This window comes from Thiomonas sp. FB-6, from assembly GCF_000377645.1.
Classification (GTDB): domain Bacteria; phylum Pseudomonadota; class Gammaproteobacteria; order Burkholderiales; family Burkholderiaceae_C; genus Thiomonas_A.
Genome location: NZ_KB898471.1, coordinates 1 through 54,775 on the forward strand (window position 1 = coordinate 1; position 54,775 = coordinate 54,775).

Sequence of the window (54,775 nt, forward strand, 5' to 3'; positions counted from 1 at the left end):
TTCGCCGGCTCCACCGAACCAGCCTTCTCCATCGCCTTGGCCAGCACCATGGTCGCGTCGTAGGAGTACGGCGAGTAGATCTGGAAGGCCGCCGCGCCGAACTCGGCGTCGTAACGCTTCTTCCACGCTTCGCCACCCGGCATCTGCGCGATCGGCGAGCCGCCTTCCGCGCAGATCGTGATGTCGGCCGCGTCGCCGGCCAGCTTGGCCAGCTCGGGCGCGCAAATGCCGTCGCCGCCCATGAAGTGCGCCTTGATGCCCAGCTGCTGGATCTGGCGCAGCATCGGGCCGGCCTGGCTGTACATGCCGCCGTAGAAAATCACGTCCGGCTTGAGCGACTTGATCTTGGTCAGAATGGCCGAGAAGTCGGTCGCCTTGTCGTTCGTGTACTCGCGGTCCAGAACCTTCAGCCCGTCCTTCTTGGCCGTCTTCGCGAACACGTCGGCCACGCCCTGGCCGTAGGCCGTGCGGTCGTCGATCACCGCCACCGTCTTGGCCTTCAGGTTCTGCCTGGCGTAGTTGGCCAGGCCCGCGCCCAGCGCGTTGTCGTTGGCGATGATGCGGAAGAAGGTCTTGAAGCCCTGCTCGGCGATCTTCGGATCCGTCGACGACGGCGTGATCACCGGAATGCCCGCTTCGTTATAAATGCGCGAGGCCGGGAAGGTGCAACCCGAGTTCAGGTGACCCACCACCCCGTTGGCCTTCTCGTCCACGAACTTCTGCGCCACCGTCGTGGCTTGCTTCGGGTCGGCCTGGTCGTCCTGGGCGTCGATCTTCCAGATCACCTTCTTGCCGCCAATGACGATGTTCTGCTTGTTCAGGTCATTGATGGCCATGCGCACACCATTGGTGTTGTCCTGGCCAAAACTGGCCTGCGGACCCGAGATCGGGGCCGCGGAGCCGATGGTGACCGTGACTTCGCCGGCGGCGAATGCGCTTCCATAGATGCCGGCCAGGGCCAGGCCAACGGACAGGGCGATAACTGTGTGCTTGCGTTTCATGTGAACGAACCTCCCGGTTATAGGATTTTTGGCGATCGTGTGCGCCACAATTCAGTCGGGAACACCCAACGCCGGCCACTATACACACGACGCCGCCACGCAGTAAACGGGAACTCCACGGAGAGTTGTTTGCCGGTCACCACGGCGCCCGCAAACGCGGGGGTGACGCCCGGCGCGGCATGCGGCATGCCCCGCCGGCGGGAGCTTTCGCCCTGTTTCGGGGCCCACGCACCATGCTGGATCGGCGCATCGTGTCGGCCCGTGTCGGCCCGTGTCGGCCCTTGTCAGCCCGTGTCAGCGAGACGTCAGCGATGCACGGTCAGCACCTTCACCGGAACCTTCAGTCCGTCACGATATACGGAAATGGTGACTTGTGGATCGCTCACTTCGCCGTTGGCTTCGAAGCGGATGTGTTCGCGCGTGATGCCGTCGTAGTCGGTGGCGCGCAGCGCGGGCAGGAAGCGCGCGGGCTCGGCCGAGCCCGCGCGCTGCATGGCCTGCGCCAGCACCATGGTCGCGTCGTAGGAGTACGGCGAATAGGACTGCAAGGCCCCGGCACCGAAGCGGCTCTCGTAGCGCTGCCTCCACGCCAGGCCTCCGGGCGTGCGCTCCAGCGGCAGGCGGCCGTCGCCGCAGACCACGTGGCGCAGGGAATCGCCGGCCAGCTTGGGAAGCTCGGCCACGCAGGCGCCGTCGCCGGCCAGCAGCGGGATGTCGAGCCCGAAGCGATCCATCTGGCGCATCATCAGGCCGGTCTGCGTGACCACGCCGCCGAACATGATCGCCTCGGGCCGCAGCGCGCGCACGCGGGTGAGCACGGCGGAAAAGTCGCTGGCCTTGTCGGTGGTGTACTCGCGGCTCAGCACGCGAATGCCGCGCGCCGCCGCGTCGCGCGCGAAGGCGTCGGCCAGGCCCTGGCCGAAGGCGGTGCGGTCGTCGATCAGCGCCACGCTGCGCAGGTGCAGCTCCTGTTGCGCGTAGTCGGCCAGGGCGCGGGAGATCACGGCGTCGTCGGAGATCACGCGAAAGAAGGTCTTCGAGCCCATGCGGCCCAGGCGGGTGTCGGTGGCCGAGGCCATCATCATCGGAATCGAGGCCGCATCGAGCAGGCGCACCGCCGCGTACGAGCCGCTGGAGGTGTCCGGGCCGATCACGCCGGCCACCTTGGCATCGATGAACTTCTGCGCCACCACCGCGGCCTGGCGCGGGTCGGCCTGGTCGTCCTCGGCGAGCAGCTTCCACACCACGTGGTCGTTGCCGATACGCAGTTGCCTGGCGTTCAGGTCCTCCACGGCCAGCCTGACGCCGTTGCTGAAATCCTGCCCGACCAGCGCGCGCGGCCCGGTGGTTCCGCCGGTGACGCCCAACACCACGGTGAGCGTTCCGGCCGAGGCCTGCGGGGACCATGCCGCAGCCAGGGCGCACGCCAGGGTTCCCGCCAAGGTGCCCGCCAACCGTGCGCCCTTCCCCGCGGCACGGGTGGCGCACGCCCTGCCGGGCGGCACGGCGCTCGCGCCGCGGATGCGTGGGTCGACTCGGTGCATGCTTGTCTCCTAGTGTTGGCTTCAGCGCTCGGCGCCTGGGTTCAGGGCAGTTGCTGCACGCCCAGTACGGTCTGCCGGCCGTCGCGGAACTCCTCGATGGTGACGGCCGGCGCGATCAGGTTGCCCTGCGGGGTGAAGCGGATACCGCGCTTGGTCACCCCGTCGTAGCCGATGTCGCGCAGGTAGGGCAGGTACTTGCGCGGCTCCGTGGAGCCGGCCTTGGCCATGGCCGCGGCCAGCACCATGGTGGCGTCGTAGGCGTAGGGCGAGAAGGTCTGCACCGTGGCGGCACCGAAGCGCGCGCGATAGCGCTTGAGCCAGGCCTCGCCTTCGGGCATGGATTGCAGCGGCAGGCCACTCTCGGCGCACAGCGCGCCGTTCACCGCTTCGCCGGCAGCCTGCGCCATGGCCGGCAGGCAACTGCCGTTGCCGCCGATGTAGCGGGCCTCGATTCCCAGGCGCCGCATCTGGCGCAGCAAGGGGCCTCCCTGGCCGTAGAGCCCGCCGTAGAAAATCGCGTCGGGCCGCAGCGAGCGCACCCGCGTGAGCACGGCCGAGAAATCGCTGGCCTTGTCGTTGGTGTACTCGCGCGCCAGCACGCTCAAGCCGGAGGCCTTGGCCGCGCGCGCGAAACCGTCGGCCTGGCCCTGGCCGTAGGCGGTGCGGTCGTCGATCACGACCACGGTGCGCAGGTGCAGCGTGTCGGCGGCGTAGCGGGCCAGGCTTTCGCTTTGCGCGTCGTCGTCGGCCAGCAGGCGGAAAAAGGTCGCGTGGCCGCGGCGGGCGAGGCTGGAATCGGTGGACGCCGGCGTGATCTGGGGAATGCCCGCGCGCGCATAGATGGGCGCGGCGGGGCCGGTGCTTCCGCTGCTGGCGTGGCCCACGACGCCGTTGACCTTCTGGTCCACGAACTTCTGCGCCACCTGGGTGGCCTGGCGGGGATCGCCCTGGTCGTCCTGGGCGTCGAGTTCCCACAGCACGCGCTTGCCGCCGATGACCATGCCGCGCCGGTTCAGTTCCTCGATGGCCAGGCGCACGGCGTTGGTGTTGTCCATGCCGACGGCGGCCAGCGAGCCGGTCATGGGCTCGGCGCTGCCGATGCGCACGGTGATCGCGGCGTCCTGCGCGAGGCTGGCGGGCGCGAAAACCGCCGATGCGCCCAGGCAGGCGGCGACGGCGGCGCGCGCCAGAGCCAGCGGGACGCGACAGGCGGAGCATCGGCCGGTGATGCGCCGCAGCATGCGGGGGACGAGGGGCCGCGGGATGCGCGGGGGGTGCCGGAGCGGCGCCAGGACGGGAGGGGCGATGGGAGGATTCACGGCGGGGGCCTCGAAAAGGTCGAGCCCCATTACACACCGCATGAAAAACTTTGTTACGTTTGGGGGGATATCACCCCGGATGTCCTCGGGCCATCAGGCGCGGCCGTTGTCCGCGGCTCCGCGCCTCACTCCGCCGCGCCGTGCTCGTCCAGCCACTCGTGCATGCGCGGCTGCAGGCGTCGCGCCAGCTCCGCCGCGGTCTCGCGCAGCAGCAGGGCCAGGCGCGGCTCCAGCACTTCGCGCAGCGCCTGCTCGAGTTCGAGTTCCAGTACCGCGCGCGCCATCTCGTTGGACACCGCCGGATGGTCGGCCAGCGGCGCCACCAACGCGGCCGCCGCAGGCGCTGGGTCCGGCGCGTGCAGCGCGGCCAGGGATCCGACCACCCGAGCCGTGGCGGGTGACGCCCACTGCGAATGCGAGGGCGCCTGCGTTTGCGCCTGCGTTTGCGCCTGCGGCTCCGGGCCGGCGCCCGCGGGCAGTTCCAGCACTTCGGTCAACAGGGGAAGGCGCCGGCCGGTGTTCATGTCAGGTCTCCACGGTCTGCGGCTCGAGGCCGGCGCTGCGGTACATGCGGAAGCGCTGCCGCGCCGCCGCCTTGGCCGGAGCATCGGCCCCGACGAGTTCGATCACCCGCGGCAACTGCTGCCAACCCAGCACCTCCTCGGTGCCCAGGTTGACCAGACAGTCGCGCCCTTGCAGCGCGCGCACGTCGGCGGCGTCGCTGAGCACGATGGGGCTGCGGCGCTCCAGCGCCTCGCCGACCCGGCAGTGGGCCAGGAAGTCCGGCTGGGAGAAGCTCCACAGTCGCTGGTCGAGTTCGTCGATCCACGCGGGCGGCGCGCACACCACGGTGCGCGCGCCCTTGGCCTCGGCCGCGCGCAGCAAGGCGCAGCAGTAGCCCAGCGGGTCGGCCACGCCGACGCGGAACTCGACCCGCTGCGCGCTCACGCTGCGGTCCTCATCGCGGCGACGCGCCCTGCTCCTGCGCCAGCAGGTAATGCACCAGCAGCGGCACCGGGCGCCCGGTGGCCCCCTTCTCGGCGCCGCTCTTCCACGCCGTGCCGGCGATGTCCAGGTGCGCCCAGCGATAGGCCTTGGTGAAGCGCTGCAGGAAACAGGCCGCGGTGACGCTGCCGCCGGCGCGCCCGGCGATGTTGGCGACGTCGGCGAAGCGCGAACGCAGGCCCTCGGCGTAGTCCTCGCCCAGCGGCATGCGCCAGCAGGGGTCCTGGGTCTGGCGCCCGGACTCCAGCAGCGCCTCGGCCAGCGCGTCGTCGGGGCTGAACAGCCCGCTGTTGACGTGGCCCAGCGCGATCACGCAGGCGCCGGTGAGGGTGGCGATGTCGACCACGCTGGCGGGCTTGAAGCGCTCGGCGTAGTTCAGCGCGTCGCAAAGGATCAGGCGCCCCTCGGCGTCGGTATTGAGGATCTCGATGGTCTGCCCGGAGCGGCTGGTCACCACGTCGCCGGGCTTGACCGCCGTGCCGCCGGGCAGGTTCTCGGTGGCGGGAATCAGGCCCACCACGTTGATGGCCGGACGCAGGCGCGCGAGCGCCTCGAAGGCGCCCAGCACCGAGGCGGCGCCGCACATGTCGAACTTCATCTCGTCCATCTCGGCGCCGGGCTTGAGCGAGATGCCGCCGCTGTCGAAGGTGACGCCCTTGCCCACCAGCACGTGGGGGGCCTGCTTCTTCGCCGCGCCTTCGTAGCGCAGCACGATGAACCGCGGCGGCTGCTGCGAGCCTTGCGCCACCGCCAGCAGCGCGCCCATGCGTTCGCGCTCGATCTCGGCGCGCCCGAGCACTTCCACCTTCAGCTTGTGGCGCTTGCCCAGGTCCTGCGCGACCTTGCCCAGGTGCGCGGGGGTGCAGTGGTTGCCCGGCAGGTTGGCCAGGTTGCGGCACAGGTCCACGCCGGCCTGCACGGCCACCGCGCGGTCCAGGCGCGCGCGCGCCGCGGCGGCCTGGCGCGACGGCGCGAGGATCTGCACCGACTCGACGCGGCAGGCCGGATCGGGGTCGGGCTTGCGCGTGGCGCTGTAGACGTAGGCGAAATCCCCGAAGGCGCGCACCGCGGCCTCAATCACCGGCTGCTGGCCGTCGGCGCAGGCCAGGTGCACCTGCGCGGCGGCGCGGCCCTTCAGCGCCGTGCAGGCCGCGGCGGCGGCCTTGCGCCAGGCGCGCGCGTCGGTGGGGGCGGCGCCCAGCCCCACCAGCAGGGTGCGGCGGGCGGCCAGGCCCGGCACGCGGCCGAGCAGCAGGGTGTTGCCGACGGCGCCGGTGAAGTCGCCGTCCTGGCGGGCCTCGGCGACGGCGGCGTCGACCGCCTCGGCGTCGGCCAGGCCGCTGCCTTCGGCGGATTGCTGCAGGAAGACGACCAGGCAATCGCTGCGTAGCGAAGACAAGGCTTTCAGGGGGGCTATGCTAAATTCCATGAGGGCTCCTGACGTGGCTTGGCCCATTATTCCACCGGCCGGGCCCCCGTGTCTCGCCAGTGTGTTCCACGGGTGCCGCGCGCGCCTCGGCGGCATGCCCGGAGCCGAGCCGTCGAGGAGCGCGAACCCGGCCCCCGCATTCCGCCACCACCCATCCCGATGCTGCTGGACAGTTCCCTGCGCCGCGAAATGGCCCGCCATTTCGGCGCCAGTTTCACGGTGCTGTTCTCGGTCGTGCTGACCCTGCTGCTGATCCGCATCCTGGGCCAGGCCACCGAGGGCCTGGCCAACCCGCGCGACCTGTTCCTGCTCATCGGCCTGGCCTGCCTGAGCTACCTGCAGTTCATCCTCGGCCTGGCGCTGTTCATCGCCGTGCTGACGAGCTTCTCGCGCATGCACCGCGACTCGGAGATGGTCATCTGGGCCGGAGCGGGAGCCACGCCCGGGCAGTTCTTCCGCACGGCGCTCCGGTTCAGCGCGCCGGTGCTCACGGTGATCGCGCTGCTCACGCTGGTGGGCTGGCCCTGGGCCAACCGCCAGGACAGCGCGCTGCGCCAGCGCTTCGAGCAGCGCAGCGACCTGTCGCGCGCGGCGCCCGGCCAGTTCAGGCGCTCGGCCTCGGGCATGCGCGTGTTCTTCATCGGCAAGGGCGCCGACGCCCAGGGGCTGGCGCACGACATCTTCATCCGCGACCTGTCCGACGGGCGCGAGACCGTGACCGTGGCGCGCTCGGCGGCGCTGGCCAATCGGGACGATTCGCGCTACCTGATGCTGTCCGACGGCCATCGCTACACCCATACCCTGGGGCAGGCCGACTATCAGATCACGGGCTTCCGGGAAATGGGCGTGCGCGTGTCCGCGCTGAGCAGCCCGGCCACCCAGGCGCTGCCTGGCGCCGCCACTCTGGCCAACACGCCCAGCCGCGAGATCGACACGCCGACCCTGGCGCTGTCGGCCAACCCCTACTGGCAGGGCGAACTGTCCTGGCGCATCGGCGTGCCGGTGTCCTCGCTGCTGCTGGTGCTGATGGCGGTGCCGCTGGCTGCGACCAATCCCCGCGCCGGCCGCGCGCTGCAGCTCATCGTCGCCGTGCTGGTGTACCTGGTCTACCTGAACTTCCTCAACGCCACCCAGCACTGGATCGAGGCGGGCACGCTGCACCTGGGCAGCGGCCTGCTGCTGCTGCACGGCGGCGCGCTGCTGGTGCTGCTGGCGCTGGCTTATGCCAAGGACCTGCTGCCGCGCCCGCTGGGCCCGCGGGCGGCGGCCTGAGGCGGAACACGCGCATGCAGACCATCCGCCGCTACCTGTTCCGCCAGCTCACGGGCGCCATCGCGCTGGTGCTGCTGGTGTTCCTGGGGCTGCTGTTCTTCCTGGACATGCTCAACCAGCTCAGCAACAGCGGCCACGGCTTCGCCGCGGCCATGCTGATGGTGGCCCTGCAACTGCCCTCGCGCGCCTACGACGTGCTGCCCATCGCGGTGATCACCGGCACCGTGTACGTGCTGGCCGCGCTGGCCGCGTCCTCCGAATTCACCATCCTGCGCATGGCCGGCCTGAGCCCGCGCGTCGCGCTGCTGCAGCTGCTCGGCTACGGGCTGCTGTGCTCGGCGCTGGTGTTCGCGCTGGGCGAGTTCGCGGCGCCGGCCGCGCAGCGCATGCAGGCCGCGCTGCAGGCGCACCTGCCGGGAGGCCAGTTCGGCACCGCGCCGAACGCCGGCATCTGGGTGCGCAACCGCGAAGGCGCCAACGACGACCAGATGATCAACATCGGCCGCGTGGGCTCCAACGGCGAACTGCACGACGTGCGCATCTACGTGCTCGACGACGCCGCGCACCTGCTGCGCACGGTGCGCGCGGCCAGCGCCAGCTACCAGTCCAGCGGCCACTGGCTGCTGCGCGACGTGCGCTCGGTGAGCCTGCCGACCGGCTCGTCCGGCGACGTGCGCAGCAGCAGCGCGCCGAGGCTGGACTGGCACACCTCGGTGTCGCCGCCGATGCTCGACGCCCTCGTGCTCAGCCCGCAGGACATGTCGGTGTTCGACCTGTGGCGCTACATCTCGCACCTGCGCGCCAACGGTCAGTCGGTGCAGCGCGACGAGCTCGAGTTCTGGCGCAAGCTGCTGTATCCGCTCAGCGGGGTCATCATGATGATGCTGGCCCTGCCCTTCGCCTACCTGCACGCGCGCTCCGGGCAGATCAGCTGGAAGGTGTTCGCCGGCATCATGCTCGGAGTGAGCTTCATCCTGCTCAACACCCTGGCCTCGCGCCTGGGCCTGGTCGCGAACTGGCCCGTGTGGCTGGCCGTGGCCCTGCCCTACCTGTTGTACGGCAGCGCGGCGCTGGGCTTTTTCCTCTGGCGCGTGCAGCGCCACTGACGCGGGCACGCCGCGCACGCCACCACCATGAACCTGCACCAATTCCGCTTCCTGCAGGAAGCCGTCCGGCGCAATTTCAATCTCACCGAGGCGGCGCGCGCGCTGTTCACCTCGCAGCCCGGGGTGTCCAAGGCGATCATCGAGCTCGAGGACGAACTGGGCGTGGAGATCTTCAGCCGCCACGGCAAGCGCATCCGCAAGCTGACCCCGCCCGGCGAGGAGGTGCTGCGCAGCGTGGAGATCATCATGCGCGAGGTGGGCAACCTCAAGCGCATCGGGCAGAACTACGCCGCGCAGGACAGCGGGCAGCTGACCATCGCGGCCACGCACACGCAGGCGCGCTACCGCCTGCCGCTGGTGGTGGCGGAGTTCCGGCGCCGCTTCCCGCGCGTAAGCGTGCACCTGCTGCAGGGCAACCCCGACCAGGTGGCCGCGGCCGTGCTGGAAGAGCGCGCGGACCTGGCGCTGGCCACCGAGAGCCTGCTCGACCACGCCGGGCTCATCACCCTGCCCTGCTATGAATGGCAGCACATGGTGGTCACGCCCAAGAACCACGCCCTCAACGACGTGGCCGAACTGTCGCTGGGCGACCTGGCGCGCTACCCCATCGCCACCTACGGCCAGGCCTTCACCGGAAGGCGCCGCATCGACCAGGCCTTCGCGCAGCACGGCCTGCAGCCCGACATCGTGCTGGAGGCCATCGACTCGGACGTGCTGAAGACCTACGTGGAGCTGGACCTGGGCATCGGCCTGATCGCCGAGATGGCCTTCAACCCGGAACGCGACACCATGCTGGTGGGGCGCCCGGTCGGCCACCTGTTCGGACCCAACCTCACCCGCGTGGCGTTCAAGCAGGGGGTGTATCAGCGCGGCTTCGTGTTCGTGCTGGCCGAACTGCTGTCGCCGAGGCTTTCGCGCAAGCTGGTCGAGCAGGTGCTGCGCGGCGAGGCCACGGGGGACTTCTCCATCTGAAGCCGGGCCGCCGCGCGGCGGTCAATGGGTCCAGGCCTGCGGCGGGCGCGTGCTCGGCGCGAAGTCCAGCGGCGGCAGGGTCGAGGCTTCGGGCCCGGCGAGTCCGGTTGCGCGCACGGGCGCCGCGGACCGCGTCCGGGCCGGGGCCCGGGCGGACCGCTCCGCCGGCTCGGCCGCCGCCGCGGCCAGGCTCAGCGTGAGGTCCAGCGCTTCGGCGCCGCGCGGGGCCGCCCTGCGCGCTGGCTCGTCCCGCGGCGGTTCCTGCCGCGCGGGCTCCTGCTGCGAGCGCTGCAGCTCGCGCGCCAGGGCGTACAGGTCCAGCAGGTCGCGGTAGGCGGGCAGGTCGAAGCCCACGCGCCGCTTCTGGGGGTCGTCGGCGATCAGGCGCTCGACCACGGTCAGGCGCGCCGGGCTGTTCCACGACTCGGTGATCAGGGCCAGCGCGCGCGGGTAGTCGACCAGGTCGCGCGGGGCCTGCGAGGGGTCCTCGTCCCACGGCAGGACGCGCAGGTTCAGGCGCCCGGCGCATTCACCCAGCAACTGCTCGTACTCGGCGCGGCGCCCGCAGCGGCGGTACAGATCGAACAGGTACAGGTAGGGCAAGGCGCTGGTCATCCCGCCGGACTCGCCGAGCGCACGGCGCATCACGTCGATGGCCTTGTCGTAGTCGCCGATGCCGATGAAGAAATCCGCCAGGTGCCCGTGGTCGACCACCTCGTCGATCTGCACGTGCTCCGGCAGCGACAAGGGCCGCTGGAAGGCTTCGCGGTCGTAGGGCAGCGCGCTGTCCGGTGAGGGTGAGGGCGAGGCCGTGGCCGGGCGCGCGGCGCGCGCGAAAGCATCTGCTTCATCCACGGGCGGCTCCCACGCCATCGCCTCGACCGCCGGCTTGGGCGGCGCGGCGAAAGCCGAGACTCCGGCGGCCGCGAGCGTGCTGGCGCGGGTGGACAGGTCCTGCGCGAGCATGCCGGCCGGCCAGGGGCTTTCGATGCGGGGCCTGCGGGACTGCCACAGCAGCAGCAGCAGCAGCGCCGCGAGTGCCCCCAGGCCCGCGAACAGGGCGTTGTGCCAGGAAGGGGACGCGAGAGCAGACGCCGAAGGGGACGCCGAAGGAGACGCTTGAGCGGAGACCGGCGCGGACGCGGACCGCGCCAACTGGCCGCGCAAGGCACCGAGTTCGTGTTCGCGCTGGGCATTGATCGCCTGCAGCTCGCGCACCTGCTGCTGCATCGCGTCGATGCGCTGCATCAGCTGCGCTTCGCTGCCCGCCGGGAGCGGGGCCACAGGAGGAAGCGGAGCCACGGCCGCGAGCGCGGCCGGCGCGACTCCGCGCTGCTCGGCGAGTTCGCGCGACAGCCAGTCCAGGCGCAGGTGGCTGGACGAGGCCTGGCGGCCGGCTTCGCGCGGCCGCGCCGGCGCCCGATGCCCGGACGGCCGCGCGGATTTGGCGGACGGCGCTCCGGCGATGGCAAGCACCGGGGCCGGCTCCAACTCCTGCGCCGCGCGCGACGAGGGTTCGACCAGCAGGGTGTAGCTGCGGCTGCGCTGGAACTGGCAGCCCATGTGGAGCCTGAGTTGCACGAAGGGCGCGCGCAGTCCGCGCGTGCCCCGCAGCTCGATGGAGGACCAGCCCCGCGCGCCGCCGTCATGCACCGAAACCCGGATCTGCTGCTCGGGCACCGGGGTGTCGCCATCCGACAGCTCGGCGCGCACGCAATCGGAGACCAGCGGCAGCCCCGGATCCATGCGCACGGGAATGCGCAGGCGCGGGACCTGCCCGAGCACCAGCGTGCCCTGGGCCTGCCCGAGCACCATGGCCTGCGCGGGTGCCAGCGCCAGCGCGCCCAGCAGGCCCAACAGGGCCAGCAGGCCCGGCAGGCGCGCGCCTGCGCCACCGCCGGGATGGGCGGAATCGGGGACAGCGCCAGGGAACGAAGCGGGGGTTTGCACGGAGACTGTGTCGGCAGGGACGGGTTCCTGTTGTCAATTTATCAGTGAACATTCGGCCTTCCGGCGCAAGGGCGACGATTCCCGGCAAAAGCGTGAAATTCTTTGCAAGAATTCAGGCCTTTCCGTTGCCCTTCGACGCCGCCCCTGGCGCCAAGGCCCCAGCCCATGACGAATTCCCTGCCCGAATCCCCCGCCGACGACCAGGACCTGGATCTCGGCACGGCCGCGCACGAAGCGGCCGCGCCCGCGCACGAGCCCGCGCCGGAGGAGGCCCGTGTCTGCGTGCTCGAGCTGGCCGTGAGCGCGGACGCCGCGGCCATGCCCCCGTCGGCCATCGCCGCCGGCATCGAGGCGCTTTCCACGGCGCTGCGGGACCCCGACATCGGCGTGGTGCTGCTGGTGCTGCGCTGCCCCGACGCCGCCCCGCAGGCCCCGCCCGCCACCCCGGCGCAGGTGGACGCCATGCACGACTGGCTGCTGGCCCTGTGGGACAGCGACAAGATCACGCTGGCCGCGCTCGACGGCGACGCCGACGGCGCCGCGCTGGCGCTGGCGCTGGCCTGCGACCTGCTGGTGGCCTCGCGCGAGGCGCGGCTGCGTCTGCAACCGCGCCTGCAGCATGCCGGGCGCGCCGCGGCTGCGGGCTGGCTGGCGGCGCAGCGCCTTCCCGCAGCCGCGGCCGCGGCGCTGTGCCTGGGCTGCGAGCTCGACGCCGCGCGCGCGCATGCGATGGGTCTGGTCGCCGAGCTGGCTGCGCCGCGCCTGGCGCGCGAGCAGGCCGTTGCGCTGGCGCGGCGCCTGCTGGAGCAGCCGCCGCAGGTGCTCGCCGGGCTCAAGCGCCAGCTCGCGGCGCGCGCCCCCCAGGGCCTGCCCGAGGTGCTGGCCGAGGAACGCAGCCGCTGGCTGCGCGGCGCGGGCTGAGCGGCTGCGGCACGCCCCCTTTCGGCACGTTGCACGCGGGCGCGCAACAATAGAGGCTCGAAAACCGAGAAGGAGGAGCGATGAAACTCGTGCGTTACGGCAGCGACGGGCGCGAGCGCCCGGGCATGATCGACGCCCAGGGACGCCTGCGCAGCCTGCAGGGCGTGGTGGAGGACATCGGGCCGCAGGCCTACTCGCCCGCGGGGCAGCGCGCGCTGCGCGCGCTGGACGTGCAGGCGCTGCCGCTGGTCAAGGGCAAGCCGCGCCTGGGGGTTCCCTTCGTGGGCATCGGCAAGTTCGTCGCCATCGGACTGAACTACCACGACCATGCGCGCGAGACCGGCACCCAGGTGCCCACCGAGCCCATCGTGTTCAACAAGTGGACCACCTGCCTCAGCGGGCCCTTCGACGCCATCGAGCAGCCTCCTCACTCGACCCGCCTGGACTGGGAGGTGGAGCTCGGCGTGGTCATCGGCCGCGCCGCGCGCTACGTGGGCGTGGGCGAGGCGCTGAAGTACGTGGCCGGCTACTGCACGGTCAACGACGTGTCGGAGCGCCAGTTCCAGATCGGACGCGGCAGCCAGTGGGACAAGGGCAAGGGCTGCGACGGCTTCGGCCCCGTGGGACCCTGGCTGGTCACCGCCGACGAAGTGGGCGACCCGCAGGAGCTGGCGCTGCGCCTGAGCGTCAACGGCCAGCGCATGCAGGACGGCAACACCCGCGACATGATCTTCGGCGTGGCGCAGATCGTCAGCTATCTCAGCCACTTCATGACCCTGCTGCCGGGCGACCTGATCGCCACCGGCACGCCGGCCGGCGTGGGCCTGGGCATGAAGCCGCCGCGCTTCCTGCAGCCCGGCGACGTGGTCGAACTGGAGATCGAGGGCCTGGGCGCGCAACGCCAGCAGGTGCGTGCCTCGCGCGCACGCGTGGCGCCGGATGCGCGCGAGCTGATCGATCCGCCCCAGGGCGGCGGCCTCGGGACCCTGAAGGCCTGATCTCCCCCGCGCCTCGCGGCCGCGCGCGCCGCGCTACAGTGCCGTCCATGCCCGATTCCGACCAAGCGCGCGCCCGACGACTTCTGCAGGACGTCTGGGGTTATCCGAGTTTCCGCGGACTGCAGGAGCCGGTGGTCGAGCATGTGGCCGGCGGCGGCGACGCGCTGGTGCTGATGCCCACCGGCGCCGGCAAGTCGCTGTGCTTCCAGATCCCGGCGCTGCTGCGCCCGGGGCTGGGCGTGGTGGTGTCGCCGCTGATCGCGCTGATGCAGGACCAGGTGGCGGCGCTGCGCGAACTGGGCCTGCGCGCGGCCTTTCTCAACTCCTCGCTGGACGCGGCCACCGCCCGCCAGGTGCAGGCGCAGGCCCGCGCCGGCGAGCTCGACCTGCTGTACATGGCGCCCGAACGCCTGCTGAGCGAATCGGGCATGCGCCTGCTGGAGCAGTGCCGCCTGGCGCTGTTCGCCATCGACGAGGCGCATTGCGTGTCCCAGTGGGGCCATGACTTCCGCCCCGAATACGGCCAGCTGGAGATACTGCGCGAGCGCTGGCCCGAGGTGCCGCGCGTGGCGCTGACCGCCACCGCCGACATCCCCACGCGCAAGGAGATCGCGCAGCGCCTGCTGCTGGACGACGCGCGCAGCTTCGTCTCCAGCTTCGACCGCCCGAACATCCGCTACCGCGTGGTGGAAAAGCGCGACGGCCGGGCCCAGCTGGCCCAGTTCATCCGCGACGAACACGAGGGCGACTGCGGCGTGGTCTACGCGCTGTCGCGCAGCAGCGTGGAGGAAGTCGCGGGCCTGCTGGCCGCCCAGGGCATGAAGGCCCTGCCCTACCACGCGGGCCTGGACTCCGGCATGCGCGCCCGCCACCTGCGGCGCTTTCTCGACGAGGACGGCGTGGTCATGGTGGCCACCATCGCCTTCGGCATGGGCATCGACAAGCCCGACGTGCGCTTCGTCGCCCACCTGGACATGCCGCGCTCCATCGAGGGCTATTTCCAGGAAACCGGACGCGCCGGACGCGACGGGCTGCCCGCGCAGGCCTGGATGGCCTACGGCCTGGCCGACGTGGTGCAGCAGCGCCGGCTCATCGAGCTCGGCGAGGCCGACGAGGCGCACAAGCGCCTGTCCACGGCCAAGCTGGACGCCATGCTGGCGCTGGCCGAGGCGGCCGATTGCCGGCGCGTGCGCCTGCTGGCCTACTTCGGCGAGGCCTCCGAACCCTGCGGCAACTGCGACAACTGCCTGCAGCCGCCTGAGATGGTGGATGCCACCGAGGCGGCGCAGAAGGCGCTGTCCACCGTTTACCGCTGCCGCCAGGCCAGCGGCACCAGTTTCGCGGCCACGCACGTGATCGACGTGCTGCGCGGCAAGAGCGGCGACAAGGTGCAGCGCTTCGGCCACGATCGGCTGTCCACCTTCGGCATCGGCGCGGACTGGTCCGAACAGGACTGGCGGGTGCTGTTGCGCCAGCTGGTGGCGCAGCATCTGCTGGAGGTCGACTCCCTGCACTACAACGTGCTGCGCCTGACCGAGGGCAGCCGTGAGGTGCTGCGCGGCGAGCGCCGCGTGGCGCTGCGCCGGCAGGCGCCGGCCGCGGCCCGCAAGCGCCGCGGCGCCGGCGGATCCGCCCCGCAGCCGGCGGTGGCGCTGCGCGACGACGACGCCATCCTGTTCGAGCAGCTTCGCGCCTGGCGCGCCGAAGCGGCGCGCGACCACGGCGTGCCGGCCTACGTGGTGTTCCCGGACGCCACGCTGCGCGCCATCGCGGTGGCGCGCCCGCGCGACCTGGACGAGTTGCGCAGCATCTCGGGGGTCGGCGACAAGAAGCGCGACACCTACGGCCCGGCCCTGGTGCGCCTGATCGCCGGGCAGGCCGGCGCCTGACGGGGCCCGGCCGGGCGCCGAACGCGGCTCAGCGGGCAGCCGGCGCCAGGGGCGCGGACGCGCCCGGCGCGGGCGCGGAGGCCGTGGGCGCCGGCACGGACGCGGCCGGAGCGGCCACCACCACGCGCACGACCTGCCGCAGCACCCCGGCCACCGCCTGGTCCAGCAGGTCCTGCGTGGCCTGCGCGTACTGCGCGGCATCCTGCGCCTGCACCGGGCGCGCGGCCTCGAAGCTCCACGAGGCGCGCAGCGACTCCTCGGCGCCGGCGTAGAGCTGGCAGCGCATGGCGAATTCGACCCGCCGCGCGTAGACGTCGTGCTCGAGGCTGTCGAGACGGCAGCGCAGCGCCCAGTCGGTGCGCCCGGGCGCCTCGCCGCCTTCCACCGCGGCCACCCAGGCCTGGCGGGCCAGGCTTTCGCGCAGCGCGGTGTCGACCATCTCCGCCGGCGGCACCAGCCAGCGGCTGTCGCGGTAGGGCATGAGCTGCAAGGGCGTGGGGCTGTAGAGCATGTCCACCCCCTGCAGCCCGGGGGCGGCGCGTACCGGCAGCACCCTCAGGGTGATCGGGCGCAGACCCGGCGCGGCCTGCGCGATGCGCGGCGCACGCAGCCGGTAGTCCGCCTGCGCCGGGCGCTGGGTGACGCGCGGCAGCGCGCAGCCCGCCAGGGCCAGGGACAGCGCCAGGGACAGCGCCAGGGACCGTGGCATGCGCGGCGGCGCCGCGGGGCGTGCCCTGCGCCGGGGGAGGGTCGCGAACTTCACCTCAGTGCTCTCCCGGTCCGGGCGGCGGCAGCGGCGCGCCGAACAGCAGTTGATTGGGGTTGTGCTGCAGGCTGCGGCTCAGTTCGGTGAGCTGCCGGCTCAGGCTTTGCAGCTGGGCGCCCAGGCGCTCGTAGTCGGGCAGCGTGCGGCTGCGCAACTGCTGCGCCGCCTGCGTGCCGACCTCGCCCAGGCGCGCCGCGTTGTCGCCGGCGCGCTGCCAGTCGTGCGCGGCGAGTTCAAGCTGCTGCAGCGCCGCCTGCGCCGAGGCCGCGGTGCGCCGCACCTGCTCCAGCGTGGCGTCGGCATGGTCGCCCAGGCGCTGGCCCTGCTGGCCCAGCGCGGCCAGCTCCTCGCTGCCACGGCGCAGGTTGTCCAGCGTGGCGCCGATGTCCTGGCGATGGGCGTCCAGCTCCGCGGTGGTGTTCTCGACGTGGCGCAGGGTCTCGCTGATGGCGCGCACGTTGGCCGGGCTGAGCAGCGTGTCGAGCCGGTTGGCGATCTTGGACAGGGTCACGGCGGCGTCGTTCAGGCCGCCCTCGAGCCGCGAGAACACCGAGGGTGCGTACTGGATCACCGCGTAGGCATGGCCTGGCTGCGGCAGCAGCGGCTGCGCCGAACGCCCGCCGCTGAGGTTGATCACCGACAGGCCCGTGACGCCGCGCGGGGAGAGCTGGGCCACGGTGTCCTTGCGCACGGGAACCGTGCTCTTGATGGCCACCTGGATGCGGATCAGCGTGGCGTTGCGCGGATCGATCTCGATGGAGCTCACGCGCCCCACGGCCACGCCGCGGTACAACACGTCGCTGGCCGGGCTCAGGCCGTTGACGTTGTCGGTGGCGTAGATCAGGTAGGTGGTGTTGTCGACCTGGCGCGCGCCGGCGCTGAACCACCAGACGGCGCCCGCGAGCACCATCATCATGCCGATGACGAAGGCGCCGACTGCGGTGTAGTTGACCTTGGATTCCATCGATGGGGCCGGCTTGCCGCGCGGGGCCTGATCAGGGATTCTGACGCGAGCATAGCGCGCCCGGCGCGGCCCCGCGGGCACTGCGCCAGAACACGGCGGAACGCCCGTCCCGGAAATACTCGCGCAGCTCGGGCTCGTCGCGTTCGGCGAGTTCGGCGGCGCTGCCGACCGCGAGCACCTGCTTGCGCGCCAGGAAGGCGACCACGTCGCTGCCGTGCCAGATCGAGTCCAGGTCGTGGGTGACCTGCAGCACGGTCAGCCCGAGCAGTTCGCGCAACTGGGCGATCAGCTGGTCGAAGGCGGCCGCGCCCACCGGGTCGAGGCCGGAGGTCGGCTCGTCCAGCACCAGCAATTCCGGATCCAGCGCGAGCGCGCGCGCCAGCGCCGCGCGCTTGACCATGCCGCCGGAGAGTTCCGCCGGGTACTTGTGAGCGGCATCCGCCGGCAGGCCCGCCAGACCGATCTTGAGCATGGCCACCTCGGGCAGCAGGCCGGCCTGCAGCGACGAGTGCTCGTGCAGGGCCAGCACCACGTTCTCCAGCACGCTCAGGCCGCTGAACAGCGCACCGCCCTGGAACAGCACCCCGATGCGGGTGCGCAGGCGCGTGCGCTGCGCGGCATCGGCGGCGAGCGCGTCCTCGCCGAACAACTGGAGCGAGCCGGCCTGGGGATCGCGCAGCAGGGTCAGCGTGCGCAGCAGCACCGACTTGCCGCTGCCCGAGCCGCCGACCAGGGCCATGATGCAGCCGCGCGGCAGATCCAGGTCGACCCCTTCGTGCACGGTGGTGGCGCCGAAGCGGTTGACCAGCCCGCGCGCGCGGATCACCGCGTCGCCGCCCTGCCCCTGCCCGTCCGAAGGTCGCGCGTCCATGGCTCAGAGTCCCAGCATCTTGTAGAGCACCGAGAACGCGGCGTCGATGACGATCACCAGGAAGATCGACTGCACCACGCTGGCGGTGGCCGCGCGCCCCACCGCGGCCGCGCTGCCGCGCACGCGCAGCCCCTGCATGCAGCCGACCAGCGCGATGACCACCGCGAACACCGGCGCCTTGATCAGCCCCAGCACCAGCGTGTGCACGTCCACCACCTGGGGGATGCGGCTCAGGTATTCGCGCCAGGGCACGCCGAAGCCCAGCGAGGCCACCATGCCGCCGCCCAGCAGCCCCATGGCATCGGCCAGCAGCGACAGCAGCGGCAGGGCCACCACCAGCGCCAGCACCTTGGGCAGCACCAGCATCTCGAAGGGCGACAGCGCCAGCGAGCGCAGCGCGTCGATCTCCTCGGTGATGCGCATGGTGCCCAGTTGCGCGGCGTAGGAGGAGCCGGTGCGTCCGGCGACCAGGATGGCCGCGATCAGCGGGCCCATCTCCCGCAGCGTGATGATGGCCACCAGGTTCACGATCAGCACGTTGGCGCCGTAGCTGGCCAGGGTGGCGCCGCCCTGGTAGGCCATGACCATGCCGATGAGGAAGGACAGCAGGCCGACGATGCCCATCGCGCGCAGCCCGCCGGATTCGAGTTCGGCGGCCACCTCGCGCCAGCGCAGGCGCGCCGGGCGCAGCAGCAGCGGCGCTCCCAGCCACGCCAGTTCACCCAGCGTGGTGACGAAATCGCGCCCCTCGCGCAGGGCCGTGAACACGGCGCGGCCGATGTCGCCGAGCAGCCCGGCGTGCGCCCGCCGCGGCGCCTGCGGCAGATCCAGCGCGCTTTGCTGCACCAGGCGCAGCAGGCGTGCCGCGGCATCGGGCAGATCCGAGGTGTCGACCTCCACGCCGTCCTGGCGCAGCGCCTGCAGGCGCTCGAGCAGCAGGCGCGCGCCGGCGGTGTCCATGCGCAGCTCGCCCGGGTCTGCGCGCAGCGCCAGGCTGCGCAGCCGCGGCGGCAGTTCCAGGCGCGGCGCCTCGCGCAGTTCGCGCACGGTCCAGGCGCCGCCGATGCGCAGCACACCCGTCGCGGCTGCCTGCGCGCCCTCGCCGGCCGGCTCCCAGCGTGCCCAGGCCGCGGGCGGCGTCGCGTGCACGGCGGCCTCGCTCACCGTCGCTCAGCCCTGGGGCGCGGGGGTGGCACGCAGGATTTCCTCCAGCGTGGTGACGCCCTCGGCCACTTTCAGGGCGCCGGCCAGTCGCAGCGGCCGCATGCCGTCACGCACCGCCTGCGCGCGCAGCGCGTCCAGCGCCGAGCCGCCGGCGATCAGCGCGCGCTGGGCGGCGCCCACCGGCAGCAGTTCGTACAGGCCCACGCGCCCCAGGTAGCCGGTGTTGCGGCACTCCAGGCAGCCCACGGCCCGGCAGGGGCGGCCCTGGGCATTGGGCTTCCAGGGCGCCACCGCCGCCTCGAAGGCCGCCTGGTCGAAGGCCGCGTCGGGCTGGCGGCAGTGCACGCACAGCGTGCGCACCAGGCGCTGCGCCAGCACCCCCAGCAGCGTGGCGCCCAGCAGGTACGGCGGCACGCCGAGTTCGAGCAGGCGGGTGATCGCGCCGGCGGCATCGTTGGTGTGCAGCGTGGACAGCACGAGGTGGCCGGTCAGCGCCGCCTGCACCGCCATGTCGGCGGTCTCGCGGTCGCGGATCTCGCCCACCATGATGATGTCCGGGTCCTGGCGCATCAGCGCGCGCAGCCCGTCGGCGAAACCCAGCTCGATGCCGCTTTGCACCTGCATCTGGTTGAAGGCCGGCTCGACCATCTCGATCGGATCCTCCACCGTGCACACGTTGACCTCGTCGGTGGCCAGGCGCTTGAGCGTGGAGTACAGCGTGGTGGTCTTGCCGCTGCCGGTGGGGCCGGTGACCAGCACGATGCCGTGCGGGCGCGACGTGAGTTCCTCCCAGCGCGCCGACTCGGCCGCGGGAAAGCCCAGAGCGGAGAGATCGCGCAGCACCACGTCGCGGTCGAACACGCGCATCACCAGCTTCTCGCCGAAGGCGGTGGGCAGCGTGGACAGGCGCAGCTCGACCTCCTCGCCGTCGGGCCGGCGCGTCTTGATGCGCCCGTCCTGCGGACGGCGGCGCTCCACCACGTCCATGCGCCCGAGCAGCTTGATGCGGCTGGTCATCGCGTTCATCACCGAAGGCGGCACCTGGTAGACCACGTGCAGCAGCCCGTCGATGCGGAAGCGGATCACGCCGAACTCGCGCCGCGGCTCCAGGTGCATGTCGGAGGCGCGCTGCTCGAAGGCGTACTGCCACAACCAGTCCACCACCTGCACGATGCCGGCGTCGTTGGCGTCGATCGCGCGCCCGCTGCGCCCCATCTCGACCAGCTGCTCGAACTGGTTCGCGCCGGAGGCCGGAATCGCCCCGTTGCGCTGGGCCTCGCGCACCGAGCGCGCGAGGTTGAAGAACTCGGCCGTGTAGCGCGCGATGTCGGCGGGGTTGGCCACCACCAGTTGCACCGGGCGGCGCAGCATGCGCTCCACCTCGGGCAGCCAGCCGGTCTCGAAGGGCTCGGCGGTGGCGATGGTCGCGCCCTGCGCGTCGGCCGAGACCGGAAGAATGCGGTGACGCTCCGCGTAGTGCCGCGACAGCAGGTCGCCGATGCGCCCGATGTCCACCTTCAGCGGATCGATGCGCAGCAAGGGCAGGCCCGCGCGCTCGGCCAGCCAGGCGCTCAGCGCGTCCAGGTCCAGCAGCTTGCCGTCCGCCTTGCGCGGCAGCGTGGCGGCGGCCACGCGTTGCAGGGCGTGCTGGCGCGCGCTGCCGTGCGCGCAGCGGTCGAGTCCGCGGCGCAGCGCGGCTTCGTCGATCCAGCCGTCCTCGAACAGCGCCTGCAGCACCGTCTGCCAGTCCAGCGCGCCTTGCAGGCGGGCGCGCTGGCCGGCAGCGGCGCCCGGCCGCGCTGCCGCGCGCGCGGCAGCCTGCTGGGGATCCTCGGGAGAATCCGGCGGGGTGAGCGAAGTCGTGCGTGGCGCCATGGGCCCAGTGTAGAACGAGCCGGCGGCGCCACGGACACCGGCGCGGCCCCCGGCTACACCAGGCCGCAGGCCTCGAACACCTCGCGCCAGGCCGCCACCTTGCGCTCGAAACTCCAGGAGGCGTTCGCCGGACTGCTCGAGGGCAGGCGCCAGACCCGCGGGGCCAGGCCGCGGGTGATGCGCAGGGAACGCGCCGATTCCCCGCCGTTGTGGGCGATGCCCTGCAACTCGGGCAGACCCCCCACCAGCTCGGCCAGCGCGTTGGGCCGTGCCTGGCGGATGCTGCTGTCCAGGCTGCCCTCGCGCTCGCAGGCCGCGTAGACGTCCCAGATGCCCAGGCCGAGGCGCTCGAGTTCCCGCAACCGTGCCTCGTAGGGCAGCGCGCGCAGGTCCACGCCGAACAACTCCGACAGCAAGGGCCAGAACTGGTTGCGCGGATGGGCGTAGTAGCGCCCGGCGGCCAGCGAGGCCTCGCTGGGAAAACTGCCCAGCAGCAGCAGGCGCGTGCCCGGCCCCGCCACCGGGGCGAGGCCGCGCAGGAGCGGGGCGGAAGCGGACTTGGGCATGCTTGTAGTCCAATGGTAGGCAATTCGCCGCGCGCAGACGCGGCAACCCCTGGGAGCCCCACCGATGAGCTTGTCCACGCCCGCGGCCGCCGCCGCGCACCGCCCCGCCCCGCGCAGCCGCCTGCCCCAGGTCGGCACGACCATCTTCACCGTCATGTCGGCGCTGGCGCAAAGCTGCGGCGCGATCAACCTGGGCCAGGGTTTTCCCGATTTCGAGCCCGACCCCGTGCTGCTCGACGCGGTGGCGCGCGCGCTGCGCGAGGGCCACAACCAATACCCGCCGATGGCCGGCGTGCCGCTGCTGCGCGAGGCGCTGGCCGCCAAGATCGAGCACATGCACGGCCGGCGCTACGACCCGGGCGAGGAAATCACCATCACCGCCGGTGCCACCCAGGCGCTGCTGACCGCGGTGCTGGCCGTGGTGCATCCGGGCGACGAGGTGATCGTGCTCACGCCGGCCTACGACAGCTACCTGCCGTCCATCGAACTGGCCGGCGGCGTGGCGCGCTGCGTGCCGCTGACGGCCGATTTCGGGCCCGATTTCGACGCCATCGCCGCGGCGCTGGGCCCGCGCACGCGGGCCATGCTCATCAACTCGCCCCACAACCCCAGCGGCCGCGTGTGGAGCGCCGCCGACCTGCGGCGCCTGGGCGAGCTGCTGGCCCCCACCGACGTGGTGCTGATCAGCGACGAGGTCTACGAGCACATGGTCTACGACGGCCAGGCCCACCGCAGCGTGGCAGCGGAACCGCTGCTGGCCGAGCGGGCCTTCGTGGTGTCCAGTTTCGGCAAGACCTACCACGCCACCGGCTGGAAGGTCGGCATGGTGGCGGCGCCGCGTGAACTCAGCGCCGAGTTCCGCAAGGTGCACCAGTTCAACGTGTTCACGGTCAACACGCCGATGCAGTGGGCGCTGGCGCAGTACCTGCGCGAGCACCCCGAGGCGCACCTGGACCTGCCCGCCTTCTACCAGGCCAAGCGCGACCGCTTCCGCGCCGGGCTGGGCGCCACCCGCCTGCGCCTGCTGCCTTGCGAGGGCACCTATTTCCAGTGCGTGGACTACGCCCAGGTCAGCGACCTGCCCGAGGCCGATTTCTGCACCTGGCTGACCCGCGAGATCGGCGTGGCGGCGATCCCGGTCACCGCCTTCGAGCCGCAGCCGCGGCTGACGCGGCGCACCGCGCGCTTTTGCTTCGCCAAGCGCGACGACACGCTGGACGCGGCCCTGCAACGCCTGAGCGCCCTGTGAGCCCCGGCCCGGCCGCCGCACACCCCGGCGAGGGGTTCATGTAGACTCTCGGCTCGCGAATCCGCGCGGGTGTAGTTCAATGGTAGAACGGCAGCTTCCCAAGCTTCATACGAGGGTTCGATTCCCTTCACCCGCTCCAGTTTCAACGACCGAAGGCCCCCCGGCCGAGCCCGGCGCTGCGCCGGCGATGCCTCCGCAGGGCGACGAGGCGGCCGGTCTGGTTCGCCGCGGCGTGCGCTCCTACGTGCTGCGCACCGGACGCCTGACCAGCGGCCAGGCCCGCGCGCTGGCCGAACTCGGGCCGCTGCGCATCGTGCCCCATGCCACGTCCGTCCCCGACTGGGACGCGCTGTTCGGACGCCACGCGCCACGGGTGCTGGAAATCGGTTTCGGCATGGGCGAGGCGACCGCGCTGCTGGCGCGGGAGCAGCCCGAGCGGGATTTCATCGGCGTGGAAGTGCACACCCCCGGCGTGGGATCGCTGCTGCTGCGCATGCGCGAACTCGGGCTGGACAACCTGCGCATCGTGCAGCACGACGCGGTGGAGGTGCTGCGCGACATGGTCGCACCGGGCTCGCTGGACGCCGTGCACGTGTACTTTCCCGACCCCTGGCACAAGAAGCGCCATCACAAGCGGCGCCTGATCCAGCCGGAACTGGTGGCCCTGGCGGCCTCGCGCCTGCGCCCGGGCGGAGTGCTGCATTGCGCCACGGACTGGCAGGACTACGCCGAGCACATGCTGCGGGTGCTGCAGGGCGAAGCCTCGCTGCGCAACACGGCCGAGGGCTACGCCCCGCGCCCGCCGTGGCGCATGCCCAGCAAGTTCGAGCAGCGCGGACTGCGCCTTGGACACGGAGTGTGGGACCTGCTTTTCGAGCGACTTGAGCCCGCGGGCGGATAAAATCGCGGTTTTCCCGTACGAGCCGACTACAGCGATGGATTTCGAACAAGCCCGTTTCAACATGATCGAGCAGCAGATCCGCCCCTGGGATGTGCTGGACCAGGAGGTGCTGAGCCTGCTGGGAGCGGTCAAACGCGAGGATTTCGTGCCCGCGGCCTATCGCGCCATGGCCTTCACGGACATGGAGATTCCGCTGCCCTGCGGGGAAAGCATGCTGGCTCCGAAAATGGAGGCCCGGCTGCTGCAGGAACTCGCGGTGCGCAAGCACGAATGGGTGCTGGAGATCGGTGCCGGCAGCGGCTTCATGGCTGCACTGCTGGGCCATTGCGCGGCGCACGTGATGAGCCTGGAGATCCACCCCGAACTGGCCGAGAGCGCGCAGCAGCATCTGCGCCAGGCCGGCGTGATGAACGCCACGGTGCGCTGCATGGACGGCTCCAGGGAACTGCCTCCGGGCGAATTCGACGCCATCGTGCTGTCGGGCTCGGTGGCACAGATCCCGCAGGCGCTGGTGGACCGTCTCAAGCCGGGCGGCCGCCTGTGCGCGGTGGTGGGCGATGCGCCGATCATGCGCGCGCAGCTGCTCACCCGCAGCGGCGAGCGCCAGTCGCGCGTGGTCGATCTGTTCGACACCGTGGCTCCGCGCCTGCACGGCTTCGCCGAGACGCCGCGTTTCCGTTTCTGAACCCAACCGGCGCCGGCGACGCCGCCGGCGCGAGTCCAGCAGGATCTCCCATGACGATTGCGCAACTGACCGTCGGCGAACTCAGCGACATGCTCGACAACCACCCGGAGGCCCTGGGTTCCTGGCAGGTCGTGGACGTGCGCGAGCCCTGGGAACTCGAACGGGCGAGCATTCGCCACGAGCGGTTCCGCAGCTCGCCGATCCCCATGGCCACGATCCCTCTGCGCCAGGGCGAACTCGAGCGCGGCAAGAAGCTGCTGATCATGTGCCGCACCGGCGGGCGCAGCACCCAGGTGGCGAACTTCCTGGTGCAGAACGGCTTCGAGCAGGTCTACAACCTGCAGGGCGGCATCACCGCGTGGTCGCGCGAAATCGACCCCTCGATCCCCACCTACTGAGCGCCCCCAGGGCCGGGCTGCGCCCAGCCCGCCCCCCGTGGGGGTCAAGAAAACTTGGGGCGGCCCGGCGTTTTCTTGAGAGGGCCCCCAGGGCCGGGCCATGCCCGGCCCGCCCCCCGTGGGGGTCAAGGAATCTTGGGGCGGCCCTGCGATTCCTTGAGAACTTCGGCCTGGCCACGCGTGGAGGCCGCGGCGCGCAGGCGTAGCGCGATCCAGTGGGCCTGCGCGCGGGCCGCGCCGCGGTGGGCGGAGCTGAACTCGCGCGCGCCGGCGCGTGCCCGCCGCAGCGCGCCGTCGTCGTCCAGCCAGCGCAGCAGGCGTTCCCAGACGCCGGCGGCGTCCGGAGCACGCAGCAGGGCTCCCGCCTGCTCGGCCTGCTCGGCCGCCTGCGCGAAGTTGAACACGTGCGGGCCCATCACCACCGGGCAGCCCTCGGCGCAGGCCTCGATCAGGTTCTGGCCGCCCAGGGGCAGCAGGCTGCCGCCGACGAAGGCGGCATCGGACATGGCGTAGTAGGCCGGCATCTCGCCGATGCTGTCGCCGATCCAGACATCGAGTTCGCCGTCGGGCGCGCCGAGGCTGCGCAGCCCGTGGCGCAGCCCGCGCTGCTCCAGCAGCGCCTGCAGCGCCGCCACCCGCTCCAGATGCCGCGGCACGAGCACCACCAGGGCGCGCCGCGGCAGGCCCCGCGGCATGGCGTCCAGCAGCAGCTGCTCCTCGGCCACGCCGCGATCCTCGCGGGTGGACGCCAGCACCAGCACGCGGCGCGCGGCCGCGGCGCGCCACTGCTGGCCCTGCGCGCGCAACTCGGCATCGGCGCGGCGGTCGAACTTGAGGTTGCCCGCCACCACCACGTCGCGCACCCCGAGCCCGCGCAGGCGCGAGGCATCGCCACCGGTCTGCGCGGCCGCGCCGGCCAGCGCGCCGCAGGTGGCCTGAGCCAGGGCCGGCCAGCGCGACCAGCGCGCAGCGCTGCGCGCCGACAGCCGCGCATTGGCCAGCAGCAGCTGGATGCCCTGCTCGGCGCAGGCACGCGCAAGGTTGGGCCACAGCTCGGTTTCCATCAGCACGCCCAAGTCGGGCCGGAAATGCCGCAGGAAACGGCGCACGGCCCACGGCAGGTCGTAGGGCAGCCAGACCTGCGCATCGCCGTCGCGCAGCAGCTCGGCTCCGGCCGCGCGCCCGGTGGGCGTGGTGTGGCTGAGCAGCAGGCGCAGCTCGGGGATCTCGCGCCGCAGGGATTCCAGCAGCGGCGCCGCGGCGCGCGTCTCGCCCAGCGACACCGCGTGCAGCCACAGCATGGGCGCGCGGCTCGGGGCCGGCGCCGAGCCGGCGTAGCGGCCGAAGCGCTCGCCCAGGCGCATGCGGTAGGCGGCGTCGCGGCGCGAGCGCCACAGCAGGCGCAGCACGGCCAGGGGCGCCAGCAACCACCACGCCAGCGTGTACAGACGCAGCGCGCGGCCGGGCGCAGCGCGCATGGGCGCTGCACTCATGCGAGCAACCTCATGCGAGCGACCTCATGCGAGCAAGCTCATGCCAGCGACCTCGTGCTTGCAGGCTCATGGCCTGGCCTCCCCCGCCACGGTCGCCTGCGCCAGCAACTCGAGCGCGGCCTGCAGCACCTGCGCGCAGCTCGGCGCGCGGCCGACATCGCCCACGTTGCGGTGCGGCGAGCTGGCCTGGATGCCGACCTGCAACGGCGAGGTGGCCGTGTAGATGCCCACCACCGGGCGCTCCACCGCGGCGGCGAGAAAACTCAGGCCGGTGTCCACGCCCACCACCAGCGAGGCCCGCGCGAACACCTGCGCCCACTCCACCAGCCCGAGACGCCCCGGCGCCACCACGACCGGCGGCGCGGCGGGGTCGCTCGAAAACCCGGCGCCGGCCGCCAGCACCCGCGCGGCGATGCGTTCGGCGCGGGCACGCTCGCCCGGGCTGCCCCAGGCCAGCGCCAGGCCCAGGCCGCGCGCACGCAACTGGGCGCCGAGCTCGGCCCAGGCGTCCTCGGGCCAGAGCTTCTCGTCGCGCGCGGTGGCCGACAGCAGTACCGCGAAGCCGGCGCTGCCCGGCAGCCAGGCGGGGCGCTGCGCCCGCGGGCGCAGCCCGTAGACCGGCTCGCCCTGCACCGTGTAGCCCAGTGCCCAGGCGCACAGGTTGCGATAGCGCTGCACCGCGGCCAGCGCGTCGAAGGGCGGTGCGCTCATGCGATGCTCGTACAGGCAGGCCGCCAGCGGCTCGCGGCAGGCCCTGCCCTTCCAGCCGTAGCGCGGGCCCGGCGCCAGGCGCGCGAGCACGGCGCTCTTGCACAGGCCCTGCAGGTCGATCACCGCGTCGTAGCTGCGCGCCGACAGGTCGGCCCGCAGCTCGCGCCATTGCGCTCGCGTGCGCGCGGCCAGCGGGCGCCGGCGCCACTCGCGCCAGGGCACCGCGATCACCCGTTCGACCCCCGGATGCTGGCGCACCAGCTCGGCGTAGGCCGGCTCGAGCAGCCATTCGATGTGCGAGCCCGGCCGGTGCCGCAGGATGTCCTGCACCACCGGCAGCGCCTGCACCACGTCGCCCATGGAACTGGTCTTGACCAGCAGCACCCGCAGGGGCATGGAATCGGGCATCGCCAAGGGGATCAGAAGGGAAGTTTCAGCTCGGGCTGCAGTTGCAGCAGCGCGGCGCGGAATTCCTCCTGGATGCGCCGCAGGCCGTCCTGGTCGTGCGCCTCGAAGCGCAGCACCACGCAGGGCGTGGTGTTGGAGGGACGGGCCAGCCCGAATCCGTCGTCGTACTCGGCGCGCACGCCGTCGATGGTGTGCACGCGGCGCGCGCCGGGAAAGCGCCCTTCGCGCTGCAGGCGCTCGCACAGCGTGAACTGCTGCTGCGACTCGGTGGGAATCTTCAGTTCGGGGGTGGACACCGAATCGGGCAGCGCCAGCAGTTCGGCCTGCACGTCGGCCACGCGCGACAGCAGTTCCAGCAGGCGCGCGGCACCGTACTGGGCGTCGTCGAAGCCGTACCAGCGGTCCTTGAAAAAGATGTGCCCGCTCATCTCGCCGGCCAGCGGCGCGCCCACCTCCTTCATGCGCGCCTTGATCAGCGAATGCCCGGTGCGCCACATCATCGCCTCGCCGCCGTGGCGCTGCACCCAGGGAGCGAGGTTGGCGGTGCACTTGACGTCGAAGATGATCGGCGCCCCGGGGTGGCGCTGCAGCACGTCGGCGGCGTAGAGCATGAGCTGGCGGTCGGGCCAGATCACGTGGCCGTCCTTGGTGACCACGCCCAGGCGGTCGCCGTCGCCGTCGAAGGCCAGGCCGATCTCGGCGTCGCCATCGCGCAGCGCGCGCTGCAGATCCTCCAGGTTGTGCGGATCCGCCGGATCGGGGTGATGGTTGGGGAAGCTGCCGTCGACCTCGCAGAACAGCTCGGTGACCTCGCAGCCCAGGCGGCGCAGCAGTTCCGGCGCGAAGGCGCCGGCCACGCCGTTGCCGCAGTCCACCGCCACCCGCATGGGGCGCGCCAGGCGCACGTCGGAGACGATGCGCTGCAGGTAGGGCTCGACGATGCTGGTGCTGCGCAGCCCCCCGCCGCCCTGGGCATAGGCCTCGGACACCGTGAGTTCGCGCAGGCCGGCGATGTCCTCGCCGTGCAGCGCGTCGCCGCCCAGCACCATCTTCAGGCCGTTGTACTCGGGCGGGTTGTGGCTGCCGGTGATCTGGATGCCGTTGGCGACCTCGGTGGTGGCACAGGCGAAATACAGCATCGGCGTGGCGTTCATGCCCAGATCGATGACGTCGAGCCCGCCCCCGCGCAGCCCGGCCGCCAGCGCGGCGCCCAGCCTGGGGCCGGAATCGCGCCCGTCGCGGCTGATGTAGACCGCCTGCTGGCCGCGCTGGCGCGCCAGCGTGGCGTAGGCGCGCCCGATGTGCTCGCAGGCGGTTTCGGTAAGGGAGCGGTCGACGATGCCGCGGATGTCGTAGGCCTTGAACAGCGAAGGATCGAGTTGTGCCATGGATTGCTTGCTTGCGTTCGATGGGACCAGGGCCGCGCGGCCCGCGAGGTCGAGGCAAAATGCCATTTTCTCACGCCGACCCGTCATGGCCACTTATCTGATCGGCGACCTGCAAGGTTGCGACGACGCTTTCGCGCGCATGCTCGAGCACCTGCGCTTCGAGCCGGGGCGCGACCGCCTGGTCGTGCTGGGCGACGCGGTCAACCGCGGCCCCGCTTCGGCCGCCTGCCTGCGCCGGCTCATGCGCCTGGGCGACAGCGCGCAGTGCCTGCTGGGCAACCACGACCTGCACCTGCTCGCGGTGGCCGAGCGCGTGCGGCGCGCCCACCGCAGCGACACGCTGGAGGACATCCTGCGGGCGCCCGACCGCGACGCCTTGCTGCAGTGGGTGCTCGAGCGTCCCCTGGCGCTGTTCGAGCAAGGCTGGCTGCTGGTGCACGCGGGGGTGATGCCGCAGTGGAGCGTGGAGCAGACCCTGCAGCTGGCGGCCGAGGTCGAGGCCCGGCTGCGCGCGCCGGACCTGCGCGGCTTTCTCTCCGAGCTGTTCGGCAATGAACCCGCGCGCTGGTCGCCGCAGCTGCGCGGCGCCGAGCGCTGGCGCCTGACGGTCAACGCGCTGACGCGCCTGCGCTACCTCGACACCCGCGACGGCAGCATCGACTTTCACTGCAAGCAGGCGCCGGCGGGCGCGCCGCCGGAACTGCTGCCGTGGTACGCGGTCCCGGAGCGCGCCACGCGGGGCACGCCGATGGCCTTCGGGCACTGGTCGACGCTGGGCCTGTCGTGGAGCGACGGCGCGCTGTGCCTGGACAGCGGCTGCCTGTGGGGCGGAGCGCTGAGCTGCGTGCGCCTGGAGCCGGCCCGTCCGTGGCTGTCCTTGCACTCGCTGCCCTGCCCCGCGCAACGCAAACCCGGCGCCTGAAGCCCGCGCGCGTCGGCGCATGCTGGGCATGCGGGCCAATCCTGTGTACAATGCCCCTTTTTGCCAACGCTTATCAAGTGGAGTGCTGTATGGCACGCGTCTGTCAGATTACCGGCAAAGCGCCGATGGTGGGTAACAACGTTTCCCACGCCAACAACAAGACCAAGCGTCGCTTCCTGCCCAATCTGCAATATCGCAGGATCTGGGTGGAAAGCGAGAACCGTTTCGTGCGCCTTCGCGTCTCGAACGCCGGCCTGCGCCTGATCGACAAGGTCGGCATCGATGCCGTGCTGTCGGATCTGCGTGCGCGCGGCGAAGTCTGAATACGACAAGCAACAGGAGTGACGCGCCATGGCCAAAGGCGGACGTGAAAAGATCAAGCTGGAGTCGACCGCCGGAACCGGTCACTTCTATACCACGACCAAGAACAAGCGCATCCAGCCCGAGAAGATGGAGATCGCCAAGTTCGATCCGGTCGCGCGCAAGCATGTGGTCTACAAGGAAACCAAGCTGAAATAAGCTTGTTCGAGCCCGGCGGGCCCGCCCCGCGCTGCCCGAAAAAAACCCGCCCTCAAGGCGGGTTTTTTGTTGCGCGTCGGGAGCCGCGGCGCGCGGCGGACACAAAAAAGCCAGCCGAAGCTGGCTTTCCTGCTCGACGCTACGGCGGGCCGAAACCCGCCGCGGTGGCGATTTACTTCTTGTCGGCGCTGCTGGCGGCGGAAGCGGCCGGGGCGGCAGCCGGAGCCGAAGCGGCGGCGGCGGAAGCAGCCGGGGCGGCGGCCGGAGCCGAAGCGGGAGCCGAAGCGGCGGCAGGGGCGGAGGCAGGGGCGGCGGCGGAAGCCGGAGCCGAGGCGGGAGCAGCTTCTTCCTTCTTGCCGCAGGCAGCCAGAGCCAGAGCAGCGATCATGGAAGCCAACAACACGGACTTTTTCATTTGATTCCTCAAGCGTCAGAACAAGGCACAGGCGATGGAACCGGACAAGGCCGGTTGAATTTTGTGAAGCTCGAACCCGCCAACCACAGCGATGGCACACGGTTCAATCAAAAGTATAGCGCGACATGGGGTTTGCCCCGATAGCCTTGTCATCATTGCATCTAAATGTTGCAAATCCATCACAAGCCGAGCGCCCGCGGCACGAAACCGGGTTCGCCAAGATCCCAGGCCTGCTCGAACACCTGCAGCGAAGCCTGCCAGTCGCGCCCGGTCTGCAGCAGGGCGCGGCGCTCGCGCTGCGCCGGCAGCGCCACCAGCGCGCGCTCGCGCAGCCACAGGCCCTCGGCAGGAGCCTCGATTTCGGGGGGAATTTCCCGGCATTCGAGGATGTGCGCGAAATCTCCGCGCCAGCGCACGAAACGCGCGCTGCCCGCCAGCAGCTTCGAATAGTCGCGCGCGAGCATGCGAATGCAGGGCCGCCTGCGGGGCAAGGCCCAGCGCGTGAGCGCCTCCACCACCCCGGCCTCGTCCAGCGGCCAGTCCGCGTAGTCCTCGCTGTACAGGCACAGCTGCGGGCCCGGGTCGAGCAGCAGATCGCGCAGGGCCTGGCGCCAGGCCAGCCGCCCCTCGATCGCCTGCGCCGCAGCGCCGGCGTCCTGACTGGGATCCATCGCCACCTCCTGCCCTCGCGGCCGTGCTTCAGTCGCGCCCGGCGTGCGCCCAGCCCTGGGCGCACCATTGCTCCATCAGCTCCCGCTCCGCGGGGCCGGCCGAGGCGTATTGTGCGGCATCGAGTTCGCGCGCATCGGCCAGGCGGCGCAGCAGAGGCGAACGCCCGAGATCGGCCGGCACGCTCTCGCCATTGATGCACAAGCCGGTGGGGCTCCACAACATGCGCGTGCGGCGATCCAGGCGCAGGCCCTGGCGCGGCGCGATGCGCGCCGCCTCGCGCGCGTCACCGGCCTCGAACACCACCTCCTGCTTGGGCTCGGTGAGCAGTTCCCCCAGCGCCCGCGCGAATTCGGCCCGCCCCGGGCGCAGGCGCGCGAAGGCCTCGGCCACGAAACGCACCATGTCCTCGGGTAGGCGCGCGGGATGCGAGCCCGACGCCGCGGACAGCTTGCCGCGGTCGCTGTAGCGCGGCGCGGGCTGCAGTTCCTCGGCCATTTTCCACAACAGCTGGCGCAGCAGTTCGTCACCGGGCGGCGCGCGAAAACCCACCGAATACGTCATGCATTCGCCGTCGGCGATGCCATCGTGCCCCCAGCCCGGCGGCAGGTACAGCAGGTCCCCGGGCTCGACGACGAAGTCCTCCTGCGGCACGAAGCCCCGCAGCAGTTTCAGCGGCTGGCCCGGCTGCAGGCGCGTGTGTTCCACCGGCCCGATGCGCCAGCGTCGGCGCCCCTGCGCCTGCAGCAGGAACACGTCGTACTCGTCGACATGCGGGCCGACGCCGCCGCCGTCGCTGGCCCAGGAAATCATGAGGTCGTCCAGGCGCGCGTCCGGCAGGAAGCGGAATCGACGCAGCAAGCGGGCCACGCGCTCGTCGTGCAGGTCCACCCCCTGCACCAGCAGGGTCCAGCGCGGCGTGCGCACGGCCGCGAGGTCGCGCCGTTGCAGCGGCGCGTGGCACACGTCCCAGCGCCTGCCCTCGCGTCGCACCACGCGGGCCTCCACGTCGTCGCGCAGCGCCAGCTCGAACAGATCCCGGCGCGACAGCAGGGGCTGCATGTCCGGCAGCGCCCGGCGCACCAGCAGCGGCTTGCGCTGCCAGTAGTCGCGCAGGAAGCGCTGGCGGCCGATGCCGGGGATTTCAAGCAATGGAACGGACACGCGATACTCCGCTGACGAGGGGCGACAGGCCCGGCAGTGTAGCCCTGCGCCTCGCGCGCCACGGCACTTGTGGCGCACAATGTCGGCCCCGGCGCGCGCCGCGCCCACCGCTCCTTCCGCGCAGGACATCCGACATGCAAGTAGCTCCCGACACCGTGGTCACGCTGGCCTGGCGGCTGACCGACGCCCAGAACGAAGCCCTGGCCGACGACGAGTCCGGCACGGACTTCTACGTCGGCGGCGCCGACCTGCTGCCGGCCATCGAGCGCGAGCTGCTGGGCAAATCGGCCGGCGACGCGGGCGCGCTGCAGATCGAGCCCCCCGACGCCTTCGGGGACTACGAGCCGGAGCGCCTGCGCATGGAGGACCGCGCGCTGTTTCCCGAGTTGCTGGAGCCGGGCATGCAGTTCGAGCAGCTTCCGCCGGGCTGTTCCCCGGCGGAGCCCGGCATCCTGTTCACGGTCACCGACATCGCCGAGTGCAAGGTGATGCTGGACGGCAACCATCCGCTGGCGGGCATGGCGCTGCGCGTGCACTACCGCATCCTGGAGGTGCGCGCGCCCGATCCCGACGAGCGCGAAGCGCGCAGCGCGCAGCTCGACGACGTGGACAGCGGCATGTTCCTGGTGAAGGGCTCGGGCTGAAGCCCCGCGCGCGCTCGGCGCCGCGGCGTGGCCCGTTCAGGCCTGGCCGCCCATCGCTCCCATGGCACTGCGCAGGCGGGCCAGCGCGATGGCGAAGAAGCCCGCGCCGATGCCGGCGATGGCGGCCAGTTGCGGCCAGACCTCGGCCAGCCCCGCGCCCCGGAACAGCGTGGCCTGGGACAGGCTGACGAAATGCGTGGTCGGCGCCGCCAGCATCACCAGGCGCACCGCCTCGGGCATGCTCTCGCGCGGCGTACTGGCGCCCGAGAGCATTTCCAGCGGCAGCAGCACCATGATGAGCAGCAATCCCATCTGGGGCATGGAGCGCGCCATGGTGGCCAGGAAAATCCCCAGCGACGTGACCGCGAACATCTGCAGCGCGGCGCCCAGCACGAACACCCAGCTGCTCGCGGGCAGAGGCAGACCGATCAGCAGGTGCACGACCAGCCACAGCGAAGCGCAGCAGCCCAGCAGCACCACCAGCCCCATGGACCAGACCTTGGCGGCCATGATCTCCAGCGGGCTCAGGGGCATGGCCAGCAGGTGCTCGAGGCTACCGTGCTCGCGCTCGCGCAGCCAGGCTGCTCCGGTCAGCACGATGCCCAGCATGGTCACGTTGTTGATGAGCTCGGCCACGGCGCCGAACCACGAGGGGGTCAGGGCCGGGTTGAAGCGGTTGCGCAGCACCAGGCGGGCCGCCGTGCCGGCCTGGCTGTCGCCACTGCGGTGGCGCTGCAGGAATTCGGCGATCTCCGCCTGGCAGATGGCCTGCACGTAGGCGCCGCCGGTGAAGGCCTGGGTCATGCGCGTGGCGTCCACGCTGAGCTGCAGCGTGGGCGCGCGCTCGCCCAGCAGGTCCCGCTCGAAATGCCGGGGCACATCCAGCACGAAGGTGTAGCGCCCGGCGTCCATCGCCGGATCCACGTCGCGCAGCGCGATGGCCGCCGGAGGCAGGAAGTACGGCGGCCCGAAGGCCTCCACCAGACGCGCCGACAGCGCGGAGTGATCCTCGTCGACCACGGCCAGCGGGGCGCGGTGCAGGGTTTCCGGCGTGCCGGTGGCCGCGCTGTAGATGGCCAGCGTGAAGGCGAAGGTGATCAGCACCAGCATCGCGCGGTCGTGTCGCAGGCTGCGCAGCTCCTTGAGCCCGAGGTACCAGACGTTGCGCAGGCCTTGCATGGCCCCCCCTCAGCGTTCCTGGCGCCGCAGCAGCAGCACGCCGGCGCCCAGCAGGACCGGCGCGGCCAGCGCCAACGCGAGCATCTGCGGCCACAGGTCGGCCGGCCCCAGCCCCTTGGAGAAGGTGCCGCGCGAGACGATCAGGTAATGGGTGGTGGGATACACCCGGCCCACCCACGCGGCCAGTCCCTGCAGGGAACTGGTGGGATCGAGCAGACCCGAGAACTGCACCGCCGGCAGCACGGTCCCGATGGTGGTGGCGAAGATCGACGCGGTCTGCGTGCGCAGGAAGCTCGACATCAGCAGGCCCAGCGCGGTGGCGTCGATCACGTACAGCAGCGAGCCCAGCGCGAAGGCGGCCGCGCTGCCGCGGAAGGGAACGCCGAACACCCAGCGGGCCCAGGCCCACAGGACCGCGGCGTTGAGCAGGGCCAGCGCCACGTAGGGCAACTGCTTGCCCAGCAGGAATTCCAGGCGCGTCGCGGGGCCGACGTAGAAGTTCAGGATCGACCCCAGTTCCTTCTCACGCACCACGCTGAGGGCCGCCAGCATGGCGGGGATCATGATCAGCAGCAGCGGAATGATGGCCGGCACCATGGCCACGAGGCTGCTCACGTCGGGGTTGTAGCGATAGCGGATCTCGATGCCCGCCGGCTGCACGGGCATCCCGGCCGGCCCGCGCTCGGCGGCCAGCCGCGCCAGCCAGGAGGCGTGCACGGCCTGCACGAAGCCGTCGACGGTCTCGGCGCGCGCGGGCATGGAGCCGTCGACCCAGGCCCCGACCTCGGGCGACAGGCCGCGCTGCAGGTCACGCCCGAAGTGCGGCGGAATCTCCAGCGCCAGCGCGAGTTCTCCGTCGCGCAGGCGCCGGCGCATGTCGGCATCGCTGCGCAGGGGCGCGCGCTCGCTGAATTCCCGCGCGCTGGCGAAATAGCGCACGTAGTCGCGGCTGAGCGAGCTGTCGTCGCGGTCGAGCACCGCGAAGCGCAGGTGCTGCACGTCCAGGTTGATGCCGTAGCCCATGATCACCAGCAGCAGCACGCTGCCCAGCAGCGCCAGGCTGGCGCGCACCGGGTCGCGCAGCAGCTCCAGGGACTCGCGCCAGCTGTGGCTGAACAGGCGGGTGAGCGAACGCTGCAGCAGCGGCGGGCGCCGGCGAGGCTGCGCTACGGCGGCCGGCGTCGGCTCCCACGCTTCGGCCGGCCGCTGCGTTCGCGGTGCCGCGGACGCCCCCAGCGGCCCGGGCGCCCCCGGCGCCGGGCCAGGGCCGCTGCCAGGGGCCCCGTCCGGCGCTTGCGCGCGCGAGGCCTCGATCCACTGTACGAAGGCCTGTTCCAGCGACTCGGCGCCGCGCGCATGGGTCAGGTCTTCCGGGGTGCCGCTGGCCAGCACCCGGCCCGCGTGCATCAGCGCGATCCTGTCGCAGCGCTGGGCCTCGCTCATGCGGTGGGTGGACACGAACACCGTGACGCCGTCGCGCCGCGCCAGGGTCTGCATCTGGTGCCAGAACCATTCCCGCGCCAGCGGGTCCACGCCCGACGTGGGCTCGTCCAGGATCAGCAGCTCCGGGGCGTGCAGCGTGGCCACGGCGAAGGACAGGCGCTGGCGCTGCCCCAGCGGCAGCCGGCCCGGAAGCTGCTCCATCACCTCCTGCAACTCGAAGCGTCCGGCGGCCTGCTCGACCGCCGCGGCGCGCCGGGACGCCGGCAGGCCGAACAGGCGGGCATGCAACTCCAGGTTCTGGCGCACGCTCAATTCGTTCCACAAGGAAAAGCCCTGGGTCATGTAGCCCACGCGCTTGCGCGTGGCCAGGTCTCGCGCGTCCGGGGTCCGGCCCAGCACGCGCACGCTGCCCCCGCTGGGCTCGAGCAGGCCGGTGAGCATTTTCATGGTCGTGGTCTTGCCGCAGCCGTTGGAGCCGATGAAGCCGAAGATCTCGCCCCGCCGCACGCTCAGGTCGATGCGGTCGACGGCGGTGAAGTCGCCGAAGCGCCGGCTCAGCTCCCGCGCCTCGACCACCGGCGCCCCGCCTTCTCGCGGTGGCGGCAGGGCTGGCGGCGGCGCCTGATCCCGCGGCCGCGCCCCCACCAATGCGACGAAGGCCTGTTCCAGGTCGGCGCATCCGCTGCGCGCGAGCAGCGCCGCGGGGCTGCCGTCGGCGACCACGCGCCCGGCGTTCATGACCACCAGCCAGTCGAAATCGCGCGCCTCGTCCATGTAGGCGGTGGCCACCACCACGCTCAGGCCGCCCTCCCCGGCCCGCTGTTCCCGGATGGCGCGGATCAAGGCCCAGAATTGCACCCGCGACAGCGGATCGACCCCGGTGGTGGGCTCGTCCAGCACCAGCAGTTCGGGATCGTGCAGCAGCGCGCAGCACAGCGCCAGCTTCTGTTTCATGCCCCCCGACAAGGTGGCCGCCGGACGCCGTGCGAATTCCTCCAGCCCCGTGGCGCGCAGCAACTCGCGCGCGCGCTGTTCCCGCCAGCCCCGCGCGAAGCCGCGCTGGCGGCCGAAGAACTCCAGGTTCTCGGCCACGGAAAGCCCGCCGTACAGGCTGCGACCCAGTCCCTGGGGCATGTAGGCCACGCGGTGGCGCAGATGCGTGAGGTGGTGCGCGTCGCGCAGGCTGCCGCCGAGCACCTCGATGTCGCCGCGCTGCAGCGAGCGCGCCCCGCACAGCAGGGCCAGCAGGCTGGACTTGCCGACGCCGTCGGGTCCGATCAGCCCGACCATGGCGCCGGCGGGCAGGCATAGGTCGGGAAGCTCCAGCACCTCGCGCCCGGCGTAGCGCAGCCCCACCTCGTGGAAGCGGGCCAGCAGCGGGCCCGCCGGCACCCCGCCGCCCGTGGGCGGGTCCGGCCCCTCCCCTGCGGCTGGGCGCGGCAGCCGAAGGCTCATGGCCGCACCCGCAGCCGCGCCGGCCAGGCGATGCCGCGGCGCACCCGCACGTAGGCCACGCCGGGCATGCCGCTCTTGAGTTCGGGCCGGTGCGCCGCGGCCCAGCGGGCGTCCACGCGCGCGCGCACCCGGAACATGAGCTTCTGACGCTCGCTGGCGGTTTCCACCGTCTTCGGGGTGAACTGGGCCACGGCCGAGACGTAGGACACGACCGCCGGCACCGCCCGCCCGGCGAGGGCGTCGGGCACGATGCGCGCCTCGTCGCCGATGACCACCTTGCCGGCGTCGGATTCGGGCAGGAAAAAGGACATGCCCAGGTCCGAGGTGTCGAGCAGGCTGATCACGCGTGCGCCGACGCCGAGCATCTCGCCCGGGCGAGCCACCACGTACTGCACCTGTCCGTCCACCGGGGCGCGCAGGCTGCAGTCGCCCAGGTCCACGTCCACGCGGGCCAGCGCGGCACCTGCCGCGAGCACCGCGGAGCCGGCCTCCACGGCCTGCAGGCGCGCCGCCTCGATGGCGGCCGACGCAGCGGCCGCCTGGGCGCGGGCGGCCGCCAGCGCGCCTTCGGCGCTACCCACGCCGGCGCGGTCGTCGTCGAACTGCTGGCGCGAGACTCCGCCCACGTCCAGCAGCTGGCGCGAGCGTTCGAGCCGGCTGCGCGCGGCCTGCCATTCGGCGTCGCGTTGCCGGATCTGCGCGGCGGCCGCGTCGCGCTCGCTGCGCCGCAGCCTGACCTGGCTGTGCGCGGTGGCCTCGGCGTCGCGCGCGCGTTGCAGCTGCGCCCGCGCCTCGCCGCGCTGGGCCTGCAGCGCCGCGCAGTCCAGGCGCGCGAGCACCTGACCGGCACGCACCTGCTCGCCTTCCTGTACCTGCAGGCTGAGCAGCCGGGCGGGAATGCGCGTGGACAGTTCGAGTTCCACCGCCTCCAGGCGGCCGTTGCCCGAGGCGAGCCCGTCCTGCTCCGGCGCACGCCCCAGCCAGAACCAGGCCACGGCCCCCAGCACGGCGGCCAGGGCCGCCAGCGCCCACCACTTCCGATCGAGCTTGACGCGCATGCCTCCGCCCTCGACTCCGTCCGGCACGGACTCCCGAGGACGATTGTGCCCGGCGGGGCGCCAGGCGGATGCGCATCAGATCAAACTGCGCGCGCGGCGCGCGCAATCAGGGATTCAGGAGCCGGTGGAGCCGAAACCGCCGGCGCCCCGCTCGCTGGCGGCGGAAAAGGCCTCCACCACGCGGAACCCGGCGCGCACGATGGGCACGAACATCATCTGCGCGATGCGCTCGCCGGGCTCGATGCGCAGGGGCTGGCTTCCCGCCGGGTTGCGGTTCCACACGCTGACCATCACCTGGCCGGTGTAATCGGCGTCGATCACCCCGACGGTGTTGCCCAGCACGAGGCCGCGCTTGTGGCCCAGCCCCGAGCGCGGCGCGATCACCGCCATCAGTCCGGGGTCGGCGATGTGCATGGCGAAGCCGGCGGGCACGAGCAGCGCGGGGCTGCCCGCCGGCACGTCCAGCGGCGCGTCGAGGCAGGCGTGCAGGTCCACGGCTGCGGCCATCGGCGACTGGTAGCTGGGCAGACCCCATTGCTGCAGGCGGGGGTCGAGGATCACGAGTTCCACGGGCGCGGTGGCGGCGGTGCTCAAGGGCGGGCTCCGGTAGGCAGGAAGAAGGACATGCGGGCGCGCGACCAGCGCGCCCGCGGGAAAAGGCGTGCGCCGCTTCAGGCGCGCGCCGGCAGGCGCGGCGCGATCTCGGCGACCAGGCGGCGCGCCAGGTCGAGCTTGCCCATGCGCGGCAGTTCGCGCACGCCCTGGGCGTCGATCAGCACGCAGCTGCTGTCCTCGCGCCCGAAGGTCTGCGGCCCGAGGTTGCCCACCAGCAGCGGCACCCCCTTGCGCTCGCGCTTGGCCTGGGCGTGGGCCACGAGATGTTCGGCCTCGGCGGCGAAGCCCACGCAGAACGGCGCATCGGCCCGCGCGGCCACTTCGGCCAGGATGTCGGGGTTGAGCCGCAGCTGCGGCAACGGCGGCAGCCCGTCGGGCTGCTTCTTGATCTTGCCCGGCCGCGCCTCGGGGCGCCAGTCGGCCACCGCCGCGGCAGCGATGAACAGGTCGAAGGGCGCGTGCGCGAGCTCGGCCTGCACGGCGTCGCGCATCTGCAGCGCGGATTCCACGCTCAGCGTGCGCACGCCGTAGGCGGGCGCGAGCGCGGTGGGCCCGGCCACCAGCACCACCTCGGCGCCGGCCTCCCAGGCGGCTCGCGCCAGCGCCCAGCCCATCTTGCCGCTGGAGCGGTTGCTCAGGCCGCGTACCTCGTCCCAGGCCTCGAAGGTCGGCCCGGCGGTCAGCAGCACGCGACGGCCCTGCAGCAGCCGCGGCTGCCACAGCGCCTCGATTTCCCACATCAACTGCTCGGGCTCGAGCATGCGCCCATCGCCCACCTCGCCGCAGGCCTGCTCGCCGCTGCCGGGGCCGGCCAGGCGCAGGCCGTCGCCGCGCAACTGCGCGGCGTTGCGCTGCACCGCGGGGTGCGCCCACATCGCGCGGTTCATCGCCGGGGCCAACAGCGTGGGCACGGCGTCGCGCGCCAGCAGCAGCGTGGCCAGCAGGTCGTCGGCCATGCCGGCGGCGGCCCGCGCCAGCAGGTCGGCGCTGGCCGGCGCGATGACGAAGGCGTCGGCCTCGCGCACCAGGTCGATGTGGTCCATGCCGGAAGCGCGCAGCGGATGCCAGGAATCGAGCGCCACCTCGCGCCCGGACAGCGCCTGCAGGGTGATGGGGCCGACGAAGCGCGTGGCCGCCTCGCTCATCGCCACCTGCACCTGGTGCCCGGCCTTGACCAGCAGGCGTGCCAGCTCACAGGCCTTGTACGCGGCGATGCCGCCGCTGATGCCCAGCAGCACGCGGCGCGAGGCCTGGGCGGCGGTTCGGGGCGCGTCGGTCATGGCCGCCTCGCCTGCTCAGGCGCCCGCCGCGGCCAGGCGCTGTTCGCACCAGGCCTCGGCCGCGCGCAGCGCGGCATCCACGCCCTCGGGACGCGTGCCGCCGGCCATCGCGAAATCGGGCCGGCCGCCGCCCTTGCCGCCGACTTCCTTCGCGGCCTGGTTGACCAGGTCGCCAGCCTTGAGCCTGCCGACCAGGTCGGCCGTCACGCCGGCCGCCAGCTGCACCTTGTCGCCATCCACGCTGGCCAGCAGCACCACGGCCGACTTCAGGCGCGCCTTGAGCTGGTCCACGACGCTGCGCAGCGCGGCCGCGTCGGCGCCGTCCAGGCGCGCGGCGAGCACGCGCACGCCGCCCAGCTGGCGCGCCGCATCGGCCAGCGCCAGGCCGCGCGTGGCGGCCTCGCGCGCCTTCAGCGTGGCGAGTTCCTTGTCCTGCGCGCGCAGTTGCTCGAGCAGCTGCGCGGCGCGCCGGGGCAGTTCCTCCTGCGGGGTCTTGAGCAGCGCGGCCAGCTCGGCCAGTTCGCCGCCCTGGCGTTGCCCCAGCGCCAGCGCGCCCAGGCCGGTGGTGGCCTCGATGCGCCGCACGCCGGCGGCCACCGCGCCCTGCCCGGTGACGCGCAGGCTGCCGATGTCGCCGGTGCGCGCGACGTGGGTGCCGCCGCAGAGTTCGCGGCTGGCACCGATGTCGAGCACGCGCACCTCGTCGCCGTATTTCTCGCCGAACAGCATCATCGCGCCGGTCTTGCGCGCCTCGTCGATGGGCAGCACCCGCGCCACCGTGGGCGTGTTCAGCAGCACCTGCTCGTTGACCCACTGCTCGATGCGAAGAATCTGCTCGTCGCTGATCGCCGCGTCGTGGGAGAAGTCGAAACGGGTCTTGTCCGCATCCACCTGCGAGCCCTTCTGCTGCACGTGCTCGCCCAGCACGATGCGCAGCGCCTTGTGCAACAGGTGGGTGGCGCTGTGGTTGCGCATGGTCGCCAGCCGGCGCTGCGCATCGACTTCGGCGTCGAGTTGCTGGCCGAGCTCCAGGCTGCCGCTTTCCAGGCGCCCGTGGTGGCCGTACACGTCGGCCTGCAGCTTCTGGGTATCGTGCACGGCGAAGCGCAGGCCCGCCGCGGCGAGCGCGCCGCTGTCGCCCACCTGGCCGCCCGACTCGGCGTAGAAGGGGGTGCGGTCGAGCACCACCACGCCCTCCTCGCCGGCGCGCAGGCTGCGCACCGCACTGCCGCCCGCGTACAGGCCGAGCACCCGCGCGCCCTGCACGCGCAGGTGTTCGTAGCCCTCGAAACGCGTGGCCTCGCCGGAGTATTCGAGGGCCTCGGCCATGCGGAAGCGCCCGCTGGCGCGGGCCTGCTCGCGCTGGCGCTGCATGGCCTGCTCGAAGCCGGCCTCGTCCACCGCGACGTTGCGCTCGCGGCACACGTCGGCGGTCAGGTCCAGCGGGAAGCCGTAGGTGTCGTACAGCGTGAAGGCGACCTGCCCGCCCAGCACCGCCTCGCCGCGCCCGCGCATGGCGTCGAGCTCGCCCTCGAGGATGCGCATGCCGTTGTCCAGGGTCTCGCCGAAGCGCCGCTCCTCGGCTTCCAGCACCTCGGCGATGCGCGGCGCGGCCTGCGCGAGCTCGGGATAGGCATGCCCCATCTCGGCCACGAGGTCGCCCACCAGGCGGTGGAAGAAGGGTTCGTGGCGTCCGAGCTTGTAGCCGTGGCGCAGCGCGCGGCGCGCGATGCGCCGCAGCACGTAGCCGCGCCCCTCGTTGCCGGGAATCACCCCGTCGGTGATCAGGAAGGCGCAGGCGCGGATATGGTCGGCGATGACCTTCAGCGACACGTGGCCGAGGTCCTCGCAGCCGGTCTCGCGCGCCGCCGCGGCGATCAGGCGGCGGAACAGGTCGATCTCGTAGTTGCTGTGCACGTGCTGCATCACGGCGGCGATGCGCTCCAGGCCCATGCCGGTGTCCACGCAGGGGCGCGGCAGCGGCTTTTGCGCGTAGCTGAGCGTCTTCCAGGTGTCGCCGTGGCGCTGCACCTGCGCGATGGCGCCGTCGCGCTCCAGCGCGGCCTTGCCGGCCTTGGCCTCCAGTTCGCTGGCGAAGCTCTGCTCGCCGGCGACGCTGCGCTCGAACTGCATGAACACCAGGTTCCAGATCTCGATGTAGCGGTCTCCGTCCTCCTCGGGCGAGCCGGGGGGGCCGCCCCAGACCTCGGGACCGTGGTCGTAGAAGATCTCGCTGCAGGGGCCGCAGGGGCCGGTGTCGGCCATCTGCCAGAAATTGTCCGAGGCGTAGCGCGCGCCCTTGTTGTCGCCGATGCGGATGATGCGCTCGGAAGGCACCCCGATCTCGTCGGCCCAGATCGACCAGGCTTCGTCGTCCTCCTGGTACACGGTGACCCAAAGCTTGTCCTTGGGCAGGCCGTAGACCTCGGTGAGCAGCCCCCAGGCGAAGCGGATGGCGTCGCGCTTGAAGTAGTCGCCGAAGCTGAAGTTGCCCAGCATCTCGAAGAAAGTGTGGTGGCGCGCGGTGTAGCCCACGTTCTCGAGGTCGTTGTGCTTGCCGCCGGCGCGCACGCAGCGCTGCGCGGTGGTCGCGCGGCTGTAGGCACGCTTGTCCTGGCCCAGGAACACGTCCTTGAACTGCACCATGCCCGAATTGGTGAACAGCAGCGTCGGGTCGTTGCCGGGCACCAGCGGCGACGAGGCCACGCGGGAGTGACCCTGGGAGGCGAAATAGGCGAGGAACTTCTCGCGGATGTCGGATACGTTCATGCGTTCACCTGAGATGGCCGCCACCCGCGCGTGCGGCCGGGGGCGGCGAAACCGCGATTTTAAGGGCCAGCCCGGGCGCCTGCCCGCACGCGCCCGGCGCATGCGCACTAAAGTAGGGAGTTCGCGCCCGCGCGGCGCCCGCCTTCACGCAACCGACAACGCGGAGACCCCCATGTCCGAAGCCTCCACCGCTTCCGTGCTCGCGCCCCTGCGCGACCCCTCCCTGCTCAAGACCCAGGCGCTGATCGGCGGCCGCTGGGTGGACGCCGCCGAACGCGTGGCCGTGCACGACCCGGCCACCGGCGCGCTGCTCGCCGAGGTGCCGCGCCAGGGCGCGGCCGACGCCGAGCGCGCGATCGAGGCCGCCGCCGCGGCCTGGGAGGGCTGGCGCCGCCAGACCGCGCGCCAGCGCGCCACGGTGCTGCGCCGGTGGTTCGACCTGCTGCTGCAGCACGCCGACGACCTGGCGTTGATCATGACCGCCGAGCAGGGCAAGCCGCTGGCCGAGGCCAAGGGCGAGATCGCCTACGGCGCCAGCTTCGTGGAATGGTTCGCCGAGGAGGCCAAGCGGGTCTACGGCGAGACCATCCCCAGCCCTGACCCGAGCAAGCGCCTGGTAGTGCTGCGCCAGCCCATCGGCGTGTGCGCGGCGATCACGCCGTGGAACTTCCCGCTGGCCATGATCACGCGCAAGGTGGCGCCTGCGCTGGCGGCCGGCTGCCCGGTGGTGATCAAGCCGGCGGAGCAGACGCCGCTGACCGCGCTGGCCGCGGCCGAACTGGCGCAGCGCGCGGGCATGCCGCCAGGCGTGCTCAACATGCTCACCAGCGACGCCGCCGGCTCGGTGCAGATCGGCAAGGTGCTGTGCGCCAGCGACGTGGTGCGCCACCTGTCCTTCACCGGTTCCACCGAGGTCGGGCGCATCCTCATGGCGCAGTCGGCGCCCACGGTGAAGAAGCTCTCGCTGGAGCTCGGCGGCAACGCGCCCTTCATCGTGTTCGACGACGCGGACGTGGAGGCCGCGGTGGAAGGCGCCATGCAGAGCAAGTACCGCAACGCCGGGCAGACCTGCGTGTGCGCGAACCGCCTGTACGTGCAGCGCGGGGTGTACGAGGAATTCGTGGGCCGCCTGGCGCGGCGCGTGGCCGAACTCAAGGTCGGCCCCGGCACCTCCGCCGGCGTGCAGATCGGCCCGTTGATCGACCAGCAGGGGCTGGACAAGGTGCGCCGCCACGTCGACGACGCGCTGGCGCGCGGCGCGCGCCTGCTGACCGGAGGCAAGGTGCTCGAGCAGGGCGGCGGCCGCTACTTCGAGCCCACGGTGCTGGCCGACGCCGACGCGTCGATGCTTTGCGCGCGCGAAGAAACCTTCGGCCCGGTCGCGCCGGTGTTCGTCTTCGACACCGAGGAGCAGGCCATCGCCGCGGCCAACGCCACCGAGTTCGGGCTGGCCGCCTATTTCTACAGCCGCGACCTGGCACGGGTCACGCGCGTCGGCGAGGCCCTCGAATACGGCATCGTCGGCGTGAACACCGGGCTGATCTCCAACGAGGTCGCGCCCTTCGGCGGGGTCAAGCAATCGGGGCTGGGGCGCGAGGGCTCGCACCACGGAATCGACGAGTACCTCGAGCTCAAGTACCTGTGCGTCGGCGGCATCGGCGCCTGAGCGCGCCCGCCCGGCGGCTTCCCTTCCCATCGGAGAATTTCGCATCATGCAAGGACCGAGCGCCCTGTTCCAGCCGCTGAAGCTGGGACGCCTGGAGCTTCGCAACCGCGTCGTCATGGCCCCGCTGACCCGCTCGCGGGCCTCGCAGCCGGGGGACGTGCCCTCGGAGATGAACGCCCGCTATTACGCGCAGCGCGCCTCGGCCGGGCTGATCGTCGCCGAGGCCTCGCAGATCAGCCGCCAGGGCCAGGGCTACGCCTTCACCCCGGGCATGTACACCGACGCCCAGGAACGCGGCTGGCGCCTGGTCACCGACGCCGTGCACGCGGCCGGCGGGCGCATCGCCGCCCAGTTGTGGCACGTGGGGCGCATCTCGCACCATCTGCTGCAGGAAGGGGGACAGCCGCCGGTGGCGCCGTCGGCCCTGCGCGCGGAGCACGGCGAATCCTTCGTGGTGCTGCCCGAGGGGCCCAGGCGCGTGCCCTGCGACGAACCGCGCGCGTTGCGCACCGAGGAAATCCCGGGCATCGTGGCCGACTACGCGCACGCCGCCGAGCGCGCGCTGCGCGCCGGCTTCGACATGCTGGAACTGCACGCGGCCAACGGCTATCTGCTGCAACAGTTCCTGGCGCCCAACAGCAACCAGCGCGACGACCGCTACGGCGGCAGCCCGGAGCACCGCGCGCGCATCGTGCTGGAGGCGCTGGACGCGCTGATCGGCGTGGCCGGGGCCGAGCGCGTGGGCGTGCGCATCTCGCCGCATTTCGTGCGCCACGACATCGACGACCCCGAGACCGAGGCCATGCACCTGTACCTGGCGCGCGAGTTCGACCGCCGCGGCGTGGCCTACCTGCATACGGTGGACTCGTCGTGGTCGGCCGGCCCCACGCTGAGCGACGAGTTCCACGAGCGGCTGCGGCAGGCCTACGGCGGGCGCATCATCATCTGCGGCGGCTACGACGCCGCGCGCGGCGCGGCGCGCATCGAGCAGGGCGTGGCCGACGCGGTCGCCTACGGGCGCGCCTTCATCGCCAACCCCGACCTGGTGCGGCGCATGCGCGAGGACGCGGCGCTCAACGCCCCCGATCCGTCCACCTTCTACGGCGGCGGCGAGCACGGCTACCTGGACTACCCGGTGCTGGCCTGAGCCGCACCGACGCGGGCGCTGCTGCCAGCCTCGTCCCCTACAATTCTCCGCTTCGAACCCGAACCGCCGCGGCTCGCGGCCCCTTCACCATGTCTTCCATCAAGAAAGTCGTGCTCGCCTACTCCGGCGGCCTGGACACCTCGGTCATCCTGCGCTGGCTGCAGGAGCAGTACCAATGCGAGGTGGTGACCTTCACCGCCGACATCGGCCAGGGCGAGGAACTCGAGCCGGCGCGCGCGAAGGCGCTGAAGATGGGCATCAAGCCCGAGAACATCTACATCGAGGACCTGCGCGAGGAATTCGTGCGCGACTTCGTGTTCCCGATGTTCCGCGCCAACGCGCTGTACGAGGGGGAATACCTGCTGGGCACCTCGATCGCGCGCCCGCTGATCGGCAAGCGCCTGATCGAGATCGCACGCTCCACGCGCGCCGACGCGATTTCCCACGGCGCCACCGGCAAGGGCAACGACCAGGTCCGCTTCGAGCTCACCGCCTACGCGCTGATGCCCGGGGTGAAGGTGATCGCGCCCTGGCGCGAATGGGACCTGCTGTCGCGCGAGAAGCTGCTGGCCTACGCCGACAAGCACGGCATCCCGGTGGACTTCAAGAAACGCAAGGGCGGCGCGCCGTACTCGATGGATGCCAACCTGCTGCACATCTCCTACGAGGGCGGCGTGCTGGAGGACCCGAACACGGTGCCCGAGGACAAGATGTGGCGCCTGACGGTGTCGCCCGAGAAGGCCCCGAACAAGCCCCAGGTCATCGAACTCGAGTACCGCCGCGGCGACATCGTGGCCATCGACGGCCAGGCCATGAGCCCGGCGCAGGTGCTGGCGCACCTGAACACGGTGGGCGGGCGCCACGGCATCGGGCGCCTGGACAAGGTGGAGAACCGCTACGTGGGCATGAAGAGCCGCGGCTGCTACGAGACCCCCGGGGGCACGATCATGCTGGCCGGCCACCGCGCCATCGAAAGCATCACGCTGGACCGCGAGGTCGTCGCGCTGAAGGACGACCTGATGCCGCGCTACGCCCGCATGATCTACAACGGCTACTGGTTCGCGCCCGAGCGCGTGCTGCTGCAAGGCCTGATCGACGCCTCGCAGGCCACCGTCAACGGCAAGGTCCGGCTCAAGCTGTACAAGGGCACGATCATGTGCGTGGGCCGCGAGTCGGCCAGCGACAGCCTGTTCGACGCGCGCATCTCGACCTTCGACGACGACGGCGGCGCCTACAACCAGGCCGACGCGGCCGGCTTCATCAAGCTCAACGCGCTGCGCCTGCGCATCGCCGCCAACGTGGAGGCCGCGCGCGGCAAGCGCGCCGCGCCGAAGGGCGGCGCCAAGGCCGGCAAGGCCGCGAAGGCGGTCAAGCCCGCTGCGGCCCGCAAGAGCGGCACCGGCGCCAAGCGCGGGGGGAGCGCGCGATGAGCCCCGGCGCGCTGCGCGGCGCGGTGATCCCGCGCGCCAACGTGTACTTCGACGGCCGCTGCGTGAGCCACACCGTGCAGCTCGACGACGGCAGCCGCAAGAGCGTGGGCGTGATCCTGCCCGGCAGCACGCTGCTGTTCAACACCGGCGCGCCCGAGGTGATGCAGGGTGCGGGCGGCTGGTGCGAATGGCGCATGCAGGGCAGCGAGGCCTGGAAGCGCAGCGCCGAAGGCGAGGAGTTCTCGGTTCCGGGCAACGCCCGCTTCGAGATCCGCACCGGCGACGAGGCCTACCACTACGTCTGTCATTTCGGCTGAGGCGCACGGCGGCCTGAATCGCCGAGAGGGCCGGCGGCGGGGGAGTTCCCCGCCGCCGGCCCTTGTCGCATGCAGAGGCGATCAGTTCGATGGGCCCGTGCGCAGCACGCGGTCCTGCAGGCGCTTGAAGCCGATGAGCTTCATCACGTACTTCTCGTAGATGGGCTCGGAGTTTCCGGTGCGCATCTTGCGCATGAAGTACTTCTCGAAGGCGATCTTGGCCAGGTGCACCCACTTGCCCGAGCCGAACCAGTTGACGTCGCGCGGCGGGATCTGCGGAATCGCCGCGAAGGCGGCGCCGGTGGTGCCGAAATCGGCCAGGCAGATGGCCTGCCAGGTGCCCTTGTGGGTGGGCTGGGCGCCCGCCAGCTGCTCCTCCAGGTTGTGCACGATGGCCGTGACCATGGACTCGATCATGAAACCCGTCTTGGGCACGCCGCAGGGGACCGGCGTCGGGCCCACCGGGGGAATGGCGATGCACACCCCCGCGGAGTAGATGTTCGGGTACTTCGGGCTGCGCTGGTGCTCGTCGACGATGACGAAGCCGCGCGGGTTGCACAACCCCTCCACCTGGGCCACCGCGTCGACACCCTTGAAGGCCGGCAGCATCATCGAATGCCGGAAGGCCAGCTCGTGCTTCTTGAACACGTTGCCCAGCGCGTCGAGTTCGTCCACGTACATCCTGCCCTGCTCGACCTTGGTGGTCTTGGCGTTGGTGATCCAGCGGATGTCGTGGTCGCGGAACTCGTGTTCCATGATGCCCTTGGAGTCTCCCACGCCGTCCAGGCCCAGATGCCCGATGTAGGGCTCGGCGGTGACGTAGGTGATGGGCACCTTGCTGCGCAGGCGCCGCTTGCGCAGCGCCGCGTCGAGGATCATCGTGTATTCGTAGGCGGGGCCGAAGCAGCTGGCCCCGGGCATGGCGCCGATGATCACCGGGCCGGGCTGCGCGCACAGGGCCTCGAAATCCTCGAAGCACTTCTCGGCGTGGTCGATGGTGCAGATGGACTGCGTGAAGCCCATGTGCGGGCCGGCTCCCTCCACCTCGTCGAAGGCCAGCTTCGGGCCGGTGGTGATGATCAGGAAATCGTAGGACACGCTGTCGCCGCCCCGCAGCCGGACGGTGCTGGAGGCGGCGTCGATGGACTCCGCCGGGCGCCCGATGAACTCGATGCCCTTGCGCTCCAGGTACGGGGCGATGGGCAGCACCACCTGATCGCGCGAGCGCCAGCCCACGGCCACCCAGGGGTTCGAGGGCACGAACTGGAAGTAATCGACGCTGTTGATGACGGTGACGCGATGCTCGCTGCCGAGCTTCGCCCGCGCCTCGTAGGCGGCGGGCAGTCCGCCGATGCCTGCTCCGAGTACGACGATGTGTGCCATGGATGCTTCCCTCTCCTCGCAATGACCGTTGGTTGAGTCCCCGGTGTGAGCCCCGGGGTGTTTCGGGCCCTTCGCAGCATGCACGACCCTGTATCCAGCGCACACAGGATAACCACCGATAGGCCCCGTGTTTCGCGGCGCCGGCGCGCGCCGCGACCCGCGCTTGACGAGCATCAAGGCCCCTGCGCGCGGCCTCTTGGTGTTCCCCCCAAGGTGATTAACCCTAATACTCCCCACTGCATGTTTCTTTTGTATCTATACTCTCCCCGCTATCCGCACCGGATGCGCACGAAAACGCTTGAGGAGGCACAACGCCCATGAAAACCCCTCGCCCACTGTGGAACCCCTACGTCGCCGGCGTGGTGCTGGGAGCCGCACTGCTGGCCACCTTCCTGGTCACGGGCAACGGCTACGGCGTCACCGGCGCCACCACGCTGGCCACCGCCGCGGCCGCGGGCCACGTCGACGCCTCCACGGTCGCCCCCGGCACCTACCTGCACGGGCTGTTCGACGCCGGGCTGAATCACTGGATCATCTGGGAGGTCGTCGGCCTGGCGATCGGCGCGCTGGCCGGCAGCCTGCTGGCCGGACGCTTCCGCTGGCAACTCGACGGGCCGGCCCGCGCGAAGCGCGGCCTGCGCCTGGTGCTGGCCCTGGTCGGCGGCGCGGCCTCCGGCTTCGGCGCCCGCCTCGCGCTGGGCTGCACCAGCGGCATGGGCCTGTCCGGAGGCGCCACGCTGGCGGCCGCCGGATTTCTGTTCCTGATCGGCTTTTTCGTCGCCGGCATCGCGTTCGGGCAACTCACCAAGGGGCTGTGGAAATGAGTTTTCCTCTGGGGTATACCGGCCCGCTGTCGGGCATCGTACTCGGCACCGTATTCGGCTACGTGCTGGAAAACGCCGGCTTCGGCAGCGGCTGCAAGCTGACCGCGCAGCTGCGCTTCCAGGACTGGGCTGTGTTCAAGGTCATGTTCACCGCCATCGTGGTGGCCTCCGGCGGGCTGTACCTGCTGCAGGGCCTGGGCCTGGTGAACGTGAGCAGCGACCTGTTCGTGCCCTCGGTGTTCTTGTGGGGAAGTTCCCTGGGCGGAGTGCTCATCGGCGCGGGCATGGCCATCGGCGGCTACTGCCCGGGCACCTCGCTGGTGGCCCTTTGCTCGGGCCGGGTGGACGGGCTCGTGTTCCTGCTCGGCATCGTGCTGGGCACGCTGGGCTTCAATTCCGGCTTCGCCTCCATCAAGGACTGGGCCTGGAAACAGGTCGGCCCGGACTCCCTGACCCTGCCGCAATTGCTGCACCTGCCGGTGTGGGCCGTGTGGGCGCTGCTGCTGGCGGTGCTGCTGGTCGTGGGCTATCTGACCCGCACGGGCGGCGGCGCAACGCGCAAGGCCGCTTGATCCGGATCAAGCCGCTCGCCGCCAGGCCCAACGCACGCCCCCCGCCCGGCACTACGATGATCCGCTTTGCGCCGCTCCAGGCCAGGCCGCGCGCACCAGCGCGCGCCACAAGCGCGGGCGCGCGCGGCTTGCATTCCGATTTCGTCGAACCACAGTGGAAGGAGACCGTCCATGACCCAGTCCCGCATCAAGACCCGTATCAAGCTGTCCCACGCCCTGCCCGCGCTGGCGCTGGCCACCGCGGCCGTGGCGCCGATGCCCCAGGCGCTGCGCGCCGTGTCGCCCACCGCGGTGGCGCTGGCCTCGGCCAACCCCTGCGCTCCGGGCAACCCCTGCGCGCCCGGCGCAGCCAAGAAGAAGGCCAAGGCCGGCAACCCCTGCGCTCCGGCCGCCGGCAAGGCCAAGAAGAAGTCGTCCAACCCCTGCGCGCCGGCCTGATCGCGCCTGGCGCCGGCCGCCGCGGCGTGAGCACCCGGACCGCCCTCTCGCGCGAACAAGTGCTCGACGCGCTGCGCCGAGCGCCGCGCCAGCCCCTGCAGGCCGCGCTCGAGGGAACGCTGGAACATCTGCGCGCCAGCGCACGCAGCGGCCGCGGCGTGCTGGCCGAGCTGCTCGGCCGTGCCCAGGCCTTCGCCGAGTGGGACCACTATCCGCCGCGGGACGCGCGCGACCCCCGCAGCGGCTACCGCTTCTACTACCACGCCCATAGCCTGCAGCAGCGGGCCCGCGGCGAGCACGGCCATTTCCACGTGTTCGCGCCGCGGCGCGCGCGCGCGGCTGAAGCCGACTACGCGCATCTGTTCGCGCTTTCGGTCGATGCCCGGGGCATGCCGCTGCGCGTGTTCAGCACCAATCGCTGGGTCACCGCCGAGCACTGGCAGGACGCCGCCTGGACCCTGCGTGCGCTCAGGCGCCTGGACCTGTCGCAGGCGCGCCCGCGGCGCGCGGCCTCGTGGCTGCAGGACATGGCGCGACTGTTCGAGCCGCAGATCCAGGCCGTGGTGCTCGAACGCGACCGCCGCACCGCCGTACGCGCCCGCCAGCGGCCGCTGGAGCGGGTGCTCGAGGACCGCCGCAGCCACATCCTCAGCCAGTGCGCCGTGGACCTGGGGCGCCAATTCGAATTCCTGCAGGCCGCCGGCCTCGCCTGAGGGCGCCGCGGCAGCTTGACGATCACGTTTGTTGTTCAACCCGGAGGAGAACCATGAAAACCCTGAAGTACCTGCTGGCCGCTGGCATCGCCGGCGCCTGTGTACAACTGGCCTCGGCAGCCACGCTGCCCGGTCCGCTGGTCACCCCGCAATGGCTGCACCAGCACCGCTCCGAGGTGACCGTCGTCGACATCCGCGACGACATGGACACGCTGACCCGCGCGCCCAAGTTCGAGGTGGACAAGAAGACCGGCGCGAAGAAGCTGGTGGCCACCGGCGGCCACCTGGAGGGCGCGCTGTCTGTGGACTTCGGCAAGATCCGCCAGAACAAGGAAATCGACGGCAAGAAGATCGTGGCCCAGCTGCCCAGCGCCGAATACTTCACCAAGGTGATGGACGAAGCCGGGCTGGACAAGGGTAAGCCCATCGTCATCGTGCCCACCGGCGAGACGGTGGACACGATGGACATGGCCACGCGCCTGTATTTCCAGCTGCGCTACTTCGGCGAACCCGAGGGCCAGGTGGCGATTCTCAACGGCGGGGTCAACGCCTGGCTGCAGGACGGCCTGCCGGTGAGCACCGCCAAGGTCGGCGCGCACAAGGGTGACTGGGCCGCCACCGGCGAGGACAAGGAAATCCTCGCCACGCTGGACCAGGTCAAGGCAGGCCTGCGCAGCGGCGGCGACCAGTTCGTCGACGCGCGTCCGACGCCGCAGTTCCTGGGCATCGTGGTCAAGCGCCCGGTGGACGCCGCGGGCGGCCATCTGCCCGGCGCGCGCTCCTTCCCCACCGACGCCATCGTCAAGCCGGTGGGTGCCGCGCACGAGTTCATGAGCGCCGCCGACTATCGCAAGATCTACGCCGAGTACGGGATCCAGCCGGGCGCCTCGACCGTGACCTACTGCAACACCGGGCACCTGGCCTCGGGCGCGTGGTTCGTGGACCACGAGATCCTGGGCAACCACAAGACCCGCCTGTACACCGGCTCGATGACCGAGTGGACCAACCTGGGCAACCCGACCGTGGGCCTGCCGGGCTGAACGCCGCCTGCCGGCAAGCCAGCAAGGGGCGCCCGCGGGCGCCCCTTTTTTTTCAAACCACGACCGGCTCGTATTCGAGCTCGATGCCGAAGCGCTCGCGCACCGCTTCGCGCACGCTCTCGGCCAGGCGCAGCACCTCCTCGCCGCGGGCCCCGCCCCGATTGACCAGCACCAGCGCATGGCGCGCATCCACGGCCGCGGCGCCGACGCTGCGCCCCTTGCAGCCGCAGGCGTCGATCATCCAGGCCGCGGCGAGCTTGTAGCTGCCGTCCTCCAGGGGATAGCTGACGATTTCCGGAAACTCCTCCAGGATCTCGTTGCGGATGGTGCGGTTGACCACCGGATTCTTGAAAAAGCTTCCGGCATTGCCCAGGACCGCGGGGTCCGGCAGCTTGGCGCGGCGGATCGCGCACACCGCGTCGAACACCTCGCGCGGCGAGGGCTCGTCGATGCCGGCACGTTGCAGATGGCGCTGCAACTCGGCGTAGCCCAGCTGCGCCCGCCAGGGCTTGGGCAGGCGCAGGCGCACGCGCGTGATCACCGACTTGCCCGCCAGCGCCTGCTTGAACAGGGAGTCGCGGTAGCCGAAGCGGCAGGCCGCGCGCTCCAGGGTCACGGCACGCCCGGTGGTCAGATCGACCAGGTCCAGCGACTCGAAACGCTCCGCCAGCTCCATGCCGTAGGCGCCGATGTTCTGCACCGGCGCCGCGCCCACGGTGCCGGGGATCAGCGCCAGGTTCTCCAGGCCGCCGAAGCCCTGCTCCAGGCTCCAGCGCACCAGCTCGTGCCAGCCCACGCCGGCGCCCGCCTCGATCACCGTGGACTGCGCGTCGTCGTGCAGCACGCGCAGACCCGCGATCTCGACCTTCAGCACCACGGCGTCCGGGTCCCGGGTGAACAGCAGGTTGCTGCCGCCGCCCAGCACCAGCTTGGGCGCCCGGCCCAGCTCGGGGTGGTCGACGACCGCGCGGACCTGCCGCGCATCGCCCACGCGCACCAGCGTGCGCGCGCGCGCGGGCACCCCGAAGGTGTTCAGCCCGCGCAAGTCGACATCGTGTTCAATCGCCAGATCCATACAATTTCCAGATGCGGACCCTCGGTCCGGATTCCATGATTCCCCTCACCGCGGGCGCCCTGCTCGTCCGCCACCGCCCATGCCATCCTTCGACGCCGTCCTCGAACCCGACCTGATCGAAATCCGCAACGCCGTGGACCAGACCGCCAAGGAGGTCGCCAACCGCTTCGACTTCAAGGGCAGTTCGGCGAAGATCGACCTCGCCGACAAGACCATCACCGCCTGGGCCGACAGCGATTTCCAGCTCGGCCAGTTGCGCGACGTGCTGCTGGCGAAGATGGCCAAGCGCAACGTCGACGTGCGCTTTCTCGAACACGGCAAGCCCCAGCCCGCGGGCGGGGACAAGTTCAAGCAGGTGTTCACCGTGCGCTCGGGCATCCCCCAGGACCTGGCCAAGCGCATCACCGGCGCGATCAAGGAATCGCGCATGAAACTGCAGGCCTCCATCCAGGGCGAGACCGTACGGGTGAACGGCGGCAAGCGCGACGACCTGCAGGCGGCCATCGCGCTGCTGCGCAAGCAGATCGACGACACGCCCTTGTCCTTCCAGAATTTCCGCGACTGAAGTCCCCCCGGGCGGCCGCGCCGGGCCGCCCCCGGCACGGCTCAGCGCGGCGGCTTGCGCTGCGCGCCCGGCGTCTTCGAGCCGATGCGGCTTTCCTCGCCGCGCAACAGCTTGCGGATGTTGCGCTGGTGGCGCCAGATCACCAGCAGCGAAATGGCCCCCAGCGCGACCACCATGGCCGGCTGCAGGCTCCAGATCAGGTCCTGCCCGAGCAGCGCGTAGAAAGGCGCGAACACCGCCGCGGCCAGGGCCGCCAGCGAGGAGTAGCGAAAGAACAGCGCGACGATCAGCCAGGTGACCACGGTCGCCAGCCCCAGCCAGGGATTGGCTGCCAGCAGCACCCCGGCCGCCGTGGCCACGCCCTTGCCGCCGCGAAAGCGCAGGAACAGCGGCCACATGTGGCCGAGCACCACGGCCAGCGCCACCAGCGGCACCGCGGCGGACTCCAGCCACCCGGCCTGCGCCGCGCGCTGCGCCAGCCACACCGCCAGCCAGCCCTTGCCCCCGTCGAGCAACAGGGTCAGGGCCGCCGCCGCCTTGCTGCCCGAGCGCAGCACGTTGGTGGCGCCGGGGTTGCCGGAGCCGTAGCTGCGCGGGTCCGCCAGTCCCATGCCGCGGCTGACCAGCA

General features: G+C 71.7%; 51 protein-coding genes, 1 tRNA gene and 1 pseudogene (1 of these 53 cut by a window edge). 25 read left to right on the top strand and 28 right to left on the bottom strand.

Going from position 1 to position 54,775, the window contains the following annotated elements; all coding sequences use genetic code 11:
- From D466_RS0100005 to D466_RS0100030, 6 genes are all read right to left on the bottom strand, one after another.
- Positions 1-1,001: branched-chain amino acid ABC transporter substrate-binding protein (locus tag D466_RS0100005; protein WP_018911627.1), on the bottom strand; the 1,001-nt coding region annotated here is incomplete at its 3' end.
- 305 nt (positions 1,002-1,306) lie between these two features.
- Complete coding sequence (locus tag D466_RS0100010; protein ID WP_156003866.1) at positions 1,307-2,545, bottom strand: branched-chain amino acid ABC transporter substrate-binding protein; 1,239 nt, start codon at positions 2,543-2,545, stop codon at positions 1,307-1,309.
- Positions 2,546-2,586: 41 nt separating this feature from the next.
- Positions 2,587-3,864 carry a branched-chain amino acid ABC transporter substrate-binding protein gene (locus tag D466_RS0100015; protein ID WP_231385637.1) on the bottom strand — a complete coding sequence of 426 codons (1,278 nt, stop codon included), beginning with the start codon at positions 3,862-3,864 and terminating at the stop codon, positions 2,587-2,589.
- 125 nt (positions 3,865-3,989) lie between these two features.
- On the bottom strand, positions 3,990-4,388 hold the full coding sequence (locus tag D466_RS0100020) for a hypothetical protein (RefSeq protein WP_018911630.1): 399 nt from the start codon (positions 4,386-4,388) through the stop codon (positions 3,990-3,992).
- Position 4,389: 1 nt separating this feature from the next.
- Positions 4,390-4,812 carry a DNA polymerase III subunit chi gene (locus tag D466_RS0100025; RefSeq protein ID WP_018911631.1) on the bottom strand — a complete coding sequence of 141 codons (423 nt, stop codon included), beginning with the start codon at positions 4,810-4,812 and terminating at the stop codon, positions 4,390-4,392.
- 10 nt (positions 4,813-4,822) lie between these two features.
- Complete coding sequence (locus D466_RS0100030; protein WP_026284706.1) at positions 4,823-6,298, bottom strand: leucyl aminopeptidase; 1,476 nt, start codon at positions 6,296-6,298, stop codon at positions 4,823-4,825.
- Positions 6,299-6,457: 159 nt separating this feature from the next.
- On the opposite strand from D466_RS0100030, the gene lptF reads away from it, so the two are divergent.
- From lptF to D466_RS0100045, 3 genes are read left to right on the top strand one after another with little or no spacing between them, the layout of a single operon-like run.
- Positions 6,458-7,570: an LPS export ABC transporter permease LptF gene (lptF, locus tag D466_RS19985; RefSeq protein WP_018911633.1), complete on the top strand. Its 1,113-nt coding sequence runs from the start codon at positions 6,458-6,460 to the stop codon at positions 7,568-7,570.
- A gap of 14 nt (positions 7,571-7,584) precedes the next feature.
- Positions 7,585-8,676: an LPS export ABC transporter permease LptG gene (lptG, locus tag D466_RS0100040; RefSeq protein ID WP_018911634.1), complete on the top strand. Its 1,092-nt coding sequence runs from the start codon at positions 7,585-7,587 to the stop codon at positions 8,674-8,676.
- Positions 8,677-8,703: 27 nt separating this feature from the next.
- The gene (locus D466_RS0100045; protein WP_018911635.1) at positions 8,704-9,648 is read left to right on the top strand and encodes a CysB family HTH-type transcriptional regulator; all 945 of its coding nucleotides are present in this window, start codon (positions 8,704-8,706) and stop codon (positions 9,646-9,648) included.
- A gap of 21 nt (positions 9,649-9,669) precedes the next feature.
- On the opposite strand, the gene D466_RS0100050 is transcribed toward D466_RS0100045, so the two are convergent.
- Positions 9,670-11,598 carry a hypothetical protein gene (locus tag D466_RS0100050; RefSeq protein ID WP_156003868.1) on the bottom strand — a complete coding sequence of 643 codons (1,929 nt, stop codon included), beginning with the start codon at positions 11,596-11,598 and terminating at the stop codon, positions 9,670-9,672.
- A gap of 165 nt (positions 11,599-11,763) precedes the next feature.
- Here D466_RS0100050 and D466_RS19990 point away from each other — a divergent pair, with 165 nt between their 5' ends.
- The 3 genes from D466_RS19990 to recQ all read left to right on the top strand — a co-directional run bounded on the left by D466_RS19990 (position 11,764) and on the right by recQ (position 15,406).
- Positions 11,764-12,519: an enoyl-CoA hydratase-related protein gene (locus D466_RS19990; RefSeq protein ID WP_018911637.1), complete on the top strand. Its 756-nt coding sequence runs from the start codon at positions 11,764-11,766 to the stop codon at positions 12,517-12,519.
- Between the two features lie 80 nt (positions 12,520-12,599).
- Positions 12,600-13,517 carry a fumarylacetoacetate hydrolase family protein gene (locus D466_RS0100060; RefSeq protein WP_018911638.1) on the top strand — a complete coding sequence of 306 codons (918 nt, stop codon included), beginning with the start codon at positions 12,600-12,602 and terminating at the stop codon, positions 13,515-13,517.
- Positions 13,518-13,564: 47 nt separating this feature from the next.
- Positions 13,565-15,406 (top strand): DNA helicase RecQ, encoded by a 1,842-nt coding sequence (gene recQ, locus D466_RS0100065; protein WP_018911639.1) that lies wholly within the window; start codon positions 13,565-13,567, stop codon positions 15,404-15,406.
- A gap of 28 nt (positions 15,407-15,434) precedes the next feature.
- On the opposite strand, the gene D466_RS19995 is transcribed toward recQ, so the two are convergent.
- From D466_RS19995 to D466_RS0100095, 6 genes are read right to left on the bottom strand one after another with little or no spacing between them, the layout of a single operon-like run.
- The gene (locus tag D466_RS19995; protein ID WP_018911640.1) at positions 15,435-16,115 is read right to left on the bottom strand and encodes an ABC-type transport auxiliary lipoprotein family protein; all 681 of its coding nucleotides are present in this window, start codon (positions 16,113-16,115) and stop codon (positions 15,435-15,437) included.
- A 55-nt stretch (positions 16,116-16,170) separates the two neighbouring features.
- Positions 16,171-17,136, bottom strand: coding sequence for an MlaD family protein (locus tag D466_RS0100075; protein WP_018911641.1), 966 nt, complete (start codon positions 17,134-17,136; stop codon positions 16,171-16,173).
- A 31-nt stretch (positions 17,137-17,167) separates the two neighbouring features.
- Complete coding sequence (locus tag D466_RS0100080; protein ID WP_018911642.1) at positions 17,168-18,007, bottom strand: ABC transporter ATP-binding protein; 840 nt, start codon at positions 18,005-18,007, stop codon at positions 17,168-17,170.
- A 3-nt stretch (positions 18,008-18,010) separates the two neighbouring features.
- Positions 18,011-19,171, bottom strand: a complete 1,161-nt coding sequence (locus D466_RS0100085) for an ABC transporter permease (RefSeq protein ID WP_018911643.1) — start codon at positions 19,169-19,171, stop codon at positions 18,011-18,013.
- Between the two features lie 6 nt (positions 19,172-19,177).
- A complete protein-coding gene (locus D466_RS0100090) occupies positions 19,178-21,046 on the bottom strand; it encodes a GspE/PulE family protein (RefSeq protein WP_018911644.1) in 1,869 nt (622 codons plus the stop codon).
- A 53-nt stretch (positions 21,047-21,099) separates the two neighbouring features.
- Positions 21,100-21,612 (bottom strand): DNA-deoxyinosine glycosylase, encoded by a 513-nt coding sequence (locus D466_RS0100095; protein ID WP_018911645.1) that lies wholly within the window; start codon positions 21,610-21,612, stop codon positions 21,100-21,102.
- 64 nt (positions 21,613-21,676) lie between these two features.
- Here D466_RS0100095 and D466_RS0100100 point away from each other — a divergent pair, with 64 nt between their 5' ends.
- From D466_RS0100100 to D466_RS0100120, 5 genes are all read left to right on the top strand, one after another.
- A complete protein-coding gene (locus D466_RS0100100; RefSeq protein ID WP_018911646.1) occupies positions 21,677-22,861 on the top strand; it encodes a pyridoxal phosphate-dependent aminotransferase in 1,185 nt (394 codons plus the stop codon).
- A 65-nt stretch (positions 22,862-22,926) separates the two neighbouring features.
- A tRNA-Gly gene (locus tag D466_RS0100105) sits at positions 22,927-23,000 on the top strand.
- A 48-nt stretch (positions 23,001-23,048) separates the two neighbouring features.
- A complete protein-coding gene (trmB, locus tag D466_RS0100110; RefSeq protein WP_018911647.1) occupies positions 23,049-23,762 on the top strand; it encodes a tRNA (guanosine(46)-N7)-methyltransferase TrmB in 714 nt (237 codons plus the stop codon).
- Between the two features lie 34 nt (positions 23,763-23,796).
- Entirely contained in the window at positions 23,797-24,447 is a 651-nt protein-coding gene (locus D466_RS0100115; protein WP_018911648.1) for a protein-L-isoaspartate O-methyltransferase, read from the top strand.
- 50 nt (positions 24,448-24,497) lie between these two features.
- The gene (locus tag D466_RS0100120; protein WP_018911649.1) at positions 24,498-24,845 is read left to right on the top strand and encodes a rhodanese-like domain-containing protein; all 348 of its coding nucleotides are present in this window, start codon (positions 24,498-24,500) and stop codon (positions 24,843-24,845) included.
- 125 nt (positions 24,846-24,970) lie between these two features.
- On the opposite strand, the gene D466_RS0100125 is transcribed toward D466_RS0100120, so the two are convergent.
- The 3 genes from D466_RS0100125 to D466_RS0100135 form a co-directional block, all read right to left on the bottom strand.
- Entirely contained in the window at positions 24,971-26,338 is a 1,368-nt protein-coding gene (locus tag D466_RS0100125; protein WP_231385638.1) for a 3-deoxy-D-manno-octulosonic acid transferase, read from the bottom strand.
- Between the two features lie 66 nt (positions 26,339-26,404).
- A complete protein-coding gene (gene waaC / locus D466_RS0100130) occupies positions 26,405-27,457 on the bottom strand; it encodes a lipopolysaccharide heptosyltransferase I (RefSeq protein ID WP_018911651.1) in 1,053 nt (350 codons plus the stop codon).
- An 11-nt stretch (positions 27,458-27,468) separates the two neighbouring features.
- On the bottom strand, positions 27,469-28,845 hold the full coding sequence (locus tag D466_RS0100135) for a phosphomannomutase/phosphoglucomutase (RefSeq protein ID WP_018911652.1): 1,377 nt from the start codon (positions 28,843-28,845) through the stop codon (positions 27,469-27,471).
- Positions 28,846-28,930: 85 nt separating this feature from the next.
- On the opposite strand from D466_RS0100135, the gene D466_RS0100140 reads away from it, so the two are divergent.
- The 3 genes from D466_RS0100140 to rpmG all read left to right on the top strand — a co-directional run bounded on the left by D466_RS0100140 (position 28,931) and on the right by rpmG (position 30,286).
- Positions 28,931-29,767: a symmetrical bis(5'-nucleosyl)-tetraphosphatase gene (locus D466_RS0100140; RefSeq protein WP_018911653.1), complete on the top strand. Its 837-nt coding sequence runs from the start codon at positions 28,931-28,933 to the stop codon at positions 29,765-29,767.
- An 89-nt stretch (positions 29,768-29,856) separates the two neighbouring features.
- Entirely contained in the window at positions 29,857-30,090 is a 234-nt protein-coding gene (gene rpmB / locus D466_RS0100145) for a 50S ribosomal protein L28 (protein ID WP_026284711.1), read from the top strand.
- Between the two features lie 28 nt (positions 30,091-30,118).
- Entirely contained in the window at positions 30,119-30,286 is a 168-nt protein-coding gene (rpmG, locus tag D466_RS0100150) for a 50S ribosomal protein L33 (RefSeq protein ID WP_018911655.1), read from the top strand.
- 172 nt (positions 30,287-30,458) lie between these two features.
- Here rpmG and D466_RS24600 read toward each other — a convergent pair whose 3' ends face one another.
- The 3 genes from D466_RS24600 to D466_RS0100160 form a co-directional block, all read right to left on the bottom strand.
- A complete protein-coding gene (locus D466_RS24600; protein ID WP_081629763.1) occupies positions 30,459-30,701 on the bottom strand; it encodes a hypothetical protein in 243 nt (80 codons plus the stop codon).
- A gap of 179 nt (positions 30,702-30,880) precedes the next feature.
- Positions 30,881-31,372, bottom strand: coding sequence for a hypothetical protein (locus D466_RS22595; protein WP_018911656.1), 492 nt, complete (start codon positions 31,370-31,372; stop codon positions 30,881-30,883).
- Between the two features lie 28 nt (positions 31,373-31,400).
- Positions 31,401-32,534 carry a JmjC domain-containing protein gene (locus D466_RS0100160; RefSeq protein ID WP_038164685.1) on the bottom strand — a complete coding sequence of 378 codons (1,134 nt, stop codon included), beginning with the start codon at positions 32,532-32,534 and terminating at the stop codon, positions 31,401-31,403.
- A gap of 134 nt (positions 32,535-32,668) precedes the next feature.
- Here D466_RS0100160 and D466_RS0100165 point away from each other — a divergent pair, with 134 nt between their 5' ends.
- The gene (locus D466_RS0100165; protein WP_018911658.1) at positions 32,669-33,178 is read left to right on the top strand and encodes a peptidylprolyl isomerase; all 510 of its coding nucleotides are present in this window, start codon (positions 32,669-32,671) and stop codon (positions 33,176-33,178) included.
- Positions 33,179-33,214: 36 nt separating this feature from the next.
- Here D466_RS0100165 and D466_RS0100170 read toward each other — a convergent pair whose 3' ends face one another.
- The 6 genes and pseudogenes from D466_RS0100170 to alaS all read right to left on the bottom strand — a co-directional run.
- Positions 33,215-34,357 (bottom strand): ABC transporter permease, encoded by a 1,143-nt coding sequence (locus D466_RS0100170; RefSeq protein WP_018911659.1) that lies wholly within the window; start codon positions 34,355-34,357, stop codon positions 33,215-33,217.
- Positions 34,358-34,366: 9 nt separating this feature from the next.
- Entirely contained in the window at positions 34,367-37,255 is a 2,889-nt protein-coding gene (gene rbbA / locus D466_RS0100175; protein WP_081629765.1) for a ribosome-associated ATPase/putative transporter RbbA, read from the bottom strand.
- A complete protein-coding gene (locus tag D466_RS0100180; protein WP_018911661.1) occupies positions 37,252-38,313 on the bottom strand; it encodes an HlyD family secretion protein in 1,062 nt (353 codons plus the stop codon). Before D466_RS0100180 ends, rbbA begins: the two co-directional genes overlap by 4 nt.
- 114 nt (positions 38,314-38,427) lie before the next feature.
- Positions 38,428-38,907: a dUTP diphosphatase gene (gene dut / locus D466_RS0100185; RefSeq protein ID WP_018911662.1), complete on the bottom strand. Its 480-nt coding sequence runs from the start codon at positions 38,905-38,907 to the stop codon at positions 38,428-38,430.
- A 77-nt stretch (positions 38,908-38,984) separates the two neighbouring features.
- Entirely contained in the window at positions 38,985-40,208 is a 1,224-nt protein-coding gene (coaBC, locus tag D466_RS0100190) for a bifunctional phosphopantothenoylcysteine decarboxylase/phosphopantothenate--cysteine ligase CoaBC (RefSeq protein WP_018911663.1), read from the bottom strand.
- 15 nt (positions 40,209-40,223) lie between these two features.
- Positions 40,224-42,968 (bottom strand): annotated as a pseudogene (gene alaS, locus D466_RS0100195) (alanine--tRNA ligase); the annotation flags it as partial.
- Between the two features lie 181 nt (positions 42,969-43,149).
- Here alaS and D466_RS0100200 point away from each other — a divergent pair.
- The 4 genes from D466_RS0100200 to D466_RS0100215 all read left to right on the top strand — a co-directional run bounded on the left by D466_RS0100200 (position 43,150) and on the right by D466_RS0100215 (position 47,537).
- Positions 43,150-44,643, top strand: coding sequence for an NAD-dependent succinate-semialdehyde dehydrogenase (locus D466_RS0100200; protein ID WP_018911665.1), 1,494 nt, complete (start codon positions 43,150-43,152; stop codon positions 44,641-44,643).
- Between the two features lie 46 nt (positions 44,644-44,689).
- Complete coding sequence (locus D466_RS0100205) at positions 44,690-45,790, top strand: alkene reductase (RefSeq protein ID WP_018911666.1); 1,101 nt, start codon at positions 44,690-44,692, stop codon at positions 45,788-45,790.
- Positions 45,791-45,879: 89 nt separating this feature from the next.
- Complete coding sequence (locus D466_RS0100210) at positions 45,880-47,220, top strand: argininosuccinate synthase (protein WP_018911667.1); 1,341 nt, start codon at positions 45,880-45,882, stop codon at positions 47,218-47,220.
- Entirely contained in the window at positions 47,217-47,537 is a 321-nt protein-coding gene (locus tag D466_RS0100215) for a pyrimidine/purine nucleoside phosphorylase (protein ID WP_018911668.1), read from the top strand. The genes D466_RS0100210 and D466_RS0100215 overlap by 4 nt, the downstream gene beginning before the upstream one ends.
- Positions 47,538-47,618: 81 nt before the next feature.
- Here D466_RS0100215 and D466_RS0100220 read toward each other — a convergent pair whose 3' ends face one another.
- Positions 47,619-48,920 carry an NAD(P)/FAD-dependent oxidoreductase gene (locus D466_RS0100220; protein WP_018911669.1) on the bottom strand — a complete coding sequence of 434 codons (1,302 nt, stop codon included), beginning with the start codon at positions 48,918-48,920 and terminating at the stop codon, positions 47,619-47,621.
- A 317-nt stretch (positions 48,921-49,237) separates the two neighbouring features.
- Between D466_RS0100220 and D466_RS0100225 the strand changes: the two genes are divergently transcribed.
- The 5 genes from D466_RS0100225 to D466_RS0100240 all read left to right on the top strand — a co-directional run bounded on the left by D466_RS0100225 (position 49,238) and on the right by D466_RS0100240 (position 52,507).
- On the top strand, positions 49,238-49,744 hold the full coding sequence (locus D466_RS0100225; protein ID WP_018911670.1) for a YeeE/YedE thiosulfate transporter family protein: 507 nt from the start codon (positions 49,238-49,240) through the stop codon (positions 49,742-49,744).
- Entirely contained in the window at positions 49,741-50,316 is a 576-nt protein-coding gene (locus D466_RS0100230) for a YeeE/YedE thiosulfate transporter family protein (RefSeq protein ID WP_018911671.1), read from the top strand. The genes D466_RS0100225 and D466_RS0100230 overlap by 4 nt, the downstream gene beginning before the upstream one ends.
- A gap of 171 nt (positions 50,317-50,487) precedes the next feature.
- Positions 50,488-50,754, top strand: coding sequence for a hypothetical protein (locus D466_RS20010; RefSeq protein WP_018911672.1), 267 nt, complete (start codon positions 50,488-50,490; stop codon positions 50,752-50,754).
- Positions 50,755-50,780: 26 nt separating this feature from the next.
- Positions 50,781-51,467: a hypothetical protein gene (locus D466_RS20015; protein ID WP_156003872.1), complete on the top strand. Its 687-nt coding sequence runs from the start codon at positions 50,781-50,783 to the stop codon at positions 51,465-51,467.
- A gap of 53 nt (positions 51,468-51,520) precedes the next feature.
- Positions 51,521-52,507 (top strand): sulfurtransferase, encoded by a 987-nt coding sequence (locus D466_RS0100240; protein WP_018911674.1) that lies wholly within the window; start codon positions 51,521-51,523, stop codon positions 52,505-52,507.
- Positions 52,508-52,559: 52 nt separating this feature from the next.
- Here D466_RS0100240 and murB read toward each other — a convergent pair whose 3' ends face one another.
- Complete coding sequence (gene murB / locus D466_RS0100245) at positions 52,560-53,582, bottom strand: UDP-N-acetylmuramate dehydrogenase (RefSeq protein WP_018911675.1); 1,023 nt, start codon at positions 53,580-53,582, stop codon at positions 52,560-52,562.
- Between the two features lie 79 nt (positions 53,583-53,661).
- Here murB and D466_RS0100250 point away from each other — a divergent pair, with 79 nt between their 5' ends.
- Positions 53,662-54,147 carry a YajQ family cyclic di-GMP-binding protein gene (locus D466_RS0100250; protein ID WP_018911676.1) on the top strand — a complete coding sequence of 162 codons (486 nt, stop codon included), beginning with the start codon at positions 53,662-53,664 and terminating at the stop codon, positions 54,145-54,147.
- 41 nt (positions 54,148-54,188) lie between these two features.
- Here the strand turns inward: D466_RS0100250 and plsY are convergent, their stop codons facing one another.
- On the bottom strand, positions 54,189-54,775 hold the 3' portion of the coding sequence (gene plsY, locus D466_RS0100255; protein WP_018911677.1) for a glycerol-3-phosphate 1-O-acyltransferase PlsY. 61 nt of this gene lie beyond the right edge of the window; the window shows 587 of its 648 coding nt (coding positions 62-648); its start codon lies off the right edge, out of view; it ends in the stop codon at positions 54,189-54,191.

Excerpts from the sequence above, each read along its gene's own strand:
- D466_RS0100010 (WP_156003866.1), bottom strand. The coding sequence starts at position 2,545 with ATGCACCGAGTCGACCCACGCATCCGCGGCGCGAGCGCCGTGCCGCCC.
- D466_RS0100020 (WP_018911630.1), bottom strand. The coding sequence starts at position 4,388 with ATGAACACCGGCCGGCGCCTTCCCCTGTTGACCGAAGTGCTGGAACTG.
- D466_RS0100030 (WP_026284706.1), bottom strand. The coding sequence starts at position 6,298 with ATGGAATTTAGCATAGCCCCCCTGAAAGCCTTGTCTTCGCTACGCAGC.
- lptF (WP_018911633.1), top strand. The coding sequence starts at position 6,458 with ATGCTGCTGGACAGTTCCCTGCGCCGCGAAATGGCCCGCCATTTCGGC.
- lptG (WP_018911634.1), top strand. The coding sequence starts at position 7,585 with ATGCAGACCATCCGCCGCTACCTGTTCCGCCAGCTCACGGGCGCCATC.
- D466_RS0100045 (WP_018911635.1), top strand. The coding sequence starts at position 8,704 with ATGAACCTGCACCAATTCCGCTTCCTGCAGGAAGCCGTCCGGCGCAAT.
- D466_RS19990 (WP_018911637.1), top strand. The coding sequence starts at position 11,764 with ATGACGAATTCCCTGCCCGAATCCCCCGCCGACGACCAGGACCTGGAT.
- D466_RS0100060 (WP_018911638.1), top strand. The coding sequence starts at position 12,600 with ATGAAACTCGTGCGTTACGGCAGCGACGGGCGCGAGCGCCCGGGCATG.
- recQ (WP_018911639.1), top strand. The coding sequence starts at position 13,565 with ATGCCCGATTCCGACCAAGCGCGCGCCCGACGACTTCTGCAGGACGTC.
- D466_RS19995 (WP_018911640.1), bottom strand. The coding sequence starts at position 16,115 with ATGCCACGGTCCCTGGCGCTGTCCCTGGCGCTGTCCCTGGCCCTGGCG.
- D466_RS0100075 (WP_018911641.1), bottom strand. The coding sequence starts at position 17,136 with ATGGAATCCAAGGTCAACTACACCGCAGTCGGCGCCTTCGTCATCGGC.
- D466_RS0100080 (WP_018911642.1), bottom strand. The coding sequence starts at position 18,007 with ATGGACGCGCGACCTTCGGACGGGCAGGGGCAGGGCGGCGACGCGGTG.
- D466_RS0100090 (WP_018911644.1), bottom strand. The coding sequence starts at position 21,046 with ATGGCGCCACGCACGACTTCGCTCACCCCGCCGGATTCTCCCGAGGAT.
- D466_RS0100095 (WP_018911645.1), bottom strand. The coding sequence starts at position 21,612 with ATGCCCAAGTCCGCTTCCGCCCCGCTCCTGCGCGGCCTCGCCCCGGTG.
- D466_RS0100100 (WP_018911646.1), top strand. The coding sequence starts at position 21,677 with ATGAGCTTGTCCACGCCCGCGGCCGCCGCCGCGCACCGCCCCGCCCCG.
- trmB (WP_018911647.1), top strand. The coding sequence starts at position 23,049 with ATGCCTCCGCAGGGCGACGAGGCGGCCGGTCTGGTTCGCCGCGGCGTG.
- D466_RS0100115 (WP_018911648.1), top strand. The coding sequence starts at position 23,797 with ATGGATTTCGAACAAGCCCGTTTCAACATGATCGAGCAGCAGATCCGC.
- D466_RS0100120 (WP_018911649.1), top strand. The coding sequence starts at position 24,498 with ATGACGATTGCGCAACTGACCGTCGGCGAACTCAGCGACATGCTCGAC.
- D466_RS0100125 (WP_231385638.1), bottom strand. The coding sequence starts at position 26,338 with ATGAGTGCAGCGCCCATGCGCGCTGCGCCCGGCCGCGCGCTGCGTCTG.
- waaC (WP_018911651.1), bottom strand. The coding sequence starts at position 27,457 with ATGCCCGATTCCATGCCCCTGCGGGTGCTGCTGGTCAAGACCAGTTCC.
- D466_RS0100135 (WP_018911652.1), bottom strand. The coding sequence starts at position 28,845 with ATGGCACAACTCGATCCTTCGCTGTTCAAGGCCTACGACATCCGCGGC.
- D466_RS0100140 (WP_018911653.1), top strand. The coding sequence starts at position 28,931 with ATGGCCACTTATCTGATCGGCGACCTGCAAGGTTGCGACGACGCTTTC.
- rpmB (WP_026284711.1), top strand. The coding sequence starts at position 29,857 with ATGGCACGCGTCTGTCAGATTACCGGCAAAGCGCCGATGGTGGGTAAC.
- rpmG (WP_018911655.1), top strand. The coding sequence starts at position 30,119 with ATGGCCAAAGGCGGACGTGAAAAGATCAAGCTGGAGTCGACCGCCGGA.
- D466_RS24600 (WP_081629763.1), bottom strand. The coding sequence starts at position 30,701 with ATGAAAAAGTCCGTGTTGTTGGCTTCCATGATCGCTGCTCTGGCTCTG.
- D466_RS22595 (WP_018911656.1), bottom strand. The coding sequence starts at position 31,372 with ATGGATCCCAGTCAGGACGCCGGCGCTGCGGCGCAGGCGATCGAGGGG.
- D466_RS0100165 (WP_018911658.1), top strand. The coding sequence starts at position 32,669 with ATGCAAGTAGCTCCCGACACCGTGGTCACGCTGGCCTGGCGGCTGACC.
- D466_RS0100170 (WP_018911659.1), bottom strand. The coding sequence starts at position 34,357 with ATGCAAGGCCTGCGCAACGTCTGGTACCTCGGGCTCAAGGAGCTGCGC.
- rbbA (WP_081629765.1), bottom strand. The coding sequence starts at position 37,255 with ATGAGCCTTCGGCTGCCGCGCCCAGCCGCAGGGGAGGGGCCGGACCCG.
- D466_RS0100180 (WP_018911661.1), bottom strand. The coding sequence starts at position 38,313 with ATGCGCGTCAAGCTCGATCGGAAGTGGTGGGCGCTGGCGGCCCTGGCC.
- coaBC (WP_018911663.1), bottom strand. The coding sequence starts at position 40,208 with ATGACCGACGCGCCCCGAACCGCCGCCCAGGCCTCGCGCCGCGTGCTG.
- D466_RS0100200 (WP_018911665.1), top strand. The coding sequence starts at position 43,150 with ATGTCCGAAGCCTCCACCGCTTCCGTGCTCGCGCCCCTGCGCGACCCC.
- D466_RS0100205 (WP_018911666.1), top strand. The coding sequence starts at position 44,690 with ATGCAAGGACCGAGCGCCCTGTTCCAGCCGCTGAAGCTGGGACGCCTG.
- D466_RS0100210 (WP_018911667.1), top strand. The coding sequence starts at position 45,880 with ATGTCTTCCATCAAGAAAGTCGTGCTCGCCTACTCCGGCGGCCTGGAC.
- D466_RS0100215 (WP_018911668.1), top strand. The coding sequence starts at position 47,217 with ATGAGCCCCGGCGCGCTGCGCGGCGCGGTGATCCCGCGCGCCAACGTG.
- D466_RS0100220 (WP_018911669.1), bottom strand. The coding sequence starts at position 48,920 with ATGGCACACATCGTCGTACTCGGAGCAGGCATCGGCGGACTGCCCGCC.
- D466_RS0100225 (WP_018911670.1), top strand. The coding sequence starts at position 49,238 with ATGAAAACCCCTCGCCCACTGTGGAACCCCTACGTCGCCGGCGTGGTG.
- D466_RS0100230 (WP_018911671.1), top strand. The coding sequence starts at position 49,741 with ATGAGTTTTCCTCTGGGGTATACCGGCCCGCTGTCGGGCATCGTACTC.
- D466_RS20010 (WP_018911672.1), top strand. The coding sequence starts at position 50,488 with ATGACCCAGTCCCGCATCAAGACCCGTATCAAGCTGTCCCACGCCCTG.
- D466_RS0100240 (WP_018911674.1), top strand. The coding sequence starts at position 51,521 with ATGAAAACCCTGAAGTACCTGCTGGCCGCTGGCATCGCCGGCGCCTGT.
- murB (WP_018911675.1), bottom strand. The coding sequence starts at position 53,582 with ATGGATCTGGCGATTGAACACGATGTCGACTTGCGCGGGCTGAACACC.
- D466_RS0100250 (WP_018911676.1), top strand. The coding sequence starts at position 53,662 with ATGCCATCCTTCGACGCCGTCCTCGAACCCGACCTGATCGAAATCCGC.